The organism is Psychrobacter sp. (assembly GCF_041554015.1).
GTDB lineage: Bacteria > Pseudomonadota > Gammaproteobacteria > Pseudomonadales > Moraxellaceae > Psychrobacter.
This window is the reverse complement of sequence record NZ_JBFFMS010000019.1, coordinates 1-47,231: the sequence shown is the minus strand read 5'-3', so window position 1 is coordinate 47,231 and position 47,231 is coordinate 1. Positions and strand designations below refer to the sequence as shown.

Here is a 47,231-nt window from a genome sequence, read left to right as displayed (position 1 = left end):
TTTGCAAAACCTTATAAGCTGGTCACAGCTTATAAGGTTTTTTTATACCTGACAGTTTTACAAGCAGGGACCATTATAAACGCCCAACTGCCATATCGCACAGCTTTGCCGCTAAATCATCCTTGCAAAGTCAAGCTTACTGCCCCATCATAATCATAATTTTTCATTACTAGTATTAGCCTTATGAAAGCGCCCGAACAATACGATCCTAGCAAACCTGCCCAAAAGAGCAGCATGCCATCAGCAAGTATACAGCCGTCTGCTAAGTCTCCGGCTCTGCCTGTTGGCACACCGACGATTACCCAAACTCATAAACGAACCGCTCAGGCAGAAAAAAAGCCTTTTGAGTGGCAGTTTTTAATGCCGAAGTACTGGGGTATCTGGCTGTTATTTACTATTTTTTTACCGCTGATTTTTTTACCGCTGCGGTGGCAATTTTGGCTCGGTCGCAAGCTGGGCATTTTAATTTATAGCGTCGTAGGCTCACGCCGCCGTGATACGTTAATCAATCTCAAGCTGGCATTTCCAGAAAAGCCCGACGTTGAGCGTGAATTAATGGCAAAGCAAGTTTTTGTCAATCAAGGGATTGGGGTGTTTGAAACTTTATGCGCATGGTTTCGTCCCAATGTTTTTACACGTACCGTATCTATCTCGGGGTTACAGCACCTAGTCACGGCTCAAAACGAAGGTCGTCCTGTGATTTTACTGGGTGCGCATTATACGATGCTTGATTTGGGCGGATTATTTTGCGCGCAGTTTTTTGCTCTTGACTGCATGTACCGTACTCAAAACAATCCGCTGCTTGACTGGTTTATCTACAACGGTCGCACGTCTATCTTTGGTAAGCAGATATCCAGTCGCGACATGCGCAGCTTAGTGACGTCTATCAAAGCAGGTCATGTCATCTGGTATTCGCCCGATCAAGATTATGGTTTAAGCCAAGGCGTTATGGCACCATTTTTTGGTGTGCCCGCCGCTACGATTACCGCAGCACGGCGGATGGCAAAGTTGGGTGATAAAGCGCATCCACCGGTCTTTATGGCATTGCATACTTATCGGCAAACGCCAGATAGCCTGCCAAAAGGTAAGCGTCCTCACTATCATCTAACCATTACTCAAGCACTAGACAACTATCCTAGTAACGATGAGATTGCTGATGCCACCCGCGTCAACGAGCTGTTAGAGGGCTTAATTCGCATTGACCCTACTCAGTGGATGTGGTTCCATCGCCGCTTCAAAAACAGCCCTGAAGGTCGTAGAGATATCTATAAGTAAGCGTTTATTCGCACAAAAATCATTGGCAAAATTTGCTATACTTTGTAGCCAGTATTTTTTGCTATTATCAGCATATAAATAATAATGAATTTATAATAATTTGATCAATAAATAACGGATTTTTCATGAGTAATAATACTATATCTAATCAGCAAGCTTCAGACACACCGGCGACTATTAAGCGTGTGTTGACGGGTATCAAACCCACTGGTACCTTGCATTTAGGTAACTATGTTGGCGCGATTCGTCCAGCGATTCAGTCTATTCAAAACAGTGATGATGAAGCCTTTTTCTTTTTGGCAGATTATCATGGCATTATCGGCTGTTATGACCCTGCTATTATTCATGAATCGACCAAAGCCATTGCAGCGACTTGGATTGCCTGTGGACTTGACCCAGAGCGCGTGACTTTTTATCGTCAATCAGATGTGCCCGAAATACCAGAGCTTGCCTGGGTATTAAACTGCTCATGTGCCAAAGGTTTGATGAATCGTGCCCACGCTTATAAAGCGGCAGTCGATATCAATACGAAAAAAGAAGCTGTCGATCCTGACCAAGGTATCAATATGGGGCTGTTTGGCTATCCGGTACTGATGGCAGCCGATATCTTGATGTTTAATGCCACTCATGTGCCAGTTGGTCGCGACCAGATTCAGCATGTCGAGATGGCACGTGATATTGCCGGCACCTTTAACCATCGCTACAAGCCCCTATTTACCCTGCCATCAGCGGTTGTAGATGACGATATCCCGCTACTGACGGGTCTTGATGGACGTAAAATGAGTAAGAGCTATAGCAACACCATTCCATTATTTGGTGATGCTAATCCGCAAGTCAGCGCCGAAAAGCAGATGCATAAAGCCATTATGAAAATCGTCACCAACTCGCAACTGCCCACTGAGCCAAAAGACCCTGATGATTCTGCTATTTTTGAGATTTATAAAGCTTTTGCCACGCCTGCTGAGATTGCTGATATGCGCGAGCAGTTTGCTGCTGGTATCGGCTGGGGTGATGCCAAGCAAGCGTTATTTGAGAAAATAAATGCAGAAATAGCTCCATTTCGGGCGCGTTACGAAGAGCTCATGGCAAATCCAAAGGAGCTAGAGGAAATCTTACAGATGGGCGCAGAAAAAGCCCGTCGTCATAGCCGTAAGCAGCTTGATAAGACGCGCCGAGCTATTGGTATTCGTCCCCTTGCCAAACTTAAATAACGCTTTAATCCGTATAGTAGACTGCTGTCATGCAAAATAAGCGGTTAATGACGTCTAGCGTAGAGACTCAAGATATGTCGCTGCGTATTTATCAGACGCCTGTGCAGCACCTGCCAGAAGACCTTTATGTGCCGCCGCAAGCGTTTGCTATATGGCTTGAGCAGTTTGCTGGACCATTAGACTTTTTATTGTACTTGGTCAAAAAAAACAATGTCGATCTGACCCAAATGCCGATACTGCCCATTACTGAGCAGTATTTGGCGTATATCAGTGAGCTGGATACCAATCATTTTGAGTTGGCCGGTGACTATCTATTGATGGCGTCAACTTTGATTGCCATCAAAACTGAGCTGCTACTGCCTAAGCCAGAAACCCCAACTGACGAACGTGACCCAAAAGCTGAACTGATTGAGCGCCTTGAAGCCTATGCGCAAATCAAAGTAGCCAGTCAGCGCTTGGACAATCTTGTACGTCTTGAGCGTGATGTGTTTTTGGCCATGGTCAGTATGCCCAATCAAGATATTATGAATGCGGAATTACCTAGCTATTCGCCAAACCTTTTGATTGATAGCTTATTTAAAATGCAGCTACAACCTGACTATCAGATGCATAGCGTGAAGATCGATGCTGTACCGCTTGCTGATCGTATAGCAAGTATCAGCCGCCAACTTAGTACAAATGGCGCTCACTGCTTTTATGAGCTATTAGACAAGGCTCAAGGTAAGATCGGTGTGGTGGTTAGCTTTGTTGCCGTACTTGAACTGATGAAACGGCAATTGGTTGGTGTTATAAACGCTGACGTAAAAGATGATGATAGTGCTACTGACGATGAATTTGTAGCAAACAGCCAAATAAGACAATTAACATTACAGTGGCTGGCTTAATGGTTTTTAATAAAGATGATGGGCAATGACAGATACGCAGCACCACTTAGAAGAGATAAGCAAACATATCGAAGTGCTACTGCATGCATCAGAGGCACCCTTGACGGCTGCGAGCTTAAAAAAACATCTGTCATTGACAACCAGTACCTTTAATCAAGCAGTAGAAGTATTAGAGCAACGCTTAGAGGCCAGTGTCCTAAGATTATATAAAACTGCCAGTGGCTATCGTTTGCAGATTGCGGACGATTATAGCGCTTTGATTCAGCAAGTGTTTCCACAGCGTCAAGAACGTCTAAGCCAAGCCTTGCTAGAGACTTTAAGTGTCATTGCTTACAAGCAACCAGTAAGCCGTAGTGACATCGAGCATGTGCGCGGTGTGACTTTATCGAGCACCATACTGCGCCAACTGTTTGATAAAGGCTGGATTGAAGAAAAGGGTTATAAGGACACTTTAGGGCGTCCAGCATTGCTGCACACCACCTCGCAATTCTTAGATGCATTTGGATTGACCAATCTAGATGAGCTACCTGCACTGCCAGATATGGAAGCCATCAAAGCACTTTCTTAATAGTATAAGCAAAGATCCAATACCCTTGCAGCAATAAAAAAGGACATACCTGATAGGGTATGTCCTTTTTTTATACATTCACTCAATAACCTGTTAATCACGGTTTATTGGTTGATGATATCTACACCCTTTGGAGGGGTAAATTTAAATTGGCTACTACTGATATTTGGGTTCATTTTGATACCACTAAACTTAATGGTGGTGGTTTGTCCCAAACTGTCATTTAGTACCATCATTACAGGCTTACCGCCGCTAAAGCTCATTGATAAGCTTTTAAAACTCGCATTGTCAGACTTTGGATACAGCACATAGTAGTTTTTATTGGCATAAGGCTGAGTAATTTTAAAATTCTTATCAATTTTGCTTGGGTCACCTGACAGTAGTAGCGCTGGGGTATTACCTACTTGGCTATCGACATTTTGTTTGGTCGCTTGCTCCAAATCCTTATCATAAACCCACATTGAGTTGCCATTCGCCACAATCAGCTGCTCTGACGGTGACTTGGTTTCCCAGCGGAAATTGTTTGGGCGCTGTACACTCATGGCACCGCTAAACGTCCCACTGTTAGCACCCTTAGTCGTTTGGCTAAAGTTAGCTGTCATGCTCTTGGTATTGGTCAAAAGCTTATTTAGACGCTTAGCCGCTGTTATGTTGTCCGCTGGTGCCGCTGTCGCTGATTGCGTCAGTGCCATCATGGGTGCTGCAACGCCAAGTGTCGTCATTAAAACGCCAGCCAGTGCGCCGCCCATCATTTTTTGTTTTAAAGTGGTGGTTTGCTTAGTTGATTGATCGATTAATAAAGTCATTATAAATCCTCTCTTAAAATGCAAAATAGCATAAAAATAAAACGTTTTATCAAATTTTTGTTTTCAGTAAATGTCTATCATACGAGTACAAAACTGGTGTGATAAAACAATGAGGACAGTGTGCCAGTTTTTTTATTACGCGCCTAGACATGATTTGCAATCTTTACTACTGCTGGCATACAGGCTTGTAAATACAACAGTTACAAAGTAATAAATAGCTTTTATTGTATGGTTTATTCTAAATAAAACGGATGCGTTATGTTGCAATGCAGAGGGGCAAAATTTCTAACGTACTGTGCCTACGCCGTTAGAAGCTGCGCAATATTCATCCCAGTCTTGATGTATTACTTTGACCCATTGTTTTAATACCTATCGTTTTAATATTGAATTCATTATATAGTTTTAATCAGTGCTTAACCGAAGCTTATAAGCAAAAAAAAGCCCCTACTACCAAACGGTAATAAGGGCTTTTTTACATCGAGTTATGGTATCAAAAAGATAAATAACTCAAATGGGCAACTAGGCGCTTTCAACCATCACATAACGACGGTTAAATTTACCTTTGGTCGCAAACTTTACCACACCGTCATTCAGTGCAAATAAAGTATGGTCACGACCCATACCAACGCCTTCGCCTGCGTGGAATTCTGTACCACGTTGACGAACGATGATGTTACCAGCTGTGATAGCTTGGCCACCAAAGATTTTTACGCCCAGCATTTTTGGGTTTGAATCACGACCGTTACGGCTCGAACCGGCAGCTTTTTTATGTGCCATGAGAAAATCTCCTTGTTAATGTGACTTATCGCTAATGCGATAACTCTTAAGCTTTTAGTGCATTATTAATGATCAATAAACTGACAATCGTTAATTAAGCATTAATCGCTTTGATTTTTAACAAGGTGTACCATTGGCGGTGACCTTGCTCTTTGTGATAATGCTTACGACGGTTGTGCTTGACGATACGGATTTTTTCGCCGCGGCCATGCTCAACAACTTCAACTTCAACGCTAGCACCTTCAACGATAGGCTGACCGATCTTGACAGTTTCACCGTCAACCACCATCAACACATCTTCAAATTTGATCGTTGCGCCTGTTTCTGCTTTAAGTAGTTCAACTTTAAGCAACTCATTGACAACTACACGGTGCTGTTTACCACCAGTTTTGATTACTGCGTACATTGTATGACTCCGTTTAACCCGTGTGCCGTGGCTGATATCATACCAACGCTTCGACGACGAACACGACAGGGAAAAATTAAAGGCAAGATTTTACGGCTTTTTGCTGATAAAAGCAAGCCGCTCCTCTTGTTTTATATGGTGGTAATACCAAAAGACTATACTCGTATCGGGCACAATGTTATTGATTAATCAGCGTCATATATATCGCCGTTAATACAGAGCACCTAATAATAAGCAGGAATAGTGGTGAAAATCCAACAGCGGCTATTATAGCGTATCTAATCAGAGACTTACAGTTTTTTGTCAATAGTCAGCGAATAGTAAGAGATTAGTTATCCATTATAAATAAATGATGGTTAATCAGATAGTTTTCTTAATGATACCTTATCAGTTTTAGCTTCATTTTTGGTACATAATCACCCTATGATGTACATAAATAGTAAGCTGAACCGTGCTATTTGCTATACTGAAAGCCACAATTTATCCAAACAGCTATGCTATTATGATAGTAAACTTAAAACCAGCTCTAACGTATATAGCGGTTTACCTATTCTTAAATTCCATTTCTTAAATTCCATTGGTATGATTATTCATTATGACTTGTACTCCTTTATCTAACGTCGCCGCCCCATTGTCCACTGCGCCATCGGTCGATTTATCAGCCATCCCAACCTATGCTGATATCCAAAGCATCGTTGCTGATGATTTTGAGATTATGGACAAACAGGTCTTTGGCAGTCTCAACTCCAAAGTTCAGCTGGTAATGAGCGTCTCACAGCATGTGATTAATGCAGGCGGCAAACGTATGCGCCCCTTGATTACCCTGCTATGTGCGCGGATGCTTAATGATGAGCCATCGAAGCAAGCGATGCATCTAGCGGCGATTACTGAGATGCTGCATACGGCAACCTTGGTACATGATGATGTGATTGATGAGTCAGGGCAGCGCCGTGGTAAGCCTACTGCCAACGCCACTTGGGACAATGCTACCGCGGTATTAGTCGGTGACTACCTGATTGCCCGCGCCTTTAACTTATTGGTAGGCTTTCAAAGCTTACCACTCTTGCAAGTGTTTTCAGACGGCACCTGTGATATCGCTGAAGGGGAAGTATTACAGCTGCAACATCAGCATAATCCTCAGGCAACTGAAGAAGATTATCTAAATATCATCGATGGTAAAACATCACGGCTATTTATGATGGCCACTCAAGGCGCGGCGATTTTGCAAGGTCAAACCCAGTACTTACAAGCATTGGCTGATTTTGGTCAGCATTTTGGCAATGCTTTTCAGATTGTCGATGATGTGCTCGATTACAGTGGCGATAGCGAGTTGATGGGTAAAAACCTTGGCGATGATTTAGCTGAAGGTAAACCTACCCTACCAACGATTAAAGCATTAGCGCTATTAAAAGACAGTGATAAAGAAGGCTATGAGCAGCTGCGGGTTGCGGTACAGACCGGCAAAACAGCAAATGCAGAACATCTGATCGCCTTGGTACGTCGTTCAGGTTCGCTTGAGTATTGTAAACAGCGGGCTTTAGAAGAAACCAAACTTGCTCAACAAGCGCTTAGCAGCTTACCGGATAACCGTTATCGTCAGGGACTTTACCAGCTGACTGAACTTGCCAGCGCTCGCTTATTGTAGTTATTCAATAGCAGCGCTCTGTTTCTGCTATATTGTTAAGAATCAAATTGATACTGCTTATATCGATATAAGCAGTCATATATTTAAATGACTGCATTTTTACTTAATTATTGCTAAAGTAGGGTTTTTCTGAGCAGCGCGCTCATTTTTATTTATAAGTACCATATTATCGATGGCACACTTTTACATCCCTCAAATAAACAAAATTTAACAATATTATCACTGCCTCTCCATTGCCTACTTTGCCCTTCACTTTTAGCTTAATGCTTGATTTTTAAACAGGTTTTACTCGCTTAGTATCCTAAAAGCCCATTTTACTCGCTAAAAACGGCTTTTTTCGCCTTGACTGTGGGGTATACCCTATAGTTTATAATCTCCTATTAAATTTACTTATCCGATTATTGAGCAGGCGTTATACTTTGATAACGATAGACGCCTGTTAATTTTTTATTTTTTCTACGTTAAGATGTATCCATAAACTTTTTATACTGTCACTATTTATTATATGATATTTATATTGCCGAGGACATTGATGAAGCACTCTTATCTTGCGCTTGTAATAGCAACTGTACTATCTGGAGCTGTACTGGTTGGCTGTGACAAAAAAGAGGATGCCGCTGGCGACGCGGCGGCGGCACAGCAACAAATGCCGCCTGCCGTCGTCAACGTTCAGACGGTTACTTTTGATACTGTGCCACAAGTACAAACTTTTGCTGGACGTACCGCAGCTTACCAAACCGCTGATGTCCGCCCTCAGGTGAACGGAATTATCGACGAAGTGTTGTTCCGTGAGGGCAGCAACGTCAAAAAAGGTCAACCTTTATATCGCATCAATACAGACAACTACGCAACGTCTATTACCAGTGGTCAGGCGGCGATAGCCCAAGCAGAAGCCAACTATCAGACGGCTTTGGCTAATAACGCCAATGCCAAAGCGGATTTAGCCAGCCGTCAAGCGTCATTAGCACAAGCACAAAATGATTTGCAGCGTTTGCAAGGTTTGGTTGCTATTGATGCCATCTCAAAGCAGCAGTATGACCAAGCACAAACTGCCGTGCGTACTGCACAAGCTGCGGTACAAAGCGCCAATGCTGCCATCGGTCAATCACAAGCCGGTATTGAAAGCGCAAAAGCGGGCATTCAAACTGCTAAAGCTGGCTTACAAGCGAGCACCTTGGATCTAAACCGTACCATTGTACGCGCCCCTATCTCAGGTCGTACAGATCGCTCAAGCGTGACTGCAGGTACCTTGGTCAGCTCAGGTCAACCAACTCCTTTAGTTACCATCTCACGCCTAGATCCTATCTATGTCGATATCAGCCAATCATCGTCTGAGCTGCTTAAATTACGCCAGCAAATCTCTGCAGGTAAAGCAAAGACTGGTATGAACTCAGTTGAATTGGTATTAGAAGACGGCTCAACCTATCCTGTACGTGGTGAGCTTGCATTATCAGAGGCGAAAGTCGATGAATCTACAGGGGCAGTGACATTACGAGCAGTCTTCCCGAATAATAGCAATATCCTACTACCCGGTATGTATGTCAGTGCCCGCTTGACGCAAAGTGTGATTACCAACGCAGCACTCGTCCCACAAAGCGCTGTGATGCGTTCGACCAAAAGCGAGACGCAGGTTTATATCGTTGATGAAAACAACAAAATCCAAGTTCGTCCGGTTACGATTAATGGTACTTATCAAGGGCAATGGGTCGTCACTGACGGTCTGCAAGCTGGCGATAAAGTCGTGATTATCGGTGGTGCAAAAGTGAAGCCTGAACAAGAGGTTATTGCAAAGCCATTAGAAAATCCAAACCCTGCACCTGCTGCAAAAGCGGCGGCTGTCAAAACACCGCAGCAAGCTGCACAATCCGTTGCCAAATAATTCCATTCAAAGCTAGGAAGACTTAGGGATTTACTATGTCACGTTTTTTTATTGATCGCCCTATTTTTGCATGGGTGATGGCTATTTTAGTCATGCTTATCGGGATAATATCGGTTATCAACTTACCGATTGAGCAGTATCCGGCGATTGCGCCGCCGACCGTTACAGTCAGTGCCAGCTATCCTGGCGCAAACGCTGAGACCGTTGAAAACTCAGTAGTACAGATTATTGAGCAGCGCATGAAAGGGCTTGATGGCTTGATGTATATGAAGTCATCAAGCTCATCAAATGGCAGTGCCTCTGTACAGCTGTTTTTTGAAAACGGTACCGATTCTGATACCGCACAGGTTCAGGTTCAGAACAAATTACAAGCCGCCATGAGCTCGTTGCCTGAGCAAGTGCAGCGTCAAGGTGTTAACGTTAATAAAGCCTCTGAAGGGTTCTTAGCCGTATTTGGCTTTGTCTCTGAAGACGGCAGTATGGATCCTGCTGATATCGGCGATTACATCAACTCTAACGTCGTCGATCAGCTCAGCCGTGTTGAAGGCGTTGGGCAAGTTCAAGCGTTTGGTGCCTCTTATGCCATGCGTATCTGGCTCGACCCTGAACGCTTACGCGGTTATAGTCTGGTGCCATCCGATGTGGTCAATGCGGTACGGGCGCAAAACGCGCAAGTATCCGCAGGTCAATTAGGTCAAGCCCCTGCTGACGTCGATGAGCAAGTGATTAATGCGACTGTCACCGTACAGAGCTATCTAAAAACGCCTGATGAGTTTAAAAACATCCTACTAAAGACGGATACCTCAGGCGCGCAAGTACGCTTAGGTGATGTTGCTAAAGTTGAAATCGGTAGTGAAAGCTACAGTACGATTGCCTTATTTAATGGTAAGGAAGCTGCTGGTCTTGCCGTTTCACTTGCAAGTGGTGCTAACGCCCTTGAAACGCGTGAATTGGTCGGTAACCGAGTTGCTGAACTAGAAGCAAACTTCCCTACCGGCCTAAAATCCGTTATTCCTTATGATACAACCCCATTTGTACGCTTATCTATCGAACAAGTGGTCAAAACCTTAATTGAAGCCATCGTTTTGGTCTTTATCGTTATGTTCCTGTTCTTACAGAACTGGCGCGCAACTATCATTCCAACCCTTGCCGTTCCTGTGGTTCTATTAGGTACGTTTGCCGTACTATATATTGCCGGGTTTAGTATTAACGTCTTAACCATGTTTGCCATGGTACTGTCTATCGGTCTACTGGTCGATGATGCGATTGTCGTGGTAGAAAACGTCGAGCGGCTGTTGGAAGAAGACCCGCATATTTCTATTAAAGACGCTACGATACAATCGATGGGCGAGATTAGTAAAATCGTCGTCGGTATCGCGCTTATCTTATCAGCGGTATTCGTGCCGATGGCCTTCTTCGGTGGCTCAACTGGGGTTATTTATCGTCAGTTCGCCATCACCTTGATTACCAGTATGGTACTGTCAGCACTGGTAGCACTTATCTTTACCCCTGCCCTTTGTGTGACGTTACTAAAACGTAGTAAAAGTCATGAAAAAGGCAATTCTGAGAATCAAAAAGGCTTCTTTGGTTGGTTTAACCGCTCTTTTACCAAAGCCAGCCGCTCTTATGAAAATTTTGTCGGTAAAAGCTTCCGTTTAAAATGGTTATACCTCATCGCCTATGCCGCTATTATCGGTATTATGGCAGTGGTATTCTTACGTATTCCCGGTTCATTCTTACCAGAAGAAGATCAGGGTATTATGTTTACCGCCGTGCAGCTGCCTGCTGGTTCGACTCTAAATGAGACGCAAGCGGTACTCGATAAAGTGAGCGCTTATTATAGTAGCCAAGAGCCAGATAATGTGGCGTCAGCGTTTACCATCGCAGGCTTTAGTTTTGTTGGACAAGGACAAAACGTTGGGCTTGCCTTCGTCAAATTAAATGACTGGGCAGATCGTAAGGGCGAAGAAAATACCGCGCGAGCCGTCTCTGATCGCGCACAAGGATATTTCTTTACCCAAATCAACGAAGCAACTGTGTTTAATATCATCCCGCCTGCGATTAGTGGGCTTGGTAACTCTAGTGGCTTTGATTTGATGCTGCAAGATTCAGGTAGCGTCGGACACGAAGGTCTGTTAGAAGCACGCAATATGCTCCTTGGCATGGCCGCTCAAAGCGATAAAGTAGCTGGCGTACGTCCAAACGGACAAGAAGATGCGCCGCAGCTTAAAATTGATATCAACCAAGAACAAGCCGCCGCTTATGGTTTGTCGATGGCAAATATCAATAGCGTCATCTCAACTGCATGGGGTTCAAGCTATATCAATGACTTTGTTGACCGTGGTCGTGTGAAGCGCGTGTTTGTACAAGGTGAGCCTAGTAGCCGTACCAATCCTGATGATATCGGTAAATGGTATGTCCGTAACGATAGCGGTGAGATGATCTCATTTGATGCGTTCTCTAGTAGTAAATGGGAAACCGGTTCACCGGGTCTTACGCGCTATAACAGTCTGGCGTCAATGAATATCCAAGGTAGCGCTGCTCCTGGTCTTAGCACCGGTGAAGCGATGGAGGCCATGGAAGCCATGGTTGAGAAGCTACCAGACGGCATCAGTTATGAATGGACAGGTCTATCATTAGAGGAGCAAAAGTCAGGTGCTCAAGCGCCGATGCTGTATGCTATCTCAATCTTAGTGGTATTCTTATGTCTTGCAGCCTTATATGAAAGCTGGTCAATTCCCTTCTCAGTACTGCTGGTGATCCCACTTGGTGTCCTCGGTGCGGTGATATTTACGTGGCTGCGTGGTTTGTCCAATGATGTTTACTTACAGGTCGGTCTACTGACGGTGGTCGGGCTCTCAGCCAAGAACGCCATCTTAATTATCGAGTTTGCAAGGGACCATCAAGCTGAAGGTTATACCCTAAAAGAGGCGGTCATGACTGCTGCGCGTCAGCGTTTGCGCCCTATTATCATGACCTCACTTGCCTTTGGTCTCGGTGTTGTGCCATTATTTATCGCGACAGGTGCTGGCTCTGGTAGTCAGAACGCCATTGGTACCAGTGTGGTTGGTGGTGTTGTCACTGCGACACTACTGGGCATTTTCTTTATCCCGATGTTCTACATCTGGGTACGTAGTATGTTCCCGCACAAATATGAGAACAACAAGCCAAATGATGGTGGAAACACGCCTGGCCCCTCTAATCCAAATAATCCAGACAGTCCAATTGGACCAACGGAGTATAATGATAATGAGCCTACGATCATAGCTGTTGACGATGATATGCAAAACATGAAGCTCTCTAAGAGCGCTCAGCCTGCAAGCTTTGGAGATAATTCACAATGAGTTTATGTTATTTTGTTACCCCCAACTCAGTAACTAAGGCAGTCTCTTTGACTGCCCGCGTTCGCCAAAATAGCGGTCGTCTGCTTGGCTTAACGGCTTTGGCATTCAGCATGGCGGCTTGTAACACCATTCCAAAGGCCGATACGCGTCCTGTGCTTGCGGTACCCAATATTCCTATCGAACAATCCTATGGTGCGTTTGATAAAGAAACTGTTAGTAGCGCTGAGCAAGCCAGTCTGGCGAGCCAGCGCTGGCAAAGCTTTTATAGCGATGAGCGTTTAAAAGGGCTGATTGCTTTAGGTCTGCAAAACAATAAAGACTTTGAAAGTGCACGTTTGGCCATTGAAAAAGCTCGCGCTCAATATCAAATTACGGATATCAACGACCTACCACGCATTGATGGCAGTGGTGGCTATACTCGCTCAGCACAAAATAACCGTGATAGAAACTCTAGCGGTGCTTATAGCGTAAACTTAGGTCTTGCTAATTATGAGCTCGACTTTTGGGGTAAGATTGCCAGCTTAAAAGATCAAGCGCTGCAAAACTTTTTATCAACGACAGCGGCAAAAGATGCGACTCAAATCAGTTTGATTAGTAACATTGCTCAAAGCTATGCCAATCTAAGCTATAGCCTAGCGCAGCTACAATTGGCTGAGGCGACCGTTGAAAGTCGTGAGAAATCGCTATTTATTGCCAACAAACGTTTTGAAGCAGGTATTGATCCCAAGCTGCCTTCATTACAGTCTAGTGCCTCACTTGAAAATGCCCGACTTGCCGTTTTACGTGCCCAAAGCAGTATCCTAAAATCACGTAATGCATTGCAGTTTTTGGTAGGGGGACCGATTCCGACCAATCTAATACCAACGCCTGCGGTCAGTAACATCACAAGCCAGCAAGTATTTAGTGCTGGCTTGCCAAGTGAGCTACTACGTTATCGTCCTGATGTGTTGCAAGCTGAATATAATCTAAAAGCAGCTGGTGCAAATATCGAAGTAGCACGTGCGTCTTACTACCCTTCTATCAGCTTAGCCAGTAATGTGGGCTTGAGCAGCGGCAGTTTGAATGATCTATTCAAAAGTGGTTCTGTTGGTTGGTCGTTTGGTCCAAGCGTGAGTGTGCCCATCTTTGATGCTGGGCGTTTAGATGCCAACTATGAAGTGGCACAAATCGAGCGTAAGCAAACACTTGCAGGCTATGAGCGCTCGATTCAAACCGCGTTCCGTGAAGTGTCTGACGTGTTAGCGACCCGTGCAACCTTAGGTGAGCAGTTAGAGGCGCAGTATCGCTTGCAAGATAACTTTGAGCAAACCTATCAGATTGCTGATGCGCGCTTTAAGGCGGGTATCGCAAACTATCTAGACGTCCTTGATGCGCAGCGTTCGTTATTTTCAACGCAGCAGGGAATTTTGGATTTAGAGCTACAAAAAATCATCAGCCAAATCGAGCTTTATCAAGTGCTAGGCGGCGGTGCCAATCTAGATGTACCCACCGTGATTCCTGTACCGCAACATAGAAATCTGGTACAAGTAATCAATGCAGCTGCCAATAGCAACAAGGCAAAAGCCACTGACGCTATCGATGCGGCAAGCTCGGCGCGTGTGGTCTCTGCCACAGAAGCACTGGCGATCAAACAAGCAGAACCAGTAGAACAATCGACTTTTAAGCCAACGGCTGTCGTCGATGTTAATAACGATGGCAAGACTGATGCCGCTATCGGTGTCATCACCGAAGAGACTACGCTTAAAGAGCAGAGTGTCGAGCAAGTGCCCGTTACGCAGATTGTTGAGCCGTAAGCCAGCAAGTATGAAAGGTTAAGCCTCTATAATCTCATGAAGCGTATGTATTACGTAGATAGTCGATAATTACAATCTGCCCTACCGACTCGTTATAGCCAGTCGGTGGGGCTTTTTGCTTTTGATAGTATTTTTGATAGTGCATTTGATAGTAGTTTTGCTGCCTTTTATAGTGCCTATTGGATATAGTATGGACATACTACAACATAGCTTTTTAAAGCCTCAGTAGAAAACTGACCAATTAAAACACAACCTTGATTTCTATTTAGATAAGGAAACCGTATGACTTATACCTTTAACCGCCAATTCCCTGAAACACGTATGCGTCGTCTTCGGTACAACGACAATGTACGCGCGATGATTCGTGAAGTTGAGCTCCATCCTAAGCATTTTATCGCCCCTGTTTTTGTCTTAGAAGGCAAAAACGAGCGTCAACCAATCGCTAGTATGCCAGGTGTTGAGCGCCTGTCGATTGACCTTTTGATTGAGTATGCCAAAGAGCTGCTAGCAGAAGGCGTCACGACTATCGATATTTTCCCAGTAATTGATAACGCCCTAAAAACACCAGATGGTAAATCTGCTTATGACGAAAATGCGCTTACTGCGCGTGCGGTAAAAGCTGTCAAAGATGTCGTGCCAGAGATGGTCGTGATGACCGATGTTGCATTGGACCCTTATACCTCACACGGTCAAGATGGCTTGTTGGATGACTCAGGCTATGTCGTTAACGATGCAACGGTCGAAGTACTGGTCAAGCAAGCACTGGTCCATGCGCGCGCCGGTGCCGATATCATCTCCCCTAGTGACATGATGGATGGTCGTATCAAAGCCATGCGTGATGCCTTTGAAGCAGAAGGGTTTGTCAATACTGCCATCATGGCGTATTCGGCAAAATATGCTTCTGCTTATTACGGGCCATTCCGTGACGCGGTTGGTAGTGCTGGCAACTTAAAAGGTGGGCATAAAAAGCAATATCAGATGGATTTTGGCAATCGCGCTGAAGCACTGCATGAAGTGGCGATGGACATCAATGAAGGCGCTGACATGGTGATGATTAAACCAGGTCAACCGTATTTGGATTTAATCAGAGAGGTCAAAAATACCTTTGGCGTACCAACGTTTGCATACCAAGTATCAGGCGAATATGCCATGCACATGGCGGCCATTCAAAACGGCTGGCTCACTGATGCAGTCATTTTAGAGTCACTTATTGGCTTTCGCCGTGCGGGCGCCGATGGTATCTTGACCTATTTTGCTTTAGAAGCTGCAAGACAGTTGAATAACGCTTAATCTCGGCATACTTTTGCTAAATAAAAAACCGTACTCGCTACTTTTATGCAGCAAGTACGGTTTTTGCATTTCTTCAGCGCAAAAAATCAGCCAAATATTTAGATTGCTGCCCGTCCATGTGGTTCATGAAAGCCAATAATAGGACCAACGGGTATCACACCCGTGGGATTGATAGCTGCATGACTGGTGTAATAATGCGCTTTGATATGCTGCATATTTATCGTCTCTTTAACCCCAGCGACCTGATACAAATCACGCAGATAGCCCCAGAGATTGGGATAATCGATAATACGTTGAATATTACACTTAAAATGCCCAACATAAACAGCGTCAAAACGTACTAAGGTGGTAAACAAACGCCAATCTGCCTCAGTTATCGTACTGCCTACTAAGTAACGCTGCCCTGTCAAACGTGCTTCCAACGTATCTAAGGCATCAAATAATGCGATGACTGCCTCTTCATACGCTGCTTGCGTGGTTGCAAAACCGGCTTTATAAACACCATTATTAACAGCATCGTATACAAACGCATTCATATTATCGATTTCTACTACTGATTCTGCTGGCAAAAAATTAACTGCTGTTGCTCCTACATCATCAAAGGCTGAATTCAACATACGAATAATCTCAGAGGATTCATTGCTAACGATGCTATTGGTTTTTTTATCCCATAGTATAGGTACTGTTACCCGTCCGGTATAATCAGCCTTCGCCGCAGTATAAATTTCATACAAATACTTTGCATGAAAAATAGGGTCAGCAATAACCCCTGCTCCTTCTGCAAACGTCCAACCTTTCTCACCCATAAATGGATGTACCACAGAGACCGAAATCATGCCCTCTAAGCCTTTAAGCTTACGGAAAATCATCGTACGATGTGCCCAAGGACATGCCAATGACACATATAAATGATAGCGATTGGCTTCGGCTTTAAAACCGCCTTGTCCGGAGGGACCAGCGCTACCGTCTGCTGTCACCCAGTTTCTAAAGCCCGCATCTTCACGCTTAAAGCGTCCACCGCTAGACGCTGTATCATACCAACTATCTTGCCATTGCCCGTCAACCAATAGACCCATGTCATTCTCCTTAATACTCTATTGTGCTATTTTTTAAAACCGAGAGCGATTAAATCACTAACGTGACAGCCATACAGTCACTCTGACACTCTTATTTGGGAATCATGATAACAGTTATGTATTGCCTGACCATTAGGCTTTAAGACCCTATTAACAATAAAACATAAACCAGCTTTACTTATTGTTTAGTCAAATTATCAAAAAAAACAGGTTAAATGATTTAAAATAGCGCGTAATAATCAGGGTTATTTGAATAAATAGTTTTTATTAAAAAAAAGGCTTGCAAAGTTCTAAAAACTTGCTAAAATGCAGGACCTAAATAGGCGTATAGCTCAGTTGGTTAGAGCGCTACCTTGACATGGTAGAGGTCAGCAGTTCGAATCTGCTTATGCCTACCAAATATTTAGAAAGCCCCAGTTTAACGACTGGGGCTTTTTTTGTCCGTAAAATATGGGCTGTAGCGGAAAATATTTACTCGTAGCACTTTTTGATCGCCACTACTTAAGCTCTTTTAAGCTACTTAAGAAAATAGCGATGACTGAACTGAACTGAACTGAACTGAACTGAACTGAACTGAACTAATAGTATCAGAGACGAACTTATTCGAGCAAAGTAGTTTTAAATGCCACGGCTGATCATATAATAGGATAATCGCTTAATGCTTAATATTAAGACCATAACAATCTTAAAGCTATTCAGAAGTTAGGCACATTAGCCCTGAGGACTCTGCGCCATCTGACGACAATAAGTAGATAAGTTATCCGGTAGATCATCTGGGCATACACCGCATTGTTGATTGCCAGGGACAGCATAGTCAATAAATTTTGGATATGGTAGGTTTAGGTTGCTCATAATGACCTTGAACTCCTCGAGTGTTATATCACCCCCAAGTCGCGGATTACGCTTTTTTTCCTGTGCAATTGAAGATACGAAACGGTCCTTATAGTCATGCGCAGGATAGACGAGTGTGTCGTCTGGCAAAGAAAACAGCTTCTCCCGCACAGATTTATACAACGCTTCAGCATCGCCGTTTTGAAAGTCGGTGCGACCACATCCATCAATAAGTAACGCATCACCAGTAAACACCTGATTGTTAAAGAGATATGCAAAGTGACCATCGGTGTGCCCTGGTGTATGCAATGGTTGCAATGTAATACCAGCAACTTGTAAAGGTATGCCTTCTTCTAACCCAACATCCACACACGACAAACGGTCAAAGGCAGGCGCTGCGATTTTACTACCAACAGAACGCTTCATCTCTAATGCTGCGGTAATGTGATCGGCGTGGATATGCGTGTCGACTGTGTAGACCAGATTGAGCCCTAATTTATGTACTTCGGCCAAATCACGATCCATGGTCGCGATTACCGGATCAATAAGGATAGCCTGACCTGTATTTTCATCCCCTAGCAAATATGTATAGGTGCTAGAAAGGGGTTCATACAATTGACGAAATATCATAATGACTCCTTGTCTAATGTAAAACGATGTCCAGATTTTTAATTATTTAACTACATTCTATGACAATTCATAAAGGCTCTACAAGCGGGACTGGGATGCATTTTACGCAGCCTCTGTCGGCGTCGGCACAGTAAGCCAGAAAAATTTATCCTAGTTCCGCGTTACAATATGGCGTATCTATTTTTATTTAGAATCGACTATAGCTTGATGTTGATAGCAAAAAACCACCTTGATAAGTGATTTTTTGTCCAGACATGGTGTAGCCGACTTTTAGAAAATCCTAATTAAAAAATCATATGAGCACACAAGGCAATGATAGGCAATGAAATAATGGTTCTTAGTAGAAAAATCACTAATAACTGAAAGAAGCTCACTGGTATTTTTGTCCCTAAAATCAGCCCGCCTACTTCCGACATATAAATCAACTGAGACACTGATAAGCAAGCGATAACAAATCGAGTTAACTCTGACTCTATCGAAGAACCGATAATCGCAGGTAAAAACATATCTGCAAAACCTACCATAATGGTTTTTGACATTTCTGCTGCAAAAGGTATGTTCAGTAGCTCTAAAAATGGTATAAATGGCAGACCTAGATAATCAAATACAGGTGTTTCTTCTGCGACTATTAAACCCATAGTGCCGATTGCCATAACGACAGGCAATATTCCGATCCACATATCTAAGATATTTTTTGATCCATCCTTTAAAAAAGTAGAAAAACTTGGGCTTTTATCTGCTTTTTGAACGGCTTTATGTAAACTATGGGCAAATAATGTTTGTCCTTCAGGAATGGTTTCATGATCTCTATCACTGTTTTCTGTGATATACGTATTTTCAATTTTAGATAAAGGGAATAACCTTGGTACTACTAGAGCACAAACAATTCCGCATAAAGCAACGACCCCAATCATATTAATAAAATAGCTTTCGAGCTTAACCTGAGAGATGACAACCAAACAAAAGGTAATCGAAACTGCTGAAAAGCTAGTAGCGATAACTGCTGCTTCTTTTTTGGTATAAAACCCACCTTCCAATTGTTTATCTGTTAATAAGACACCGATGGTTCCATCGCCCAACCATGATGTTAAACAGTCTACAGATGACCTACCGGGCAAACCAAACAAAGGTCTCATTACTTTACTTAGCAGAACGCCAAAAAATTCCAATAAGCCAAAATCAAGCAATAATGGCAGCAGCAATCCAGCCAAAAAAAATACGATAAAAAGTATCGGCATTAATTCATATAATATTAAGCCGCCAATATTTTCTGAATATATTGCCTCAAACCCAAATTTAAAATAGGTAACAACCACAAAGAACGCACCTAGCATTCTAATGATAAGCCAAGGCGTTGTAACGTTTAATAAATTATTTAGAAATGCATTATTCAGAATAAATGCAGGTTTTATGATTTTAGTATATAACGTACAACATAAGGTAATCAGGATTGAGGTGACAACCAATAACGGCAAAAAGTCACCGATATAACCCTGTATATAATCTTTTAATACAGATATAGGAATGGTAAACCCTTCTGCATAGCTGACAAACTTACCATCTACATAGGGAATGGGAAATACGAAAAGCATCAAACCTATGATAGATGGGATAAAGAACTTTAAAAATTGTCTGATATTGATCCCGCTAACATCTCGACTTGCAGCGCTGGCTTTAATAATGTCCATATTATTTTTACTCGCAGTCCCTTTTTAGCTAACCTAAAGATTTTTAACCAATTCCTTTATGCTAGATTCCTTTACTCATTTTCAATATTTAATACTAATAGTTACTCAAAAGTGTGTGCGTCACTTTTTCTAAAATTTTAAATATTCGGGTCGAGTCATCTTTTGAATTGTTATATAAAGGATTGATTTCGGCCATCTCCCAGCAGCATACTTTCTTATTCTTAATTAGCTCTATGTTAAGTTGCATCGCTTGCTCGTACGACAAACCATTCATGGCAGGTGTGCCGGTTCCTGGTACATATAAAGGATCGACACTATCAACATCGAATGACACATAGATATGATCGCAATATTCCAGTTTTTTAAAGATTTCCTCTACGGTAGAGCTGATGCCTTTTTGGGCGATCTCAGCCACGCTATATAAAGGGATTTTATGTCTTCTAATTAAATCCATCTCTTCTTCTTGATAATCTCTAACGGCACAAAAAACCACATTTTCTGGCTTAATTGATGGCTCGCTTGATGCCATAAATTTCAATTTTTCCCAATACTCTTTTTCTTTTTCAGAAAGCTCGTTACGTTGACATTCCAAATTATCAATGGCACAAGCCATTGCCAAAGGCATACCATGCATATTTCCTGATCCACTGGTATAGGGTGAATGAAAGTCAGCATGTGCATCTATATAAACTACGCCGATTTCAGCATCGGGATGTGCCATTTTTAGGCCATGCATGGTACCCGCGCAGCTAGAATGGTCGCCTGCAATAACAATCGGAAATTGATTCTCCTCTCTTATCTCCTTAATTTTGTGCGCCAATTTAGAAATAACAGGTTCAATCACATCGGCATATTTTGCATGCTTAAATGACGACTCTTCTTCATGTATATATTCATTTTTTATACTATCAAGTTGCAATTTTTCATAGTAGTCTGCATTCATCTCTTGTGATGACGCGCGCAACGCATCAATACCTAGAGACGCCCCTTTCTTATACCCTGCAATATCTGAATAAACTTCTACTATTCGCACGTTTTTCATTAAATCATTCATGATTTTGTCTCTATTAAATAAAACAATTTATTCATCATTTGAGTCCAAATCTGAAGTTGAACTCCTATTTTTCTATATTCAAATTACTTATGAGGCCGCCATAGCATCATTCGTCTCTATGCTAAAATCCTTGCTATGAGCTTTTACTACCGAGTAGAGATTCTTAGGATCAGCTTGCTGAGGTATCAAATCCAAAATATCATATCCTTCTTGCTCTCTAAGCAAGTTTCTTAAAAAGACCAACGCTGTAAAGTCTTCTGAGGCAAAACCAACACCATCAAATACAACCAAAGTATCTTCATTGGCGCGTATTTCTTTTTCACCGTTTACGAGGCGGTGAAACTCTGTCACAGGGAAATCTTGAGAGAGCTGCTGAATATCACCTTCAATACGAGTTTGTGGCTCAAACTCTACGATGACATGATCAGCTCTTAACAAGATATTAGCATCCAGCTCCGTTTTGCCAGGACAGTCACCACCGATGGCATTGATATAGACGCCTTTTTTGACCATATCATCACGAAGAATGGTGGCGTTTTTCTTATCTGCGGTACAGGTAGTGATGATATCTGCCCCTTCAAGCGCCTCTTCTACCGTTTTACAGATAGTAATTTCTAGGCCTGTATCAGCAAGGTTGCGCGCGATTTTTTCAGACGCGGCTGGGTCGACATCATATAAACGCACTTTTGAGATACCAACGACTGCCTTCATACCCATTGCTTGGAACTCACCTTGCGCACCATTACCGATGAGCGCTAAAGTCTGGGCGTTTTTAGGCGCACAATATTTGGCAACCAGTGCAGAGGTCGCCGCCGTACGTAGTGCCGTTAAAATACACATTTCTGTTAATAAGATCGGATAGCCGGTATCGACATCAGACAATAAGCCGAAAGCGGCTACCGTCTGCAAATCTCGCTTGGTGTTGATAGGATGGCCATTGACATACTTACAAGCAAACATCTCACCATCGCTGACAGGCATCAACTCTATGACCCCGTCTTTTGAATGAGAGGCAAAACGACTGGATTTTTCGAACTTATCCCAACGAGAAAAATCTTGTTCTAAAGCATCCACTAAATCTGTCATACATTGCTCAACGCCATAATCATGAATGATTTCAGCCATCGCTTGTACACTAACAAATGGAACCCCTTCCTTAGGTGATACGATAAAATTCGACATTCTTCTCTCCTAGATAGTTTTTGTAATCGATATGAAATATCTTAGCAAGGTGAAGTGTTAGTTAAAATGCAAAAAATTCGCCAAATAAGTATAATTATTTTGCATTTTGCTAATACTTTCTATACATTTTGTTAAATACAATTATTAATAGGTAAGAGCGCCAATGAGAAGATATATCTACGATAGTTTAGATAGTGAGCTTATCTCAGAGTTAAGAGGAGATGGTCGAGCCACTGTGTCGCATCTTGCTGATAGACTAAAGGTATCTCGTGCAACGATACAAAATCGGCTCGATAGACTGATCTCTAACGGGGCAATTCTTGGCTTTACTATTCGTGTGCATGAAGCTTTAGATCAAGAAACGGTAAAAGCTCTCATGATGATTGAGATATCTGGACATTCTACATCCCAAGTTATAAGGAAACTGCGTGGTATCACAGAACTGGTGAAGTTGCATACAACAAACGGTGCTTGGGATCTTATTGCTGAGATAAATACTCCTACTCTGAGCGAGTTTGATGAGGTACTTCGTCAAGTGCGCGAGATTGATGGTATTTTGAACAGTGAAACAAGTTTATTACTTTCGAGTTTTTAATTGAATTTACAATCAAAGTAGCTGTGTTAACTATTCCGTAGATATTGACTTGGGATCCTTGGATTAAGCTGTCTAAAGGCACATATCAAAAAAATATTTGCGCGCCTTAAGGTAGCCTCCAAAACGCATTCTAGAGGCTGCTTTTTTATATTTCAGATTGTCAGATTGAAAACAGCCTTACTCTCCAGTCTTGATTTTCATAAATATGAGCAATATATGCTATATTTTTTTTAATGTTGTGCAGAGAAAAAAATAAGACAACGTACATGAATCTCAAATATAAGCAAATAACTAAGATAATAATACGAAAGACTGCGACCATATAAAAATAAACATGCGTTTTAAATATCTATTTTTATAGCAGCATAATTAAAAGTAAAATCGTTACAATTACTTATCTATAACCTCTAACCCCAGCTTCATCCAGCGAATAGCTTGTTCTCGATGTTCTGCTAATGCATTCCATAAAGCATCTTCACTCGTTATCGCATGTATATCATTCGCACAGTTTATCGCAAGATTACTCTCATGATCCTTCATCCATTGTTCGCTTTGATAATACTCTTGTAGCTCTAACAATAGTGCATTAGCTTCTAGCCATTTTTCCTGGGTGTTTTGTATTTGTTCGTGTAGCTCATGCCAGCGCTCATATTTTTCTTGCAACGCTTGTACATCATAGTTTTTCATATATTGCTCCGATTTATGGTTATTGCCTCAAGCTGATTGTTTTTTAGACTGTTCTAGTTTTGTTTTATATGATTCAAAAAAACCGCTATAAACACATTATAGCGGTTTCACTGGTTATACAGTTTTTAGCGTTAAAGATGATTAGCCAAATACTTTCATACGCTCTTCAACAGGCTTAAATTCTTTATCGCCTGCTGGCTGCTCAATCGCACCAAATACCATTTGGGCATTCAGCTCCCAATCTTCAGCAATATTCCACTCTTTAGCAATTTTTTGATCAATGACTGGATTATAATGCTGTAAGTTTGCACCGATATCTAAACTTGCCAATGCTGTCCAAATCACATACTGATGCATTGCGCTGGTCTGATGCGACCAAATGGGGAATTTATCAGCATACAAAGGCGCTGCTTCTTGCATATCTCTTACAACGCTTTGGTCTTCAAAAAATAACACCGTTCCGGCACCTGCTCTAAAGCCAGCAATTTTGTCTTTTGTGCCTTTAAATTTCTCTTCATCACCAACGATAGCTTTTAGTGTCTCTTCGGTTATGTCCCAAAGCTTGTTATGATCGTCACCAAATAACACCACAATACGAGTGGATTGTGAATTGAACGCTGATGGTGTGTGCAAGATCGCATGCTCAACCAGTTTTACTACTTCATCATTTGATACTGGCAATTGCTTACTTAGTGCATAGATTGAACGGCGTTTTTCTGCCAATTGCTGTAGTACTTGTAAATTTGACATAATTTTCTCCAGTGGTTTTGTATGAGTTAATATTAAAAGTTTAATCTTAAAAATAAGGTATCAAATCAAATCTTAATCAGCCTTTAAAACCTTTAGGTAGTTCAGGCGCAGGTAAACGCTTCATATCAGAGTCGACATCCCCGAAACGCTCATGACCATTATTCCAATCAATAATCGATTGCTCAATTTCAGCTTTGTTATCAGCAACGAAGTTCCACCACAGTAGCACTTGGTTATTAAGCGGTTCGCCGCCGATAAACATGATACGTGTGCCCTTGTTGGCAGCCAACTTGATGCTTTTGTTATTGGCCACATCGCTATCATGAAAGCGAAACAACTGATCTTGCTGACAGACCTTGCCCTCAGACTCTACCTCCCCTTCTGAAACCAAGATACCGTATTCAAAACCTGGCTCTAAGTTCAATGTTACTTCGCCATCTTCTTTAAAGTACACATCGATACCGACCAGTTTTGAATACTGGATGGTAGGCGCTTCAAATGTCTCACCGGATATGTTGGTATAACGGCCTGTCGTCAATATCATCTCTACGTTGCCCTCGCTCCACGTCGGTAGCTCAGGATAGTGATGAAAGCTGCGCTCAATCTGCTGATCAGTAGGAAGCGCAATCCATAACTGCACCATACTGAGACCACGTGCGGCCTCTTCTGAACCACCTGTATCCGGAAAGACACTTTGCTCTGTATGACTGATGCCTTGGTTCAGACCTGTGCCTGCAGTCATGACATTGACTTGGTTTTTGGTAATGACTTGCTTATTGCCTAAACTGTCTTTGTGTAGCACTTCGCCATTCAACATCCAGCTAAAGGTTTGCAAGTTAGTATGCGGATGGCGACCGACCTGCATGCCTGCGTCATCTGCATCGAAGTCAGCAGGACCTGCATGATCTAAAAAGCACCACGCACCGATTGGTTTTTTTCCTTTATTAGGTAATAAGCGTGCAATGGGAATACCGCCCACATCAGCCAATCTTGGCTGCAACGTTTGAATACTCATGTACCGACTCCTTTTTTGATATTTGATATATTACAAATAACGAGCGTAAAAAGTATTAAAAACTCATAGGTACTTCCATTATTAATACTTTTGCGTTCTCTGTGACATCCATAGTCATGCTATTAGTATCCCAAACACCTAGACCGTCACGCGTACTTAATATGTTACCGTTAATGGTCACACTACCTTCGATCACAAAGACGTAAACGCCGTTATCAGGATCGTTTAAGGTATAGGTTTGAGTGACGCCTTGTTCAAAATCACCCATACTGAACCAGGCATGTTGATGAATCCAGACACCAGCATCGTCAGCGTTTGGCGATAGTACTTGATTAAACATGTTTGGCTCCATAAGGTCATCCATGCGCATTTGCTGATAGCGTGGCGCCACCCCCATTTTGTTAGGGATCACCCATATTTGCAAAAACTGCACCGCTTCATCCACACTGCCATTCATCTCACTATGAGTGATGCCTGAACCAGCTGACATGACTTGTATTTCACCTGTTTCGATAATGCCTTCATTACCGATGTTATCACCATGACCAAGCTTGCCTGATAATGGTATGCTGATGATTTCCATATCACGGTGTGAGTGCTTACCAAACCCTTGACCACCGATAACAAAATCATCGTTAATAACGCGTAGCGCACCAAAACCCATGCGTTCTGGATTGTGATAGTTAGCAAAGCTAAAAGTATGATTGCTTTTTAGCCAGCCATGGTCGGCATTGCCACGAGAGTTTGCTGCATGATAGATGGTTTTCATAATTTATCCTTAGTTATTAATAAGTTAAATAATGATAGATAGTTATTAGTTAACTTGTTTAAGTAATGGAGCTATTATAATTGTTGTCTGACTATAGATAAACATTGATAAATACAAATAACTATTCTTATTTTTAGAACAATAATACTCTCAATATGGCGTACTATATTTATGGTATGGCTTTATATACTTGATAGCTTAAATGGATCTAGTAGCAGAAATAACTACTTTATATCACGTCTTAAAAGTAACTATAGAACAATTCTTATCACACTTATCATAGAAGGAGTTTTGATCATGTCAGAGAAACCGTCATTAAATTATGATGTAATAGATAACCTAGAGAAGAAACGTTTTGAGATTCACCTTGAGGGGCATATTGCCTTTGAAGATTATGAATTCTTTACCACCAGTCAGGGCGAAGACGGTATTGCCTATACACATACTGAGGTGCCAGAAGCGCTTAGCGGACGAGGTATTGCAGGCTATCTGGCAAAATCGATACTAGACGATGCGGCAGCTAAACACCTAAGGGTCAAACCGATTTGCCCATATATCAAAGCCTACATAGACAAGCATCCAGAATACCAAGACAATTCGGTATTTCACAAGGCAACGCCTTGAATAATGCTCAACAGTGACAAACTTATAGATGACAATAAAAATGCCATATCCGTCAAGATATGGCATTTTTATTGTCAAAGATTTAGATAACAAGATATCGGTTTTGAGAATACATACTGCTAAATAATTATGTAAGGCTCTACTGCGTTAAAAATACTAAGCAATACTTTGTAAGAACGCTTTATCACGTGCCATTACTGATAAATACAGTACGGGCAATACGAACAATCCGACTGCCCAAAAATTTAACTGAATATATAAAAAGGCACCCAATAACGCGCCAACCAGAAAGCTAAAAACCAATGCTGAGCTATGTGTCAGTTTTTTACCATTATCTTTTGTACGATTGATCAGATAATCGGTCAGATGAATACCCAATTGTGTGGTATTACCCGTCATCAACACAGTCGGACTCATATGCTTAATCACCGTTTTGCTGGCTGTATTACGAATGGCTAGCGCTATCAGACCCAGACCACCTGTTAATGCCACCGTTATATTCCCTGCGTCTACAAAAGGCTGATAGTAGAGACCGGCAATCATAAAGGCCATCAAAAACACCGCTTCCGCTAAAAATAAACGGCTCAGCGTGAGCTGCTTGTTTTTACTATGATCAATAAAAACCTTGGTCACCATAACTGTTAGGATAAATAATGGCAGGGCAGCAAGCTTAATCCATAGCCCCTGCTCACCTTTGACCAAGCCACTACCTGCCATCACCAAGTTACCGGTGACATGTGCGGTAAAAAAACCAAACAAGGTGATAAAGCCAATGGTATCGATGGCCCCGCCAACCACAGTCAATAATATGGGCGTTTGATAACGTTGCCAAAAACTTGGCGGTTTTGCATCTGATGGCACTGCCTTATCATCATTAAGGGTATGAATGGCATGATTGTCAGGATCATTAAAGATTGGTTTAGTCACCCGATTTCCCTGCAAAGTTTATAAAATCTGACACGAAGCCTTGTAAGAATTTTTGTGTACGTTCAGTGACTGTGCCATCTTCATTTAAACTGTCAGTTGCTCGGCTTAAATGGATTTCGGGATCAATCATCATTTGCGCCGAAAGCATTTGCATACTTTTTCGCACATCAAGCCCACTATTGATACCGCCAAAGCTACCGGGTGAAGCCGTCACGACGGCAACTTTTTTATGCGTCCAGACACTTTCTTTATAAGGACGCGAGGCAATATCTATGATATTTTTTAAAGCTGCAGGCATGGTACGATTGTGCTCTGGGGTGACAATCAACACCGCATCAGCGTCTTTTAGCTGCTGACGGACACGCTCATAGCTATCGATACTGGTATCGTCATAGTCTTGATTGTAAAGGGGTAAATCTGCAATCCTGACCTCTTTTATATTCACATGGTCAGGCATCTGCGACACGATAAATTCGGCAAATTTACGATTGATTGACTGTTTGCGTAAACTACCAATAATCAGTGCAATATCAATTGATGCGCTCATAGCAACTCCTTAATAAGGATAAAACCTGATAAGTTAAGTTTTTACTATACTAAATTTTACGCGCATTACTATCATCAATTGAGTAGGCACCGGCACCATGGGCAAAAATCATTAAGAAACCACCGGCAATGGCGATGTTTTTCATAAAGGGGTTCATTTGGGATTCATCAACCCAGAACTGATGGAAAAGGAGTGCTGACACGATATTAAAACCCACGAACAACAACGCAATCAGGCGAGCTTTAAAACCAAGCAAAATAGCAATACCGCCAAATAACTCAAGGGCAATCACCAAGGGTAGTAGCATCCCCGGTACGCCCATTGTTTCCATATAACCTTGCGTAGCAGCATAACCTGTGATTTTAGTAAAACCTGAAAAGATAAAGATCATTGATAAAAATAGGCGACCAATTGGGGCGCTAAGCGGTTGTAGTTTGTCCATGATGATTCTCCAGTAGTATAAGACCTCTAAACACAAGGTATGTATTTAAAAGACTTTTGTTTGATAAGTAACGACATTATTGTAATCGTTGCTTATCAATAGATAAACCGTGATAATCACAAATATGAGTTCTTATTTAAAGAACAGTTAAGGAGCACTGTTATGGGACAGTTAGAAGATATGGCAATGTTTGTGCGCATTGTCGAAGCCGGTAGCATCACCAAAGCCGCTGAGCAATTGAACATTGCTAAATCAGCCGTCAGTCGCCGCCTTAAAGAGTTAGAGACACGTTTGGGTAGCCAGTTAATCAGCCGAACCACACGCCAATCGAACTTAACGCAGGCAGGTGAGCAGTATTACCAAAAGGTATGTCACATATTAAGCGAAGTCGACGCACTCAATGAAGAAACAAGTGATGCGCCAACGCGTATCGAGGGGACTTTAAAGATGACTGCGCCCTTATCGTTTGGCTTGATGCACTTGGACGACGTCATTCATGAATATGCCAATCAGCATCCTGATTTAAATTTTGAGTTGGATTTTTCTGATCGCCATGTGGATTTAGTCGAAGAAGGATTTGAGCTGGCGATTCGTATTAGAGAGATGCAAGACTCAAGCTATCAAGCCAAACGCCTCGCTCTCATTCGCTATACATTATGCGCCAGCCCGCAGTATCTAGACAAAATGGGCACCCCCAAAACCGTAGAAGAGTTGGCAAAACATGAAATTTTGCAGTATGGTCTCAGTAAATCTAGCACGATAGCGTTGATAGATCAGCAAGGTAAGAAACACAAAATAGACGTTCACTCAAAAATCAAAGTCAATAACGGTGATTTTTTGCGTGAGATGGCTGTAAAAGGTCATGGCATTGCGTTTTTACCAACATTCATCACTTATCAGACCTTGGCCCGTGGTGAGTTAGTCCCTCTTTTACCACAGTATCAACTGCCTACCCTAAATGCTTATGCCGTCTATCCAAAAAATAGATTTTTGTCGCAGCGTTGCCGTTATTTAATCGATTTTATCGCTGAGCGTTTTGGCGATGATCCTTATTGGGATAAGGTTTAATAAGACTTATTTTGGCATACTCTGCGGCCTTAGAAACATGCTGTTCATCTGAATATAAATTGCTATGATGAGGAACAGAGATATCCATTAGTCATAAGGAGATGCATTATGGATCTGACATTACTCGGAATGAAAGCGATTCACGACTTTGATGACGTTCGCAAAAGCCCCTTACCACAGGAGCGCTTAAATGCGGCAAGGAAAAAAGCGCAAGCATTTAGAGAATGGTTTATGGACGAGCCGCAAGTAGCGTTTTATCAAAGTGCGGACATGGTTCGTGTTCCCTACCCTACATGGTATGCCTATAGCGGCGTATATACTCAGAGCACTTATAAGTTCCCCTACCTACATATATTGAACCGAATTTTTATCATTCAATATCATGATTTTTTAGGTGAGCTAAAAACCTTGCTATTCTCGCCATCAGATATCGAAGCCGATCGTGAGACGCCTTTTTTTAAACGTTTGACGCATAAACTGCCAGATTGGTCACCGCTTGAAAACCTCGTTGCTCCGATTACCCGTGATGTCACTCAAGCCTTAGCGGATCTTGGGCTAAAACCAGCCGACATTGATTATATCAGTTACGATCATCTACATACTCAAGATCTGCGTCGATGGCTTGGGAGCACGGATAGAGAGGCTTTCTTTCCTAATGCCAAACTCTTGGTACATGAAAAAGAGTGGCAAAGCGCACAAGGGTTATTGCCCGTCCAAGCAGAATGGTATTGTCCTGATGGGATTAAAGGAGTCCATCCAAACAAGGTGATCACCTTTACGAGCAGCCTGCATTTAGGTAGAGGTTTAGCACTGATTCATACCCCAGGTCATACTGAAGGCAATCACTCTTTAGTAGCCAGAGTACCCGATGGCATCCGTGTAACGTCAGAAAATGGGGTCGGCGCTGATGCTTATGCGCCTATCAATTCAAAAGTGAATGCGATTCGACGCTATGCTAAAGATACCGATATGGAGGTGATACTAAATGGCAATACATTGGAAGACAGCACTGATCAGTATATCTCTATGGTCGTTGAAAAGACCATCGCTGGCCCATCGACAAATCCTGATTTTCCTAACTGCGCTCCGAGTAGCGAGGCCACCCCATTCTGGTTAATTCCTGGTTTTAAAGTTAGCCATCTAATCGGTGAAGCAAAGTTTGGTAGCTTACAGAACAAATCGGCAATAACTCGTACATTGCAAAAGGACAGCGCATGATGAGTTACTTTACTAATAAAACCGTTTATATCACAGGGGCGGCCTCTGGTATTGGTTTTGAAACTGCCAAGCAGCTGCTTAAATTGGGCTCAAACTTGGTACTCTTTGATGTAAAGCCTCTTGATGACGCCTTAACCACTTTGCACCGCCTAAATATGCATGAGGTATCAATTAGCACCTACAAGCTCGATGTCACCGATGCAGACATGACCACTCAGCAAATCATTGCAGCCGCAAATGATAGCCCTCCTGATATTCTCATGCATTTTGCTGGCGTCACGGGCCCATGGACGTTTGATGATATGAGTCAAGAGCAGTTTGAACGTGTCATAAGTATCAACCTATTTGGTACGCGCAATGTCCTTGCAGCTATCCGCCCCTTCCTATCGCGTGGCAACCAAGTCATGGTCACCGCTTCGATGGCATCCTTTATAGGCAGCTATGGTTATAGTTCTTATAGCGCATCAAAATTTGCTATCTGGGGTATGATGCAGTCGATCAGTTATGAGTGGAAACCTGTAGGTATAGATATTACGGTATTTTCGCCCCCTGCAATTGATACTCCTCTTACTCAGGCTGAGGTAGGTACAATGGCAAAAGCCGGTGTCGGAATGAAAAAGCTGGCAGGTGAGCTAAAAATTGAAGATGCGGTCAAATCGATGCTAAAAGGCGTAGAAAATAGAGAGTTCCTTGTTGTGCCTGGTGTTATGGCGAATATAATCCGCCTACAACTACGGTTTTTTCCAGTCAGCTGGGTCAATTGGATAGGTCACAAAACCGTGGCTTTTTCACTCAAGTAACCCTACTATTGCGTTTTTTAGCTAAGCGAAAGACAAACCATGATCATGATGCCTGCTATTCGTAAGATTTATGCCCGCGATCCTGATGAGCAACATCGAGCCTCCAGCACGCTTGAGTTATTGTTTGATTTGGTCTACGTCATTGCTGTTGCAGCCGCAGCAAGCGGGCTTCATCACCGCTTACTTGAGCATGATTTTTCTGGATTTTTAACTTTTATCGTGGCATTTTTTATATTGTGGAATGCTTGGACAAGCTTTACGTGGTTTGCCTCAGAGTATGACCCCAATGATTGGTATTACCGCCTGTCAGTTATGTTGCAAATGTTTGGCTCATTGATGATTGCCGCCAATATCAACCAGTTTTTTGAGCAAGGATTAACATGGATAGGCGTCACTGGTTATGCGATCATGCGATTGGCCAGCTGTAGTCAATGGTGGCGTGTTTATCAACACGTAGAAGGCCACCAGCAGGTGGCTGGTCGCAGTATTATCGGGCTACTCACGTTACAAAGTATTTGGATTATTTGGCTTTTTCTGCCCACATCCATACAAATGCCTGCTTTGCTCTTATTTATTGCCGCTGAATTACTGATGCCCGTGTGGGCACGGGTGGCACAGAGTAATAACTGGCACCCCAAGCATATTGCCGAACGTTATGGTCTTTTGACTATTATCGTTTTGGGCGAAGGTGTGTTAGGGGTCAGTAACAGCATACAGTACTTTTTAGTCAATTCTGACGCTGCTACCAGCACTATGATATTGCTGGGCTCTAGCTTAGTCGCTCTGGTATTTTCATTATGGTGGCTCTATTTCACCATCCCTTTTGATATCATTTTAGATAAAGAGCGCCGTCGTTATGACTTATTTTTATTCGGCTATGGTCACTTTTTCGTATTTGCCTCATTAGCGGCACTAGGCAGTGCGCTTAATTTGGTTACCGATGCTAGAGCAGATACTATGACACATAGCATCTCAGAAATTTATGCCATGAACCTATTAATGATCATGCTTTTGACTTTTTTAATGATACTAACGCTATTACGTGCCCTTATGTGCCGCAAATCGAGTCACAATAGCTTAGCCATCATCATTGCAGCAATCATTATTGGGATAAGCGGTCTTGCCGTATATCAAGGTTTGCCCATTACTTACGGCATTTGGTTAAGCGTCCTTGCTCCTATATCGATGACGTGGTATTTCAGTCAAGACAACAAAAAATGGCAAAATAAAATATAGTCGATTCCAAATAAAATAGATACGCCATACTGTAACGCGGAACTGGGATAAATTTTTCTGGCTTGGTGTGCCTACGCCGACAGAGGCTGCGTAAAATTTATCCCAGTCCTGCTGTATCGTTTTAATACTGAATTCACTACACACGCTTCGTTACTATAATGAAAAACAACAATACAAGTAATGTTTTACGTTAATATATTGTGCTTAATAGCTACCTTCATCGTAGTTATAAAAATTATCTTATAATCGATAGAGAAAACACATGAAAAAAATCCTAGTAGTGACACCTGTTATTTTGTTATTAGCCGCTTGTGCCTCTAACCCTGCTGTGAATAACAACCAAAAAAGCACCTTTACTTGTGAAGATAATGGACAAGTAACGGCAGCATATTCGAGCAATGGGCAAGTTGCCAACTTGAATGTTCATTTACCAAAGATTGGTGTGAGTAATAAAAGCGTGACGCTTAACCAAGCCGTTTCAGGCTCAGGGGCTCGCTACACTAATAACTCTGACCCAAAAATGCGTTATGACTGGCATACGAAGGCTGATTATGGAATTATGAAAGTAAGTATGCAAAATGGTCAAGAATATAGCGTCAACTGTAAGCTATAGTCGATTCTCAATAAAGCATCTAACTAAAACAGATACGTGATATTGCAGGGCAAAACTGGTATCAATTTTCTGGTGTGGTGTGCTGTGGCTAAGACGACAGAGCCAGCAGAAGCTGCGTAATATTCATTCCAGTCCCGCTGTATCGTTTTAATATTGAACTTACTATATAAATATTAACGCGACTTACGTAAAAGACCTTGCTACCAATGAACACAGTAGCAAGGTCTTTTTAATAACCTGTATTTGATGTTTAAGCCATAGGATCAAAAGGGTTTTTACGCAGGCTGTCCAAATTTCCCATTATGAAAGTCAGCAACAGCTTGACGTATTTCTGTCTGAGTATTCATTACAAAAGGTCCCATACGCGCCACTGGCTCATTGAGCGGTTGTCCAGCAATCAATAAAAACCGTGAACCATCTACATGACTGGTGACGCTAAGATTATCACCCTTGCTTAAAACCGCTAAGTTTTTAGCTTGGATAGTAGTACCGACTGGGCTTTGATTGCTATCAGCAGATTCCTGAACCGAAACCTCACCATCTATCACGTAAATAAATGCATTATGCTCACTTACTATTGCCTGCTCAAAAGTAGCCTTAGCAGGCAAGCTCACATCCATATAGATAGGATAAGTATGTAGATTAATGACTGGACCAACAGTACCTTGATTGGTTGTACCAGCAATTACTCGGATTTCAGTACCATTATCATGGCGTTCAAGCGGTGTTGATTCAGGTAAAAATTCTTGATACTTAGGCTCGCTCATTTTGGCTTTAGCAGGTAAATTGACCCATAGCTGAAAACCCTTCAATAAGCCTTCTGCTTGCTCTGGCATCTCTGAATGCAAAATTCCCTTCCCTGCTGTCATCCACTGTACACCGCCCGGCTCAATCACACCTTCGTTACCCGCATTATCCTTGTGACGCATACGACCATTTAGCAGATAAGTGACTGTCTCAAAACCACGATGTGGATGTGTGGGAAAGCCAGCGACATAATCATCAGCATCATCACTCTCAAAGCAATCAAGCATCAAAAAAGGATCTAGCATATCGAGCTGAGCAGTTCCAATAATACGAGTTAATTTTACCCCAGCGCCGTCAGAGGTCGGCATACCAGTCAACTGCTGTACGATTGTACGATTTTGTTTAGATATAGTACTCATAATGATATTCCTATGTTTTTAGTCAATATTTTCAATCCATATGGGATTTTTTCTATATGAATACTATATGGGGTAATCCATGACGGTATAAACAGGGGAAATCGCAAAACACAATTCTTGATTTGAGAACTGCTGAGCATAATTTATATATTTTAGTCAGATTGTACTCTAATAGGAAATCAGCTTATCACTACTCAATAGCTCATATGACGCCTCGAAGCTTCAGATAGTCTTATCCTATCCTTCTCTGTCAAATCATTGAATCGCATAATGATTAATCTTCTCATTACTTAGACATGACTTAAGAGCCAATAATCGAGCAAGCTAGCAAGCTAGCAAGCTAGCAACGATAATAAAGCCAACTCTCATCTTTATACTTTCTTTATACCTTGCCTGTTTATCTTAATAACACTTTTATACCTCTCTTAGCATACTAACGACATTATTAAATGAGCAGCAAGGTTTTAAAAACCTTACTGTAATTGAGCGACTGATATTGATTGTAGGAGAGTGCTATGGAAATACTTGCAGGGTTTATTGCCCTAGGGTTGTTTGTCTATTTGTTGTACGTATTGATTAAGCCGGAGGCGTTCTAATGACCATCCACGCCTTCTCTCAGCTGATTATTTATCTTCTTATCTTATTTACTTTGGGCTATTTTTTATCCGGTTACATTATACAGCGTATGCAAGCGCCGATATCCCGTCTTGAATCACGCGTTTTTACTGCGCTTGGTATGCTTGGACGAGATGCCAAAGGCAATATGGTGTCTGGGATGAACTGGAAACAGTACGCGCTCGCTATCGTGTTATTTAACGTCATTGGTTTTTTGGCGCTATTCGTCTTGCAACTGGTACAAGGCAAGCTGCCGCTTAATCCGCAAGCGATGACCGGCGTCACTTGGGACTTGGCCATGAATACAGCAATCAGTTTTATGACCAATACCAATTGGCAAGCTTATGGCGGCGAAAGCACCATGAGCTACCTCACCCAAATGCTAGGTATGTCGCTACAAAACTTTTTATCTGCAGCAACAGGCATTGCCGTCGCTTTTGCTTTGATGCGTGGTTTGGTGCTTAAGAAAAGCGCGCACCTTGGTAACGCGTGGGTCGATTTATGGCGCTGTAATATTTATATCCTATTGCCGATAGCAGCCATCATCGCGCTGTTATTAATGAGCCAAGGCGTTGTACAAACCTTATCGACCTACATGGACGTACAGACTCTACAAGGCGACACCCAAGCCATCGCCCTAGGTCCAGTTGCCTCACAAGAAGCGATTAAAATGTTAGGGACTAACGGCGGTGGCTTCTTTAATGCCAACTCTGCCCATCCATTTGAGAATCCGACGCCCTTTTCTAATTTAATTCAGATGCTCGCTATTTTTCTTATTCCTACTTCACTGTGTTTTTGTCTGGGTAAGATGAGCGGCAATCTAAAGCAAGGGCTGGCGATATTAGCAGCCATGACCCTATTGTTTATCGGTATGTATTCATTAACGGTAAGTAGTGAGCTTGCTGGCAACCCTTGGTTGACGTCACAAGTGTCAGGGCTAACCGCTGCTGATGTCAGTGGCAATATGGAAGGTAAAGAAGTGCGCTTTGGTATTGTGGCCTCATCGTTATTTGCCACTATTACTACGGCGGCATCATGTGGTGCGGTAAATGCGATGCATGACTCATTTACGCCGATGGGCGGCTTTGGTTTAATGCTACAGATGCAGTTAGGTGAAGTAGTATTTGGCGGTGTTGGAGCCGGACTGTACGGCATGTTGCTCTTTGCAATATTGGCGGTATTCGTATCAGGACTCATGATAGGACGGACACCAGAATATCTCGGTAAAAAGATTGAACCCTTTGAGATGAAAATGGTGGTATTAGCATTACTTGCAGCGCCCACTATGGTGCTCATGGGGACGGCGATTAGTGTGATGACTACGAGTGGTCAAGCAGGAATCTTTAATCCTAGCGCCCATGGTTTTAGTGAAGTGCTGTATGCCTTTAGCTCTGCTGCTAATAATAATGGCTCTGCTTTTGCAGGATTGGGGGCCAATTCGGTCTTTTATAACGCTATGCTTGGGCTTGCGATGGTGGTTGGGCGTTTCGGGGTCATTATTCCAGTGCTGGCTTTGGCAGGATCATTGGCAAAAAAACCAAGACTTGAAGTCAATAGCGGGACTTTACCGACGACCACGCCATTATTTGTGGGTCTATTAGTCGGAACCGTACTGATGATTGGCGCCTTGACTTTCATTCCTGCTTTAGCGCTTGGACCTATTATAGAGCATATATGGATGATGAAAGGTTAACCGCTGCCTACTTGTCTAGGCTTTAGCAACGCTGCCAAAGTTGACAAATTTGCTAAATAGGCATTTACCTTTTTAGTGGTGAACCGCTCCCTTTTTATGATTATGTTAGGAATACAGACCATGAATGTTTCAATAGATGCTAATAATAAAGCCTTAGATGTGCCGCCTCACCAAGAACCTGAACACTCTGATTTACCTGAAAAACCTTCTCAAGGCCTCCTAGATCCAGCGCTGATTAAACCGGCTCTAAAAGAGGCGCTACTCAAGCTTGATCCTCGCGTCCAGTGGCGCAATCCGGTGATGTTCGTCGTTTATATCGGCTCATGGTTGACGACCATATTGGCCATCAATATGTTAATCCAAGGCCAAACTGGACTGCTCTTTACTTTAGCTATTACGTTTTGGCTATGGTTTACCTTATTATTTGCCAACTTTGCTGAAGCCTTAGCAGAAGGTCGCAGTAAAGCGCAAGCATCGAGTCTTAAGCAGGCACGTCAAGATGTACAAGCGCGTAAGCTTGCTGGTAGCGACCGACTGTCTGCCGCTACCATGGTGCAGGCGACTGAGCTTAATCAGAATGATATTGTCTTAGTACAAATGGGAGAAATTATTCCAGCCGATGGTGAGGTGATAGAAGGTCTTGCCTCAGTTGATGAGTCGGCCATCACCGGTGAATCTGCTCCTGTAATCCGTGAAAGTGGCGGTGATTTTAACGCAGTCACTGGCGGTACTAAGGTCTTGTCTGACTGGCTGATTATTCGTATCACCCAAGCGCCGGGGCAAGGATTTTTAGATCGTATGATTGCCTTAGTAGAAGGTGCCAAACGTACCAAAACGCCCAATGAGATTGCCCTGACTATTTTGCTGATTGCATTAACCCTGATATTTCTGATGGTGTGCGTCACCCTGTTGCCATTCTCTCAGTTTGCGGTACTTGCATCAGGTCAAGGCGAACCTATCTCAATTGTGATTTTAGTGGCTTTACTGGTCTGCCTGATCCCGACAACGATTGGCGGCTTATTATCGGCTATTGGCGTAGCAGGCATGAGCCGCATGATGCAAGCCAATGTCATTGCGACCTCTGGACGAGCAGTAGAAGCTGCTGGCGATGTCGATGTGCTATTGCTCGATAAGACCGGCACTATTACTTATGGTAACCGTCAAGCATCATTATTCCTGCCATCGAATGGTATCAACGAGAAATTATTGGCTGAAGTGGCATTGATCAGCTCGCTAACCGTTGAGACGCCAGAAGGTCGCAGTATCGTCAAACTCGCACAAAGTCGTTTTGATATCGATGAAAACATGTGGAAATCAAAGCCATTTGAAACCATCGAATTTACCGCACAAACTCGCATGAGTGGTACCGATACTGAGCAACGCCTTATCCGTAAGGGCGCTTATGACGCCATTGTAAATTGGGTAACAGAACAAGGTGGCACACTACCAAGTAATTTGGAGCAACAAGTAGCAGAAGTGGCGCGCCGTGGCAGTACGCCATTGTTAGTGGCAGAAGGTCAGCAGATATTAGGCGTTATTGAACTTAAAGATGTGGTCAAATCTGGTATCAAAGAGCGCTTTGCTGAACTGCGCAAAATCGGTATTACTACCGTGATGATTACGGGTGATAACCCTTTAACGGCTGCTGCTATCGCTGCTGAAGCGGGAGTTGATGACTTTATGGCGGAGGCCACCCCAGAACAAAAACTTGAGCTGATTCGCAGCTATCAGCGCCAAGGTAAGCTGGTGGCGATGACGGGTGACGGTACCAATGACGCGCCAGCCCTTGCCCAAGCTGATGTTGCCGTCGCTATGAATAGTGGTACTCAAGCGGCCAAAGAAGCAGCAAACATGGTAGATTTGGACTCAAATCCGACCAAGCTTATTGAAGTGGTGCAAACCGGTAAGCAGATGCTGATGACCCGCGGGGCGCTGACGACTTTTAGTTTGGCCAATGATGTTGCGAAATACTTTGCGATTATTCCAGCAGCTTTTGCGGGTACTTATCCTGCTCTAAACGTCTTAAATATAATGCATTTGGGCAGCCCAAAGAGCGCTATTTTATCAGCGGTTATTTTTAATGCCTTAATCATTGTATTTCTCATTCCACTCGCGCTGCGAGGGGTTAAGTATCGTCCAAACTCTGCTATTAACTTATTGCGCCGCAACCTGTTGATATATGGTTTAGGCGGACTACTGCTACCGTTTGTGGGAATAAAGGTTATCGATATGCTCATTAACGTACTGCAATTGGTCTAATTATCCTTAAGGAACATTACTATGTACACTCATTCTCATCCAGATACCAACCCTAAGCCATTACTGCCAGATGCAACTGCTCGCCATGCATTGGAGAGCACTGCTACCCATATGCCGATGCTTAAACCTGCTATATTGTTATTTATATTATTAAGTATCATTTTAGGGTTATGCTACCCATTAATGATGACAGCTATCGGGCAAGCGACCATGCCCAATCAAGTAAATGGTAGCTTAGTAGAAAAAGAGGGACAGCTGGTTGGCTCTGCGCTTATCGGTCAGCCGTTTGACCAACCACAATATCTATGGACGCGACCTTCTGCTGCGGGTGATGGTTATGATGCCACCCAATCTTCAGGTAGTAATTTGGGACCTTTAAATCCTAAACTTGCCAGCAATGTTGAGGCGCAAGTGCAAAAGCTTAAGGCTGCTGATCCACAGAATAAAGCGCCGATACCGATTGATTTGGTAACCATGTCGGGAAGCGGCTTGGATCCACATATCTCACCTGCAGCCGCCAAGTGGCAAGCAAATAGAGTGGCAAGCATACGCGGAATAAGCGTTGAACAAGTACAAAAAGCGATCAACGATAATACTGACAGTAAGCAGTTTAATATCTTTGGCGAGCCGCGTGTTAACGTGCTAGCAGTAAACCTAGCATTAGATGAAATCACTACCAGAGCAGCTAAATAGCGCGCCAATATTACTTAAAACTACCCGCTTAACCAAACGCCGCCTGAATTTACTTTTATCTAAGAGCTCTCGAGGGTCTTTATGAATGTTAACCGCCCCAGCCCAGATGCGTTATTGCAGCAGATCAAGCAGCAAGCGTATACGGTCAATAGAGGTAAGCTAAAAATATTTTTTGGGGCGTCGGCTGGGGTTGGTAAGACTTATGACATGCTGACCTCGGCGCATCAAGCACAGGCGCAGGGACTAAATGTATTGGTTGGCATTGTAGAAACGCATGGTCGCAGTGAGACGGCAGCGCTGCTACAAGGGCTGTCCGTTCTGCCGCTACGCGAGATTGAATATCGTGGACAGATACTATATGAGTTTGATATTGATGCTGCCCTCGCCCATCATCCAGATATTTTGCTGGTTGATGAGCTCGCGCATAGTAACATCGCAGGGTCTCGCCACCCCAAACGTTGGCATGATGTTGAAGAGCTACTAAAAGCAGGTATCAATGTTTACACGACGCTAAACGTTCAGCATTTAGAAAGTTTAAACGATGTCGTCAACCAAATTACGGGAGTGGCAGTTCAAGAAACCTTACCCGACTGGTTTTTTGATCAGGCAAATGAGGTGATATTGGTTGATTTACCAGCAGATGAATTATTGGCCCGTCTGCATGAAGGTAAAGTATATATTCCAAGCCAAGCCAAACATGCTATTAATAACTTCTTTCGTAAAGGCAATCTGATTGCACTGCGGGAGCTGGCATTACGCCGAACCGCAGACTTGGTCGATGCTGACATGCAAGATTATCGCAACCAAGCTCGAATCGCACCCATTTGGAATACCGCCGATCAGTTATTGGTAGGTATTAGTACAGGAGCGCACAGCGAACGCCTCATTCGCCATGCTGCTAGGCTGGCCAGTAGTCTTCATTCACAGTGGTATGTGGTGCATGTCGATACACCGCGCGGTTTGAATCGTTCGGCTAATAATAAGCAAAAAGTGTTGGAGGCATTGCGTTTAGCGGATGATCTGGGTGCAAAAACGGAAGTGATTAGTGCCATTACTGTGGCAGAGGGTTTGACCAGCTATGCCCATCAATTCAATATTGGTCGTATCATTATTGGACAAAACCAGTCAAAACCATACCACTTGGGTCAGTCGCTGGTAAAGCGCATCTCACAACAGGATGTAAATTTAGATTTAATCTTGGTCAATCAAACTAAGCAATTATGCAAAACCACTAATGAGCGTCAAACCCTGTCTTGGAATATGGCAGAATTATCATCGGTAGATAACCGCAATGGCTATCTTATGGCAGTTTTGGGATGCGGATTAGTCACCGTTACCTTAATTGCTCTCACACGCTGGTTTGATTTAGCCAACGTTGTCATGCTGTACTTATTAGTGATTGTCTTTATCTCAGTACGCTTTGGGCGCGCGCCTGGCATACTGGCTGCATTTTTGAGCGTATTAAGCTTTGATTTATTTTTTGTGGAACCTAAGCTGTCTTTTAACGTCAGCGATGTGCAATATTTAGTCACCTTTGCCGTTATGCTTATTGTTTCTTTAATCATTAATAACCTAGCAGTTGGACTGCGGTTTCAGGCACAAGCGGCGCGTAAACGTGAACAGCAAGCCATCTCCATGAGCTATCTTGCTCAAAGCCTGAGCGCCGCGCGTAAAAATAATGACATTATCAGCCAAGCGGCAGCATGGCTCACGCAGCATCTTGCTAGCACTGCAATCATAGTCATGCCAGACGCGGACAATAAGCTTGTGGTTATGACAGATTGTACGATACCAGCAGCATTCAACTGGGTTGTGACCAGATGGGTGTTTGATCATAATGAAAGCGCAGGCTTAGGTACTCATACTCTCACCGCTAATACGATGCACTATCGAGCGCTTGCGACCTCAACTCAGGTGCTAGGAGTCTTAGCACTGATGCCGACAGATAGTGAGAGCTTCAATCAACCCGAGCAACAGCGCGCGCTCGATGTGGCTATTGCCCAAATAACGCTAGCGTTAGAACGGGTATATTACGCAAAAATTGCTCAAAACGCGCTCATAAAAGTAGAGTCAGAGAGACTTCGCGGAACGCTACTATCAGCACTGTCCCATGATATTCGAACACCAATAACGGTCTTATCTGGTTTAGCATCTTCTCTTGCCACCCAGACTTTAACGATGAGTGAGCAAAAACAACTGGCAGTCGATATTGAGCAGCAAGCAAACGTTATTCAGCGTTTAGTGATTAATATTTTAGATTATGTCTCACTACAATCTGGCGGTATGCAGTTAAACAAACAATGGGTGAGCTTAGAAGAAATCGTCGGCAGTAATATCCGTCAGCTTGAGCACTATTTAAAAGAGCGGCAGATAGAAATCGACATCCCGCATCATATTGACTTTATTTATACCGACGAATTGATTTTGTCACGTGTTCTAAATAATTTATTCACCAATGCGATCAATTACACCCCAGACGACGCCTGCATTTGCATCAAAGCAATGCTTGATGACAATCAGCAGTGCCGCATAACGGTGACAGATACCGGAGACGGACTCCCTGTAGGTTTGGAGGCGCAAATATTTGAGCGCTTTACTCGAGGAAATTTGGAAAGTAGCACAACAGGATTGGGATTAGGTTTGGCTTTGAGTCGAGACTTGGTTGAGCATCTAGGTGGTACGTTAAGCGCTGCCAATATACAACCTCATGGTGCTCAATTTATCATCACCCTACCTTGGCAACCTTTGCCCGAACAAGATTTATTGAGTGATGACTTAACAGCAAGCAGCCCAACTATTGATTCAGCAAACTTAGCACGATAAGTGCTATATCATAAGGTCAATATTAATAGCGAATAATCTACTTATGAAAACCATACTAATCATCGAAGATGAAGCCCATATTGCACGATTTATCAAAACAGCAATGGAGCAAGAAGGCTGTCAAGTTTATACCGCTGATAACTCGCATAGAGGTTTAATCGAAGCGGCGACGCGGCGCCCTGACTTACTTATATTAGATCTTGGTTTTCCTGATGGCGATGGCTGCGACGTCATTGCCGATATTAGAACATGGTCCTCATTGCCTATTTTAGTATTATCAGCTCGCAGTGATGAGCAAGATAAAATAAAAGCGCTCAATTTAGGGGCAGATGATTATTTAGTAAAACCTTTTAGCATGGGCGAATTAATTGCTCGTGTTCATGCCCATATGCGCCGCTGGCAGGTTGGCTATGAGGCACCCAATCAGATAGAGCTTGGCAATGTCAGCATTGACCTTACGCAGAGGCAAGTCAAGAAAAATGGTAAAGATGTCCATTTAACCCCTATTGAGTATCGCTTGCTTACAGTCTTGATCCGTTACGCAGAAAAAGTACTGACCCATAAACAACTGCTTAATGAAGTTTGGGGTAAAGGTCACAATCATCAAGAACACTATGTTCGTATATTTATGTCAAATTTACGACAAAAACTCGAAGACAACCCTTCTCGCCCTGACCATTTCTTAACCGAAATCGGTGTTGGCTATAAACTGCATATTCCTAAAGACTGACCATACACTACAATACTTAGTCTCTAAAACAGAACCTTAATCTGATGGTAAGAGGCAAAAAAAAGAGGGCAATATCATGAACAAGCTCACTATGTCCGCCATAGCCATTGCGATATTGGTGCTGTTATCAGGTTGTGATAACTCAATCAAAGATCCCAATATAATATTTTCAAGAAATAATAAAGATCCGATTAAAGAGCTTGAAATAACCTCCGCCGTCGACCACCGCCAGTTAAACTACAAACAAACCTTTTATGTGCCCATTTATTCAGACATTTATATCGATAGGTACAATCAAAAAGTATTGCTATCAGCGACATTGAGCATTCGTAATACCACATTAAAAAAATCGCTTTATATCAATAAAATTGATTATTATGGTACTAATGGCGAGCTTATAAAGTCCTATATCACGCACTCAATTAAACTGCCCCCCATGGCAACCCTCAACTATATCGTTGAAAAAGAAGAAAACAAAGGAGGTCCTGGTGCAGACTTTATTATTGAGGTTGAGGGTTTAGATGATACGGTGAGACCAGTGGTTGAGGCGGTGATGATTGGTAATTTCAGTAATAAAGCTTTTGCTTTCAATACGCAAGGGACACCAGTTATACACTGACAAACAATCATTTCATATAAAATATGTATCATTGTTTATTTTATACACCTGCGTAGTAACCCCCTTTTTAAGCCAACTTTAGCGACGCTGAAGTAACAGCATTAATAGCCCCTGTCGTCACATCCGTACAGTTAAGCTTCAACGCATACCAGTTTTTTAGATAAATAATATCTATAAGCCAATAAAATCACGACTTCTATGAGAATAAACGAGAAGCTCTATAATGAAAAAATCTATTAAAACCCCGCCAAATCAGATCGGACTTGCTGCTTTAGTGGCAGCAGCATCATTGCTATCTGTAACCGTACAGGCAGCTGACAGTGATGTTCTTCTAAAAAATGCCGTTGATCAGCAAGCCAGAGTGTTAATGAACGAGCATGATATCCCAGGGATGGCCTTTGGCGTCATTATCGATGGCCAGTCACACCTTTATCAATGTGCCTAATGACAAGATGGCTGATTATGCGTTTGGCTATAACCCAGCTGGAGAGCCGGTGCGGGTCAATCCTGGTATGTTAGACGCTGAAACCTATGGCATCAAATCCACCATTAAAGATATGACACATTTTATGGCTGCAAATATGGGGCTGATGCCACTAGCTAACAATATCCAGCAAGTATTAGACAATAATAGAAAAGGTTACTATCAGGCAAGCACTTTCACCCAAGGGTTAGGTGCCTTTGAGCTAGATACCTTGCTCAAAGGCAATTCGATAGATGTGGTACTAAAGACTCAACCCATTCAGATAAATAATCAGCCGACCCCCGTTTCAGATAACATCTGGGTCAACAAAACAGGTGCTACCAACGGGTTTGGTGGCTATATAGCTTATATCCCTGCCAAAAAATCAGGTGTTGTCATTTTGGCAAATAAAAATCACCCCAATACAGAGAGAGTCAAGGCAGCGTATAAGATTTTGGAGAGTACGATGACTCATTAATTGAGATGAATCATAAAGCAATCTTATAAAAAAGAGCCTGAAAAATCATCCAGCATCCAGCTCGTACTGGATGCTTGCGTTCAGTTTTTAAGAGCACCCTTCGACCAAATAAATCGCTTCTGGTATACCGATATCAATACTTTCCACTTCACCCTTTAAGAGGTTTTTATTGTCTACTGTCCACTCAGTAGTCTTAATCATAGAGTCATTTAGCGTCTGACCACCCTTGATATGATATTCAATTTGTAGAGGCAAGCTGCCTTTATTATTAAGCTCAATATTGTCAGCCTTCAATAACTCTTTGGGTGAGCTTTCTTTTATCACTTTAAAATTGATATTAGCAATCAAGCTATAGTAGTCACCATCAACTGCATATTTATCGACCTCGTAAGTGAGCTGGTCATTATGTGCTTTCATAACCGCTGTGACTGGGTCACCAACGTTGATGTTTTTATAGAAAGCTATGTTTGGATCTTGGATACTAATCAGGGCAACTGTATCATCGATGATTTGATATAGCACAGAAGCACGCGCCCCGTATGCTTTATCGGTATAGCTTAGTTTTGGGTCATGGATATAATAGCACTGCTCGTTATCACCACTGGCTTTGGTCATTCCTAAGCTCGTTATCAGCTCAGGGGTAATAACCTGACCAAAGCTCAGGTGCCCATATCCTAACGGGCTAACGGCTTGCGCATCGGATAGATCTGCGGCGTCGTTAGCTGCTGTTTTATCTGTAGCCCAAGAATCTGTAGACGCTGGACTAACCGTCAGCTCAGCACGCGCAGCTATGTCTTTATCTTTATTATTCGTTTGTGCAGTACTGTCATTATTTGAAGTTGAGGGCTGTGAGTCACAACCTACTATCAACTGGGCAGTCGCCATTAATACAGTAGCAGCCATTGCTATTTTAATGAGTGGAATGGACAATTTCAAATGCAAAAATGACATGGCTTAACTCTCAAATTTGGTTTATTCCAGACTGTAGTCAATGCTAGATACTGATAGAGGCTACAAACCTTTATGCCTGCTTTACTGTACCTTCTTTATAGCAAAATGACTGTAATAAAAATTTGACGTAATCTCATAACATGCATAAGCAACTGATATCTTGATAGCAGTAGTACTCCATAAGCACGCGGCTGTCGCCATCCTTTTTACACTATTATTACCCTTAAAAATAGCATCATAGCTGATAAAACCCATACCTGTAACAATCGCGTATATGCTCCACATTTAGGAGCTATTACGCTCTTTAAAAGTTGGATCATGCTAGCAAACCACAGCCCAGTACAGCCCAGTACAGCACTAAAACGTCTGCTTAATGCTTTTTGGTATCACCGACGATCTTGTCCATCAAGGCAAATAACAAGCCAGATAATACAAACGTCATATGAATAATCACCTTCCACATCAATCTATCTGCATCACCATCGCTCATCTCTTTTGGTATATCCATAAATGACTTGAGAAGATCAATGGCAGAAATAGCGACAATGGCGCCGATGACTTTAAGCTTTAGGCCAGAGAAGTCAATTTTCCCCATCCATTCAGGACGATCTTCATGCTCACCGGTATCAATCTTTGAGACAAAAATCTCATAGCCACTAAATATGATGATGAGCAATAAGCTTGCGACCAGTGACATATCAATAAGAGCCAGTGTACCGACGATAACATCGGCTTCAGAAGCGATGAAAACATGGGTCGTCATATGCCACAGCTCTTGGACAAATTTGATAAATAACAAAATAATACCAAGCACTAAGCCCAAATAAAATGGGGCTAACAGCCAACGACTGTTAAATATGGTTTTCTCTAATGTATGTTCAGCTTTCTTCAACATGGATATCTCTTGTTTCTGGCAATATGCATCATAGAATGCACGGCCTATCTTCGGTAATATAAAATAATACATGGCAAAAAACAGGCCATACCAACTGCGTGATATAACCTGTTATTAATAAACTTTAAAGCAAAATAGGTTTACTTCAAGCGATCTACACCCTAAGTCATCGACTTTGCCTGTTGCTTACGATACTTAAGTGACGCCAGTAACGCC

At 42.6% G+C, this 47,231-nt stretch carries 43 protein-coding genes and 1 tRNA gene; 26 read left to right on the top strand and 18 right to left on the bottom strand.

The genetic code is table 11. The features are described from left to right. Positions 1-183 precede the first annotated feature (183 nt). The 4 genes from ABYU67_RS06850 to scpB all read left to right on the top strand — a co-directional run bounded on the left by ABYU67_RS06850 (position 184) and on the right by scpB (position 3,938). Positions 184-1,275 carry a lipid A biosynthesis acyltransferase gene (locus tag ABYU67_RS06850; RefSeq protein WP_372844254.1) on the top strand — a complete coding sequence of 364 codons (1,092 nt, stop codon included), beginning with the start codon at positions 184-186 and terminating at the stop codon, positions 1,273-1,275. Between the two features lie 125 nt (positions 1,276-1,400). Then, on the top strand, positions 1,401-2,486 hold the full coding sequence (trpS, locus tag ABYU67_RS06845) for a tryptophan--tRNA ligase (protein ID WP_372844253.1): 1,086 nt from the start codon (positions 1,401-1,403) through the stop codon (positions 2,484-2,486). Positions 2,487-2,515: 29 nt separating this feature from the next. Further along, positions 2,516-3,370: a ScpA family protein gene (locus tag ABYU67_RS06840; RefSeq protein ID WP_372844252.1), complete on the top strand. Its 855-nt coding sequence runs from the start codon at positions 2,516-2,518 to the stop codon at positions 3,368-3,370. Between the two features lie 25 nt (positions 3,371-3,395). Then, entirely contained in the window at positions 3,396-3,938 is a 543-nt protein-coding gene (scpB, locus tag ABYU67_RS06835) for an SMC-Scp complex subunit ScpB (RefSeq protein ID WP_372844251.1), read from the top strand. Positions 3,939-4,042: 104 nt separating this feature from the next. Here scpB and lolA read toward each other — a convergent pair whose 3' ends face one another. From lolA to rplU, 3 genes are all read right to left on the bottom strand, one after another. Next, positions 4,043-4,744 carry an outer membrane lipoprotein chaperone LolA gene (gene lolA / locus ABYU67_RS06830; protein ID WP_372844250.1) on the bottom strand — a complete coding sequence of 234 codons (702 nt, stop codon included), beginning with the start codon at positions 4,742-4,744 and terminating at the stop codon, positions 4,043-4,045. A gap of 519 nt (positions 4,745-5,263) precedes the next feature. After that, positions 5,264-5,521, bottom strand: coding sequence for a 50S ribosomal protein L27 (gene rpmA, locus ABYU67_RS06825; RefSeq protein ID WP_055123782.1), 258 nt, complete (start codon positions 5,519-5,521; stop codon positions 5,264-5,266). A 94-nt stretch (positions 5,522-5,615) separates the two neighbouring features. Then, positions 5,616-5,927, bottom strand: coding sequence for a 50S ribosomal protein L21 (rplU, locus tag ABYU67_RS06820; RefSeq protein ID WP_372844249.1), 312 nt, complete (start codon positions 5,925-5,927; stop codon positions 5,616-5,618). A 715-nt stretch (positions 5,928-6,642) separates the two neighbouring features. Between rplU and ABYU67_RS06815 the strand changes: the two genes are divergently transcribed. From ABYU67_RS06815 to hemB, 5 genes are all read left to right on the top strand, one after another. Then, positions 6,643-7,572: a polyprenyl synthetase family protein gene (locus ABYU67_RS06815; protein WP_372844257.1), complete on the top strand. Its 930-nt coding sequence runs from the start codon at positions 6,643-6,645 to the stop codon at positions 7,570-7,572. A 532-nt stretch (positions 7,573-8,104) separates the two neighbouring features. Beyond that, positions 8,105-9,451, top strand: coding sequence for an efflux RND transporter periplasmic adaptor subunit (locus tag ABYU67_RS06810; protein ID WP_372844248.1), 1,347 nt, complete (start codon positions 8,105-8,107; stop codon positions 9,449-9,451). Positions 9,452-9,486: 35 nt separating this feature from the next. Beyond that, the gene (locus tag ABYU67_RS06805) at positions 9,487-12,795 is read left to right on the top strand and encodes an efflux RND transporter permease subunit (protein ID WP_372844247.1); all 3,309 of its coding nucleotides are present in this window, start codon (positions 9,487-9,489) and stop codon (positions 12,793-12,795) included. Beyond that, the gene (locus tag ABYU67_RS06800; protein WP_372844246.1) at positions 12,792-14,588 is read left to right on the top strand and encodes an efflux transporter outer membrane subunit; all 1,797 of its coding nucleotides are present in this window, start codon (positions 12,792-12,794) and stop codon (positions 14,586-14,588) included. Before ABYU67_RS06805 ends, ABYU67_RS06800 begins: the two co-directional genes overlap by 4 nt. A gap of 282 nt (positions 14,589-14,870) precedes the next feature. Continuing rightward, positions 14,871-15,878, top strand: a complete 1,008-nt coding sequence (gene hemB, locus ABYU67_RS06795) for a porphobilinogen synthase (protein WP_372844245.1) — start codon at positions 14,871-14,873, stop codon at positions 15,876-15,878. A gap of 98 nt (positions 15,879-15,976) precedes the next feature. Here the strand turns inward: hemB and ABYU67_RS06790 are convergent, their stop codons facing one another. Then, entirely contained in the window at positions 15,977-16,954 is a 978-nt protein-coding gene (locus ABYU67_RS06790; RefSeq protein WP_372844244.1) for a glutathione S-transferase family protein, read from the bottom strand. 321 nt (positions 16,955-17,275) lie between these two features. Here ABYU67_RS06790 and ABYU67_RS06785 point away from each other — a divergent pair. Further along, positions 17,276-17,352, top strand: a tRNA-Val gene (locus tag ABYU67_RS06785). A 313-nt stretch (positions 17,353-17,665) separates the two neighbouring features. On the opposite strand, the gene ABYU67_RS06780 is transcribed toward ABYU67_RS06785, so the two are convergent. The 4 genes from ABYU67_RS06780 to ABYU67_RS06765 all read right to left on the bottom strand — a co-directional run bounded on the left by ABYU67_RS06780 (position 17,666) and on the right by ABYU67_RS06765 (position 22,339). Continuing rightward, complete coding sequence (locus tag ABYU67_RS06780) at positions 17,666-18,415, bottom strand: MBL fold metallo-hydrolase (RefSeq protein ID WP_372844243.1); 750 nt, start codon at positions 18,413-18,415, stop codon at positions 17,666-17,668. A gap of 284 nt (positions 18,416-18,699) precedes the next feature. Continuing rightward, positions 18,700-20,103 (bottom strand): YjiH family protein, encoded by a 1,404-nt coding sequence (locus tag ABYU67_RS06775; RefSeq protein ID WP_372844242.1) that lies wholly within the window; start codon positions 20,101-20,103, stop codon positions 18,700-18,702. Between the two features lie 94 nt (positions 20,104-20,197). Continuing rightward, a complete protein-coding gene (locus tag ABYU67_RS06770; RefSeq protein WP_372844241.1) occupies positions 20,198-21,157 on the bottom strand; it encodes an arginase in 960 nt (319 codons plus the stop codon). Between the two features lie 87 nt (positions 21,158-21,244). Beyond that, positions 21,245-22,339 (bottom strand): ornithine cyclodeaminase, encoded by a 1,095-nt coding sequence (locus tag ABYU67_RS06765; protein WP_372844240.1) that lies wholly within the window; start codon positions 22,337-22,339, stop codon positions 21,245-21,247. A gap of 163 nt (positions 22,340-22,502) precedes the next feature. On the opposite strand from ABYU67_RS06765, the gene ABYU67_RS06760 reads away from it, so the two are divergent. After that, positions 22,503-22,934, top strand: a complete 432-nt coding sequence (locus tag ABYU67_RS06760; RefSeq protein WP_372844239.1) for an Lrp/AsnC family transcriptional regulator — start codon at positions 22,503-22,505, stop codon at positions 22,932-22,934. A gap of 390 nt (positions 22,935-23,324) precedes the next feature. Here ABYU67_RS06760 and ABYU67_RS06755 read toward each other — a convergent pair whose 3' ends face one another. The 4 genes from ABYU67_RS06755 to ABYU67_RS06740 form a co-directional block, all read right to left on the bottom strand. Beyond that, positions 23,325-23,621, bottom strand: a complete 297-nt coding sequence (locus ABYU67_RS06755; protein ID WP_372844238.1) for a DUF4298 domain-containing protein — start codon at positions 23,619-23,621, stop codon at positions 23,325-23,327. Between the two features lie 141 nt (positions 23,622-23,762). Then, entirely contained in the window at positions 23,763-24,371 is a 609-nt protein-coding gene (locus ABYU67_RS06750) for a nitroreductase family protein (protein WP_372844237.1), read from the bottom strand. Between the two features lie 76 nt (positions 24,372-24,447). After that, entirely contained in the window at positions 24,448-25,386 is a 939-nt protein-coding gene (locus ABYU67_RS06745) for a pirin family protein (RefSeq protein WP_372844236.1), read from the bottom strand. Between the two features lie 55 nt (positions 25,387-25,441). Continuing rightward, positions 25,442-26,155, bottom strand: a complete 714-nt coding sequence (locus ABYU67_RS06740; protein WP_372844235.1) for a pirin family protein — start codon at positions 26,153-26,155, stop codon at positions 25,442-25,444. Positions 26,156-26,452: 297 nt separating this feature from the next. On the opposite strand from ABYU67_RS06740, the gene ABYU67_RS06735 reads away from it, so the two are divergent. Continuing rightward, entirely contained in the window at positions 26,453-26,779 is a 327-nt protein-coding gene (locus ABYU67_RS06735; protein ID WP_372844234.1) for a GNAT family N-acetyltransferase, read from the top strand. 156 nt (positions 26,780-26,935) lie between these two features. On the opposite strand, the gene ABYU67_RS06730 is transcribed toward ABYU67_RS06735, so the two are convergent. Genes ABYU67_RS06730 through ABYU67_RS06720 form a run of 3 tightly spaced genes read right to left on the bottom strand, consistent with a single transcriptional unit; the run spans position 26,936 to position 28,695 of the window. Then, entirely contained in the window at positions 26,936-27,640 is a 705-nt protein-coding gene (locus ABYU67_RS06730) for a YoaK family protein (RefSeq protein WP_372844256.1), read from the bottom strand. Positions 27,641-27,698: 58 nt separating this feature from the next. Beyond that, on the bottom strand, positions 27,699-28,253 hold the full coding sequence (locus ABYU67_RS06725) for an NADPH-dependent FMN reductase (RefSeq protein ID WP_372844233.1): 555 nt from the start codon (positions 28,251-28,253) through the stop codon (positions 27,699-27,701). A 49-nt stretch (positions 28,254-28,302) separates the two neighbouring features. Further along, entirely contained in the window at positions 28,303-28,695 is a 393-nt protein-coding gene (locus ABYU67_RS06720) for a DoxX family protein (RefSeq protein WP_372844232.1), read from the bottom strand. Between the two features lie 162 nt (positions 28,696-28,857). On the opposite strand from ABYU67_RS06720, the gene ABYU67_RS06715 reads away from it, so the two are divergent. From ABYU67_RS06715 to ABYU67_RS06695, 5 genes are all read left to right on the top strand, one after another. Beyond that, a complete protein-coding gene (locus tag ABYU67_RS06715) occupies positions 28,858-29,763 on the top strand; it encodes a LysR family transcriptional regulator (protein ID WP_372844231.1) in 906 nt (301 codons plus the stop codon). 108 nt (positions 29,764-29,871) lie between these two features. Further along, the gene (locus tag ABYU67_RS06710) at positions 29,872-30,981 is read left to right on the top strand and encodes a hypothetical protein (protein ID WP_372844230.1); all 1,110 of its coding nucleotides are present in this window, start codon (positions 29,872-29,874) and stop codon (positions 30,979-30,981) included. Next, positions 30,978-31,781: an SDR family NAD(P)-dependent oxidoreductase gene (locus tag ABYU67_RS06705; protein WP_372844229.1), complete on the top strand. Its 804-nt coding sequence runs from the start codon at positions 30,978-30,980 to the stop codon at positions 31,779-31,781. Before ABYU67_RS06710 ends, ABYU67_RS06705 begins: the two co-directional genes overlap by 4 nt. Before the next feature lie 39 nt (positions 31,782-31,820). After that, entirely contained in the window at positions 31,821-33,017 is a 1,197-nt protein-coding gene (locus ABYU67_RS06700) for a low temperature requirement protein A (RefSeq protein WP_372844228.1), read from the top strand. A gap of 262 nt (positions 33,018-33,279) precedes the next feature. Beyond that, a complete protein-coding gene (locus ABYU67_RS06695; RefSeq protein WP_372844227.1) occupies positions 33,280-33,630 on the top strand; it encodes an MliC family protein in 351 nt (116 codons plus the stop codon). 275 nt (positions 33,631-33,905) lie between these two features. Here ABYU67_RS06695 and ABYU67_RS06690 read toward each other — a convergent pair whose 3' ends face one another. Then, complete coding sequence (locus tag ABYU67_RS06690; protein WP_372844226.1) at positions 33,906-34,796, bottom strand: pirin family protein; 891 nt, start codon at positions 34,794-34,796, stop codon at positions 33,906-33,908. Between the two features lie 515 nt (positions 34,797-35,311). On the opposite strand from ABYU67_RS06690, the gene kdpF reads away from it, so the two are divergent. The 9 genes from kdpF (at position 35,312) to ABYU67_RS06645 (ending at position 45,169) form a co-directional block, all read left to right on the top strand. Next, positions 35,312-35,392 carry a K(+)-transporting ATPase subunit F gene (gene kdpF / locus ABYU67_RS06685; protein ID WP_372844255.1) on the top strand — a complete coding sequence of 27 codons (81 nt, stop codon included), beginning with the start codon at positions 35,312-35,314 and terminating at the stop codon, positions 35,390-35,392. Beyond that, positions 35,392-37,104: a potassium-transporting ATPase subunit KdpA gene (kdpA, locus tag ABYU67_RS06680; protein ID WP_372844225.1), complete on the top strand. Its 1,713-nt coding sequence runs from the start codon at positions 35,392-35,394 to the stop codon at positions 37,102-37,104. The genes kdpF and kdpA overlap by 1 nt, the downstream gene beginning before the upstream one ends. Before the next feature lie 120 nt (positions 37,105-37,224). Beyond that, entirely contained in the window at positions 37,225-39,363 is a 2,139-nt protein-coding gene (gene kdpB, locus ABYU67_RS06675) for a potassium-transporting ATPase subunit KdpB (protein WP_372844224.1), read from the top strand. A gap of 21 nt (positions 39,364-39,384) precedes the next feature. Further along, positions 39,385-40,056 carry a potassium-transporting ATPase subunit KdpC gene (kdpC, locus tag ABYU67_RS06670; protein ID WP_372844223.1) on the top strand — a complete coding sequence of 224 codons (672 nt, stop codon included), beginning with the start codon at positions 39,385-39,387 and terminating at the stop codon, positions 40,054-40,056. An 81-nt stretch (positions 40,057-40,137) separates the two neighbouring features. After that, entirely contained in the window at positions 40,138-42,879 is a 2,742-nt protein-coding gene (locus tag ABYU67_RS06665) for a DUF4118 domain-containing protein (RefSeq protein WP_372844222.1), read from the top strand. 43 nt (positions 42,880-42,922) lie between these two features. Then, positions 42,923-43,609: a response regulator gene (locus ABYU67_RS06660; protein WP_372844221.1), complete on the top strand. Its 687-nt coding sequence runs from the start codon at positions 42,923-42,925 to the stop codon at positions 43,607-43,609. A 76-nt stretch (positions 43,610-43,685) separates the two neighbouring features. Then, on the top strand, positions 43,686-44,228 hold the full coding sequence (locus tag ABYU67_RS06655) for a DUF3124 domain-containing protein (protein ID WP_372844220.1): 543 nt from the start codon (positions 43,686-43,688) through the stop codon (positions 44,226-44,228). A gap of 223 nt (positions 44,229-44,451) precedes the next feature. Further along, positions 44,452-44,673 carry a hypothetical protein gene (locus tag ABYU67_RS06650; protein WP_372844219.1) on the top strand — a complete coding sequence of 74 codons (222 nt, stop codon included), beginning with the start codon at positions 44,452-44,454 and terminating at the stop codon, positions 44,671-44,673. Beyond that, entirely contained in the window at positions 44,627-45,169 is a 543-nt protein-coding gene (locus ABYU67_RS06645) for a serine hydrolase (RefSeq protein ID WP_372844218.1), read from the top strand. Before ABYU67_RS06650 ends, ABYU67_RS06645 begins: the two co-directional genes overlap by 47 nt. Before the next feature lie 87 nt (positions 45,170-45,256). Here ABYU67_RS06645 and ABYU67_RS06640 read toward each other — a convergent pair whose 3' ends face one another. Both ABYU67_RS06640 and ABYU67_RS06635 read right to left on the bottom strand, forming a co-directional pair. Further along, a complete protein-coding gene (locus ABYU67_RS06640) occupies positions 45,257-46,120 on the bottom strand; it encodes a hypothetical protein (protein ID WP_372844217.1) in 864 nt (287 codons plus the stop codon). 370 nt (positions 46,121-46,490) lie between these two features. After that, positions 46,491-47,015, bottom strand: a complete 525-nt coding sequence (locus ABYU67_RS06635; RefSeq protein ID WP_372844216.1) for a TIGR00645 family protein — start codon at positions 47,013-47,015, stop codon at positions 46,491-46,493. Positions 47,016-47,231 lie beyond the last annotated feature (216 nt).

What these genes read in the sequence shown, in the direction of transcription:
- hemB (WP_372844245.1), top strand. Translation starts at nt 14,871, where the DNA reads ATGACTTATACCTTTAACCGCCAATTCCCTGAAACACGTATGCGTCGT.
- ABYU67_RS06650 (WP_372844219.1), top strand. Translation starts at nt 44,452, where the DNA reads ATGAAAAAATCTATTAAAACCCCGCCAAATCAGATCGGACTTGCTGCT.
- ABYU67_RS06745 (WP_372844236.1), bottom strand. Translation starts at nt 25,386, where the DNA reads ATGAGTATTCAAACGTTGCAGCCAAGATTGGCTGATGTGGGCGGTATT.
- lolA (WP_372844250.1), bottom strand. Translation starts at nt 4,744, where the DNA reads ATGACTTTATTAATCGATCAATCAACTAAGCAAACCACCACTTTAAAA.
- ABYU67_RS06660 (WP_372844221.1), top strand. Translation starts at nt 42,923, where the DNA reads ATGAAAACCATACTAATCATCGAAGATGAAGCCCATATTGCACGATTT.
- ABYU67_RS06715 (WP_372844231.1), top strand. Translation starts at nt 28,858, where the DNA reads ATGGGACAGTTAGAAGATATGGCAATGTTTGTGCGCATTGTCGAAGCC.
- scpB (WP_372844251.1), top strand. Translation starts at nt 3,396, where the DNA reads ATGACAGATACGCAGCACCACTTAGAAGAGATAAGCAAACATATCGAA.
- ABYU67_RS06735 (WP_372844234.1), top strand. Translation starts at nt 26,453, where the DNA reads ATGTCAGAGAAACCGTCATTAAATTATGATGTAATAGATAACCTAGAG.
- kdpF (WP_372844255.1), top strand. Translation starts at nt 35,312, where the DNA reads ATGGAAATACTTGCAGGGTTTATTGCCCTAGGGTTGTTTGTCTATTTG.
- ABYU67_RS06705 (WP_372844229.1), top strand. Translation starts at nt 30,978, where the DNA reads ATGATGAGTTACTTTACTAATAAAACCGTTTATATCACAGGGGCGGCC.
- ABYU67_RS06690 (WP_372844226.1), bottom strand. Translation starts at nt 34,796, where the DNA reads ATGAGTACTATATCTAAACAAAATCGTACAATCGTACAGCAGTTGACT.
- ABYU67_RS06780 (WP_372844243.1), bottom strand. Translation starts at nt 18,415, where the DNA reads ATGATATTTCGTCAATTGTATGAACCCCTTTCTAGCACCTATACATAT.
- ABYU67_RS06700 (WP_372844228.1), top strand. Translation starts at nt 31,821, where the DNA reads ATGATCATGATGCCTGCTATTCGTAAGATTTATGCCCGCGATCCTGAT.
- ABYU67_RS06725 (WP_372844233.1), bottom strand. Translation starts at nt 28,253, where the DNA reads ATGAGCGCATCAATTGATATTGCACTGATTATTGGTAGTTTACGCAAA.
- ABYU67_RS06640 (WP_372844217.1), bottom strand. Translation starts at nt 46,120, where the DNA reads ATGTCATTTTTGCATTTGAAATTGTCCATTCCACTCATTAAAATAGCA.
- ABYU67_RS06750 (WP_372844237.1), bottom strand. Translation starts at nt 24,371, where the DNA reads ATGTCAAATTTACAAGTACTACAGCAATTGGCAGAAAAACGCCGTTCA.
- ABYU67_RS06710 (WP_372844230.1), top strand. Translation starts at nt 29,872, where the DNA reads ATGGATCTGACATTACTCGGAATGAAAGCGATTCACGACTTTGATGAC.
- rplU (WP_372844249.1), bottom strand. Translation starts at nt 5,927, where the DNA reads ATGTACGCAGTAATCAAAACTGGTGGTAAACAGCACCGTGTAGTTGTC.
- ABYU67_RS06665 (WP_372844222.1), top strand. Translation starts at nt 40,138, where the DNA reads ATGAATGTTAACCGCCCCAGCCCAGATGCGTTATTGCAGCAGATCAAG.
- ABYU67_RS06840 (WP_372844252.1), top strand. Translation starts at nt 2,516, where the DNA reads ATGCAAAATAAGCGGTTAATGACGTCTAGCGTAGAGACTCAAGATATG.
- ABYU67_RS06695 (WP_372844227.1), top strand. Translation starts at nt 33,280, where the DNA reads ATGAAAAAAATCCTAGTAGTGACACCTGTTATTTTGTTATTAGCCGCT.
- rpmA (WP_055123782.1), bottom strand. Translation starts at nt 5,521, where the DNA reads ATGGCACATAAAAAAGCTGCCGGTTCGAGCCGTAACGGTCGTGATTCA.
- ABYU67_RS06755 (WP_372844238.1), bottom strand. Translation starts at nt 23,621, where the DNA reads ATGAAAAACTATGATGTACAAGCGTTGCAAGAAAAATATGAGCGCTGG.
- ABYU67_RS06720 (WP_372844232.1), bottom strand. Translation starts at nt 28,695, where the DNA reads ATGGACAAACTACAACCGCTTAGCGCCCCAATTGGTCGCCTATTTTTA.
- kdpC (WP_372844223.1), top strand. Translation starts at nt 39,385, where the DNA reads ATGTACACTCATTCTCATCCAGATACCAACCCTAAGCCATTACTGCCA.
- ABYU67_RS06800 (WP_372844246.1), top strand. Translation starts at nt 12,792, where the DNA reads ATGAGTTTATGTTATTTTGTTACCCCCAACTCAGTAACTAAGGCAGTC.
- ABYU67_RS06790 (WP_372844244.1), bottom strand. Translation starts at nt 16,954, where the DNA reads ATGGGTCTATTGGTTGACGGGCAATGGCAAGATAGTTGGTATGATACA.
- ABYU67_RS06775 (WP_372844242.1), bottom strand. Translation starts at nt 20,103, where the DNA reads ATGGACATTATTAAAGCCAGCGCTGCAAGTCGAGATGTTAGCGGGATC.
- ABYU67_RS06655 (WP_372844220.1), top strand. Translation starts at nt 43,686, where the DNA reads ATGAACAAGCTCACTATGTCCGCCATAGCCATTGCGATATTGGTGCTG.
- ABYU67_RS06740 (WP_372844235.1), bottom strand. Translation starts at nt 26,155, where the DNA reads ATGAAAACCATCTATCATGCAGCAAACTCTCGTGGCAATGCCGACCAT.
- ABYU67_RS06770 (WP_372844241.1), bottom strand. Translation starts at nt 21,157, where the DNA reads ATGAATGATTTAATGAAAAACGTGCGAATAGTAGAAGTTTATTCAGAT.
- ABYU67_RS06850 (WP_372844254.1), top strand. Translation starts at nt 184, where the DNA reads ATGAAAGCGCCCGAACAATACGATCCTAGCAAACCTGCCCAAAAGAGC.
- ABYU67_RS06765 (WP_372844240.1), bottom strand. Translation starts at nt 22,339, where the DNA reads ATGTCGAATTTTATCGTATCACCTAAGGAAGGGGTTCCATTTGTTAGT.
- ABYU67_RS06760 (WP_372844239.1), top strand. Translation starts at nt 22,503, where the DNA reads ATGAGAAGATATATCTACGATAGTTTAGATAGTGAGCTTATCTCAGAG.
- ABYU67_RS06810 (WP_372844248.1), top strand. Translation starts at nt 8,105, where the DNA reads ATGAAGCACTCTTATCTTGCGCTTGTAATAGCAACTGTACTATCTGGA.
- kdpB (WP_372844224.1), top strand. Translation starts at nt 37,225, where the DNA reads ATGAATGTTTCAATAGATGCTAATAATAAAGCCTTAGATGTGCCGCCT.
- trpS (WP_372844253.1), top strand. Translation starts at nt 1,401, where the DNA reads ATGAGTAATAATACTATATCTAATCAGCAAGCTTCAGACACACCGGCG.
- ABYU67_RS06805 (WP_372844247.1), top strand. Translation starts at nt 9,487, where the DNA reads ATGTCACGTTTTTTTATTGATCGCCCTATTTTTGCATGGGTGATGGCT.
- ABYU67_RS06635 (WP_372844216.1), bottom strand. Translation starts at nt 47,015, where the DNA reads ATGTTGAAGAAAGCTGAACATACATTAGAGAAAACCATATTTAACAGT.
- kdpA (WP_372844225.1), top strand. Translation starts at nt 35,392, where the DNA reads ATGACCATCCACGCCTTCTCTCAGCTGATTATTTATCTTCTTATCTTA.
- ABYU67_RS06815 (WP_372844257.1), top strand. Translation starts at nt 6,643, where the DNA reads ATGGACAAACAGGTCTTTGGCAGTCTCAACTCCAAAGTTCAGCTGGTA.